Origin of the sequence: Kitasatospora sp. NPDC057936 (assembly GCF_042887525.1) — a bacterium.
Lineage (GTDB): Bacteria > Actinomycetota > Actinomycetes > Streptomycetales > Streptomycetaceae > Kitasatospora.
The window spans coordinates 1-45,076 of the sequence record NZ_JBHVPD010000091.1; the positions used below are offsets into that span (position 1 = coordinate 1).

Here is a 45,076-nt window from a genome sequence, read left to right on the forward strand (position 1 = left end):
CGGACTCACCCACAACGGCACCACCTGGCAGATCGGGGCTGCCGCCTGACAGCGGCAGCCCCGATCACACCAAGATCTTCATCAGCCTTCTAGGCGACGTTGACCCTCTGTCCGGGCGGCGCCGCCTCCAGCCAGGCGAGGAAGCCGGTGAGCGCGTCCTCGCTCATCGCGAGCTCCAGCGGGGCGCCGTTGTGCAGGCAGCGCAGCACCACCGAGCCGGAGAGCAGGGCGAGCTCCTCCTGGCCCTCCGGGTAGCGCCGGCCGAGCACCTCGATCTCCCGGCGCGGGAGCACCTTGCGCGGGCGCGGGGCGTACGAGAAGACCCGGAACCACTCGATCGAGTCGCCGCTGTACCGGCCGATACCAAAAACCCACCCCTTGCCGTCGGTCTGTGGGACCGGGGCCGAGGTGGGTTTGCCGTTCTCGTCGAGGTCGGGCTGCGTCGAGGCGTCGGCGGGCATTTTGAGCCGGTAGCTGCAGTCGAACGTGCCGCCCACCCGCTGGATGAGGCGGCGCCGTACCGCGAACGCGACCAGGCCGATCACACCGAGTGCCACGACCGCCGCACACACCACGAGGGCGAGGACCATGCTCACCTACCTCCTCGCTACCCGCGTTCCCCGTATCGGTCGTACAAGGCGACCGCGTTGACCTACCAACTGAGACGACAGTCCCGGGGTCACGCTCGCGCGTCCCCGGGACCGTCGGTCGACCCCGCCGAGGCGGGGTCAGGCGTACTCAGACGTGCGCCTTGAGGCCGCGCGCCGCGAACAGGCGGACCTCGGCGCGACGCTCGGCGTGCGCGTCCAGGTCGGACTTGGCCTGCTCCAGCGCGCGCTCGGCGCGAGCGACGTCGATCTCGTCCGCCAGCTCGGCGATCTCCGCGAGCAGAGACAGCTTGTTGTCGGCGAAGGAGATGAAGCCGCCGTGCACCGCGGCGACGACGGTGCCGCCGTCCACCGTGCGGATGGTGACCGGGCCGGTCTCCAGCACGCTCAGCACCGGGGTGTGACCCGGCATGATGCCGGTGTCACCGGAGGCCGTACGGGCGACGACGATGGTGGCCGCACCGGACCACACCTTGCGGTCGGCTGCGACCAGCTCGACGTGCAGCTCAGCCAACGTGGGCTCCTAGGCTCATGCAACCCCCGATTACTCGGGAGTTTCGGTAAGAATAACGGCCCCGCGCCTCCGGCATGAAACCGGCGGCACGGATTTGACCGGAATCACAGCCGATGCGACGCGAGGGGTGGGTCCCAGGGTTGGGGCCCACCCCTCACGGTCACTCGGCTGCTACCGGCCGCGATTACTTCTTCGCCAGCTCGGCGGCGTTCTTCTCGAGGTCCTCGATGCCACCGCACATGAAGAAGGCCTGCTCCGGGACGGTGTCGTACTTGCCGTCCGCGATCGCGTTGAACGCCTCGATGGTCTCCGACAGCGGAACGGTCGAGCCGTCGACGCCGGTGAACTGCTTGGCCACGTAGGTGTTCTGCGAGAGGAAGCGCTCGATGCGACGGGCGCGGTGCACCGTGATCTTGTCTTCCTCGGACAGCTCGTCCATACCGAGGATGGCGATGATGTCCTGCAGGTCCTTGTACTTCTGCAGGATCCCCTTGACACGGATGGCCGTCTCGTAGTGGTTCTGCGCGATGTACCGCGGGTCGAGGATGCGGGACGTGGAGTCCAGCGGGTCGACGGCCGGGTAGATGCCCTTCTCCGAGATCGGGCGCGACAGAACGGTCGTCGCGTCCAGGTGGGCGAAGGTGGTGGCCGGGGCCGGGTCGGTCAGGTCGTCCGCGGGGACGTAGATCGCCTGCATCGAGGTGATCGAGTGACCGCGGGTCGAGGTGATGCGCTCCTGCAGGAGGCCCATCTCGTCGGCCAGGTTCGGCTGGTAGCCCACCGCGGAGGGCATGCGGCCGAGCAGGGTCGACACCTCGGAACCGGCCTGGGTGAACCGGAAGATGTTGTCGATGAAGAGGAGCACGTCCTGCTTCTCGACGTCACGGAAGTACTCCGCCATGGTCAGCGCGGAGAGCGCGACGCGCAGACGGGTGCCCGGCGGCTCGTCCATCTGGCCGAAGACCAGCGCGGTCTTGTCCAGAACGCCCGAGTCGACCATCTCGTGGATGAGGTCGTTGCCCTCACGGGTGCGCTCGCCGACGCCGGCGAACACCGACACACCACCGAAGTTCTCGGCGACGCGGTAGATCATCTCCTGGATCAGAACGGTCTTGCCGACACCGGCACCACCGAACAGACCGATCTTGCCACCCTGGACGTACGGGGTGAGGAGGTCGATGACCTTGATGCCGGTCTCGAACATCTCGGTCTTCGACTCGAGCTCGGAGAAGTTCGGGGCCTTGCGGTGGATGGGCCACCGGACCTCGACCTGCGACTCGAACTCGGCCTTGTCGACGTTCAGCACCTCACCGAGGGCGTTGAAGACCTTGCCCTTGGTGATCTGGCCGACCGGCACGGAGATGGCGGCACCGGTGTCGGTGACCTGCGCGCCACGGACCAGGCCGTCGGTCGGCTGCATCGAGATGCCGCGGACCAGGCCGTCGCCGAGGTGCTGGGCGACCTCGAGGGTGAGGATCTTCTTGCCCGAGCCGTCGGGGTTGTCCACCTCGACGTGCAGGGCGTTGAACATGTTCGGAATGGCGTCGACGGGGAACTCCACGTCGACGACCGGGCCGATGACCCGCGCGACGCGGCCCGTCGCCGTGGTCGGCTCAACAGTGGTGGTCATACTCATTCGCTCCCGCGGCTAGCGTCGGCGAGGGCGTTGGCGCCACCGACGATCTCGCTGATTTCCTGGGTGATCTCGGCCTGACGGGCCGAGTTGGCAAGCCGCGTGAGCGACTTGATGAGCTCGCCGGCGTTGTCCGTCGCGCTCTTCATCGCGCGCCGACGTGCGGCGTGCTCGGAGGCGGCGGACTGAAGCAGCGCGCTGTAGATCCGGCTCTCGACGTACCGCGGCAGCAGGGCGTCGAGGACGCCCTCGGCCGACGGCTCGAAGTCGTACAGCGGGAAGATCTCCGCCTTGGCCGGCTGCTCGCCCTGCTGGACCTCGTCCAGCTTCAGCGGCAGCAGCCGCGCCTCGACCGCGTTCTGCGTCAGCATCGACACGAACTCGGTGGAGACGATGTGGATCTCGTCCACGCCGCCGGTCTCGGCCGTGAAGGCCTCGATCAGCTCGGCCGCCACGACCTTCGCGTCGCCGTAGCCCGGCTTGTCCGAGAAGCCCGTCCACGACTGGCCCACCGCGAGGTTGCGGAAGGTGTAGTAGGACAGACCCTTGCGGCCCACGATGTAGGTCACGACGTCCTTGCCCTCGCCGCGCAGGCGCTCGGAGAGCACCATCGAGGCCTTGATGGCGTTGGACGAGTAACCGCCGGCCAGGCCGCGGTCCGCCGTGATCAGCAGGACGGCGGCGCGGGTGGCGTTCGGGTTCTCGGTGGTGAGCGGGTGCTTGGCGTTGGACCGGGTGGCCACCGCCGTCACCGCCCGGGTGAGCTCATCGGCGTACGGGGTGGAGGCGGCCACCGCGCGCTGCGCCTTGCCGATGCGCGCCGCGGAGATCATCTCCATCGCCTTGGTGATCTTCTTCGTCGCGGTGACAGAGCGGATCCGGCGCTTGTAGACCCGAAGCTGTGCTCCCATGGGTCGTTACGTCCTTTCCCTCGCTACCGGACTCAGGCCTGCTCGCCGAGGAGCTTGCCGTCGGCGGTGGTGAAGCCCTGCTTGAAGGCGGCGATCGCGCTGGTGAGAGCGTCGATGGTGCCGTCCTCCAGCTTGCTGGTCTCGACGATGCCGGCCAGCAGGTCCTTGTGCTGCAGGCGCAGGTGGTCCAGGAACTCGCGCTCGAAGCGGCGGATGTCCGCGACCGGGACGTCGTCCAGCTTGCCGGTGGTGCCGGCCCAGATGGAGACGACCTGCTCCTCGACCGGGAACGGCTGGTACTGGCCCTGCTTCAGCAGCTCGACCATGCGCGCACCGCGCTCCAGCTGGGCCTTGGAGGCCGCGTCCAGGTCGGAGCCGAAGCCGGCGAAGGCCTCCAGCTCGCGGTACTGGGCGAGGTCCAGGCGCAGACGGCCGGCGACCGACTTCATCGCCTTGATCTGGGCCGAGCCACCGACGCGGGAGACCGAGATGCCGACGTTCACGGCCGGGCGGATGCCGGCGTTGAACAGGTCGGACTCCAGGAAGCACTGGCCGTCGGTGATGGAGATGACGTTGGTCGGGATGTACGCCGAGACGTCGTTGGCCTTGGTCTCGATGATCGGCAGACCGGTCATCGAGCCCGCGCCCAGCTCGTCGGAGAGCTTCGCGCAGCGCTCCAGCAGGCGGGAGTGCAGGTAGAAGACGTCACCCGGGTAGGCCTCGCGGCCCGGCGGGCGGCGCAGCAGCAGGGAGACGGAGCGGTAGGCCTCGGCCTGCTTCGACAGGTCGTCGAAGATGATGAGGACGTGCTTGCCGTCGTACATCCACTCCTGGCCGATGGCCGAACCGGTGTACGGGGCGAGGTACTTGAAGCCGGCCGGGTCGGAGGCGGGAGCGGCCACGATCGTGGTGTACTCCAGCGCGCCGGCCTCCTCCAGGGCGCCGCGGACGGACGCGATGGTGGAGCCCTTCTGGCCCACGGCGACGTAGATGCAGCGGACCTGCTTCTTCGGGTCGCCCGAGCGCCAGTTGTCACGCTGGTTGATGATCGTGTCGATCGCCACGGCGGTCTTGCCGGTCTGGCGGTCGCCGATGATCAGCTGACGCTGGCCGCGGCCGATCGGGGTCATCGCGTCGATGGCCTTGATACCGGTCTGCATCGGCTCGTGGACCGACTTGCGGACCATGACGCCGGGGGCCTGCAGCTCCAGGGCGCGGCGGCCGGTGGCGGCGATCTCGCCCAGGCCGTCGATCGGGTTGCCCAGCGGGTCCACGACGCGGCCGAGGTAGCCGTCGCCGACCGGGACCGACAGGACCTCGCCCGTGCGGCGCACGGTCTGGCCCTCTTCGATGCCGCCGAACTCGCCGAGGATGACGACACCGATCTCGCGGGTGTCGAGGTTCAGCGCGAGGCCGAGCGTGCCGTCCTCGAACTTCAGCAGCTCGTTCGCCATGACCGAGGGGAGACCCTCGACATGGGCGATGCCGTCCGCCGCGTCAGTGACCGTGCCGACCTCTTCCACAGAAGCGGCGTCCGGCTGGTACGACTGGACAAAGTCGGCCAGCGCGTCCCGGATCTCCTCCGGACGGATCGTAAGCTCCGCCATCAGGCTTCCCTGCTCTCCTAGTTTGCGATCCTCGGCCCGCCATTGAGGGCCGCAAGTATTCGACTCTCGGCCGGGTCTGCCGAACCGGCCGTACGATGTGCCGGCTCCGTTGGGAGCCGGTTTCCCGACCGAGGGTCGGATGTGCTGCTTCGGTACTCAGCCTTCGAGCGACTGGCGAGCGCCTTCGAGGCGGCTCGACACGGTGCCCTCGATGATCTCGGCGCCGATCTGCACCCGGACCCCGCCGACGACCTCCGGGTCGACGTCGATGTTCAGGTGGACCTGGCGGCCGTACATCCGGCCCAGAGCACCGGACAGGCGCTCCTTCTGTGCGTCCGACAGCGGCACCGCGGTGGTGACCAGGGCCACCACCCGGCCGCGACGCGCGGCGGCGAGCTTCGAGTAGGACTCCAGGCCCTGCTCCAGGCTACGGCCACGCGGCGCGTTCACGAGGGCGGTGACCAGCCGGACGGTGCCCGCGTTGGCGCGGCCGCCGAGCAGCTTCTTGATCAGCTCCGCCTTGGCGGCGGTGCCGGCCTTCGGCTCGGTCAGCGCGGCGCGCAGCTCGTGCGAGCCGGCCACGACGCGGCCGAAGCGGAACAGCTCGTCCTCGACGTCGTCCAGCGCGCCCGCCTTGTCGGCGGCGATGACCTCGGCGTACGCGGCGAGCTGCTCGGTCGCGTCGACCAGGTCGCGCGAACCGGACCAGCGCGAGCGGACCAGGCCGGCCACCAGGTCGGCGGTCTCGCCGGAGACCTGACCGGTCAGCAGCGAGGAGACCAGCTGGGCCTTGTCCTGGCCCGACCGGGACGGGTCGGTCAGGACGCGGCGCAGCGACACCTCACGGTCCAGCAGGACCGTGACGGCGGTGAGCTCCTCGGCGAGCTTGACCGCGTCCACCGAGGTGGAGTCGGTCAGGCTCTCCAGGTTCTGCCGCCCGGCGGCGAGGGCCTCACGGCTTGCGCCGATCACTTGGCCGCACCCTGAGCAACGGCGGCCTTGGCCTCCAGCTCGTCCAGGAAGCGGTCGATGACGCCGCTCTGCCGGGCGTGGTCCTCGAGGGACTCACCCACGATGCGGGAGGCCAGCTGGGAGGCCAGCGAACCCACGTCCTGGCGCAGGGCGGCAGTCGCCTGCTTCTTGTCGGCCTCGATCTGCGCGTGACCGGCGGCGACGATGGCCTCGCGCTGACGCTGGCCCTCCTCGCGCATCTCGGCGAGCTGGGCAGCGCCCTGCTCGCGAGCCTGCTCGACGATGCGGGCAGCCTCGTGACGCGCCTCGGCGAGCTCGGCGCGGTACTGCTCAAGCAGGGCCTGGGCCTCGGCCTGAGCGGCCTCGGCGCGCTCCATGCCGCCCTCGATGGCGTCCCGGCGCTCCGACAGCACCTTCTCGATGCTGGGGAGGAGCTTCTTGCCGAGCAGACCGAAGACGATGAAGAAGCAGAGCAGGCCGATGATCACCTCGGGCCACGCGGGGAGGAGAGGGTTCATCTTCTCCTCGGCCGCGAGCGAAAGCACGGGGCTCATATCTGGACCTTCCTCAGAAAGGGTCTACGGCGGATTACTTGTTGCCGAAGACGAACGGCATGACGATGCCGATGAGGGCGAGCGCCTCGGTCAGCGCGAAGCCGATGAACATGTTGGAACGGATGAGACCGGCAGCCTCGGGCTGACGGGCCATGGCCTGGACACCGTTGCCGAAGATCAGACCGACGCCGATGCCGGGGCCGATCGCGGCGAGGCCGTAGCCGATGGAGGCGACGGAACCGTAGACGTTGCCCTCAGCGAGGATGCTCATTGACGTTGTCCTTTGCAGGGGTGGTGATCCGGTGGTGATTGGCCACCGGGCGATCCGGGAGGTGTGGTTCGGGGCGGGGCCGGAGCCCCGGGGCTCAGTGCGCCTCTTCCAGGGCACCGGCGATGTAGCTGCTGGCCAGCATCACGAAGATGTAGGCCTGCAGGAACTGGACCAGCAGCTCGAAGGCGGTCAGCGCGACGGCCACGATGAAGGAGGCCGAGCCGTACAGCGCGCCCAGGGTCGGGCTGAGCAGGTACCAGGAGGCGATGGAGAACATCACGATCAGCAGGTGGCCGGCGAACATGTTCGCGAAGGCTCGGACCGCGAGCGTGAAGGGGCGCACGAAGATGTTCGAGAAGAACTCGATCGGCACCAGGATGAACATGACCCAGCCGGGGATGCCCGACGGCCAGCAGAGGTTCTTCAGACCGCCGACGAAGCCGTGCTTCTTGAAGGTCAGCGTCATGTAGGTGATCCACACGACCGCCGCGAGGCCGGCCGGGAACGCGATCGCCGCCGAGACGGGGAACTGCGCGAAGGGGATGATCGACATGATGTTCATCAGCCAGATGAAGAAGAACATCGAGACGAGCATCGGGACGTACTTCTCGCCCTTCTTGCCGATCGTCTCCAGCACGATGGAGCGCTTGACGAAGTCGTAGCCGATCTCACCGACCAGCTGCAGCTTGCCCGGGACGAGGCGCGGCTTGGCGAAGGCGGCCCAGAAGAAGACGACCACCAGCACGGCGACGATCATCGACAGCAGCATCGGCTTGTTGAAGTCGACGCCGCCGATCGTGAAGATCGGCTTGAACGAGAACTCGTTCAGACCCGGCGCCGGGAAGCCACAGCCAGCGTCCCCGAAGTGGCAACTGCTGGCGAGGGGGAGTTCAGCACTCACCACGGACTCCTTCGTCGTGACGCATGGTTACGGCAACCTCGGTGTGTCGGCGCGGCCTGCGGCCACGGAGCGGCACTGGAACTTGATGGGTTTCTCGCGGATCCTGCGCGGCGGTGCGCTGCACCACTGCGGGATCATCGAAGACTGCGCGGATCCGGGGGGCGATCCGTCCAATGTCCGGACAGACCTGGCCTCTTCCCGTACTCCGTTGTTGCGACGGACGATAGCAGCCCGTCAGTGGCGCATAAACACCGCCCCCCTCGTTGGGGGGACAGTCGGGCCTCGTCACTGTTGACGTCCCGAGCCGGAGGACTTGTCGTCCTTCTTTTCGGAGGCGTCGGGGACGACGTAGAAGGTCTTGGCCTTGAGTGCGCCGCGCACCTGGAAGCCCGTCCAGACGAGGGCGCAGCCCAGCAGGGTGAAGGCGAACGCCTGCCGGTTGAAGAGCTCGGTGTTCTTGAAGACCGCGAGCACGATGCCGACCAGCAGGATCTGCGTGGTGTACACGAGCAGCGCGGCGGCCATCATGATGTGCGGGTTCGACCTGGTCAGCCGGTCGAGCGCGACCTGGCCGAAGCTGAAGAAGGCCATCACGAGCAGCGCGCCGAAGAGGGCGCCGAGCAGAGCCTTCCCACCGGCGACGGGGAACGAGATCGCCATGGCGATGATCCCGGCGACCGCAGTGGGAATCGCGGCGCCTCGGAGGATCCGGGCGTCGTTGGACGGCATGTCGGCAGCTCCGGCGGCATGTCGGTGTTACGGGGACGGGGCAGAACACTCGGTGGGGTGGCACCGGACCGAGGGGCCGCCGCCGGGCCGCCCGCTGGAGCGGCGGGCCCGTCGAGGGAGACCGACCAGGGACGGAAGTCCTCCACCTGTCAGGTCTTTCGGCGTGTTCTCGGTACTCGTGAACGGTATCACAAACTATTTGATGAGAGCTTTACCATGAATGTGTGGCTCCTGTCACACTGGCGGAGCAAGAGTGCCGCCGATCGGGTGAACCCATCTGGCGGAGCGTCAAATTCCTTGCTAGCGCCGCCCGGTGGTCCGACCGTGGGGTTCGGAGGACGCCGAGGAGCCCTCGCCGGCTTCACCCAGAAGTTGCTTGTCCTTGGCCGACAGTTCAGCCATCGGACCGGAGGGCTGCCGGCGGTAGCGCGGCGGCACGAAGGCCTGCACCGCGCGCGGGGCGCGCGGCCGGAACCGCGGCGTCAGCAGCACGACCAGGCCGACCAGGCAGAGCCCGGCGAGCGTCAGCACCACCGTGCGGCCGGTGTTGGTGACCGAGAAGGCCACCGTGCCGAAGGCGATCAGCGCCGCCCAGAAGTACATGATCAGCACGGCCCGGCTGTGCGAGTGCCCGACCTGGAGCAGCCGGTGGTGCAGGTGGCGCTTGTCCGCGGCGAACGGCGACTGGCCCGCCCAGGTGCGGCGGACGACGGCGAGCAGCAGGTCGGCCAGCGGCAGCGCGATGACGGTCAGCGGCAGCAGCAGCGGGATGTAGATCGGCACGAGGGCGTGGACGGTGGCGGTCTGCGACCCGGTCTCGTTGTTGATCAGGTCCGGGTCGACCCGGCCGGTGATCGAGATCGCGGCGACGGCCAGCATCAGGCCCAGCATCATCGAGCCGGAGTCGCCCATGAAGATCCGCGCGGGGTGCATGTTGTGCGCCAGGAAGCCCAGGCACATGCCGATCAGCAGCACGCTGAACAGCACGGCGGGGGCGGCGTCGGTGATCGCGTAGCCGTACCAGAGCCGGTAGGAGTACAGGAAGAACGCCATCGCGGCGATGCAGACCATGCCGCCGGCCAGGCCGTCCAGGCCGTCGATGAAGTTCACCGCGTTGACCATGACGACGACCAGCGTCACCGAGATGACCATGCCCTGGGTGGGACTGACGGCGACCGCGCCGACACCGGGCACCGGCAGGGTGATCACCGTGACCCCCTGCCAGACCATCACACCGGCGGCGATCATCTGGCCGCCGAGCTTGACCAGCGCGTCCACGCCCCACTTGTCGTCGAGCACGCCGAGCAGCCACATGATCCCGGCGCCGGAGAGCAGCGCGCGGATGTCGGTGCCCTGGGTGAACACCTTGCTCAGGTTGTCGAGTTGGGAGGCGACCAGGATGCCCGCGCACAGTCCGCCGAACATCGCGATGCCGCCGAGCCGCGGGGTGGGCTCGCGGTGCACGTCCCGGGCCCGGACCGGCGGCATGGCGCCGGCCGCGATCGCGAACTTCCGGACCGGGCCGGTCAGCAGGTAGGTGACGGCCGCGGTGGTGAACAGGACCAGCAGATACTCACGCACCACTGGCCTCCTGCGTCACTGTCCTGCGGGAAGGTACCCAAGGTACTCCCGCGCCTGTCCGGGGTTCGAGGTGCGTCGCCACGGCACACACCTTATTGAGTCGGACGCCGGGGACGCGCATCGCGGTTCGCCCTACCGGGTAGGAGAACCGGATACGCCGCCGCGCTCGTTCACCCGCGGTCCGCGAAGGACAGGGCCAGTTCCCGCACCCGCGCGCCGACCGCCGCGACCTCGTCCCCGGCCAGCAGTCGGCCGATCAGCCCGGCGATCTCCGCGAGCTCCCGCTCCCCCATCCCCTGCGTGGTCACCGTGCCGGTGCCGAGCCGGATCCCGGAGGCCTCGGAGGGCGGCGCGGGGTCGTACGGCAGGGCGCTCTTGCCGAGCAGCAGCCCGGCCGCCGCGCAGCGCCGCTCCGCCTCGGCCCCGGTGACGCCGAGCGGGCGCACGTCGGCCGTCACGAGGTGGGTGTCGGTCCCACCGGTCAACGGGCGCATACCGGCCTGCGCGAGCCCCTCGGCGAGTACGCGCGCCCCGGCGACCGCCCGCCGCGCGTACTCCCGGTAGGCGGGCGTCGCGGCCTCCGCGAGCGCCACGGCCTTGCCGGCCACCTCGTTCATCGCCGCGCCGCCCTGGCTGAACGGGAACACCGCCCGGTCGATCCGCTCGGCCAGCTCCGCGGTGGACAGCAGCAGGCCGCCGCGCGGGCCGCGCAGCAGCTTGTGGGTGGCCGCCACCGTGACGTCCGCGTACGGCACCGGGGAGGGCGCCGCACCGGCCGCGATCAGGCCGGTGGTCTGCGCGGCGGAGGCGATGAGGTACGCGTCCACCTCGTCGGCGATCTCCCGGAACCCGGCCCAGTCCGGGTGCCTGGGGTGGGAGATCGAGCCCGCCACGATGGCCTTCGGCCGCACCCGGCGGGCGAGTTCGCGCACCTGGTCGAGGTCGATCAGCCCGTCGTCCTCGCGCACGCCGTAGCCGGTGAAGGTGAACCACCGGCCGGAGAAGTTCGCCCGCGAGCCGCAGCTGAGGTGCCCGCCGTGCTCCAGCGACATCGCCAGGACGCCGTCGCCGGGCCGCAGCAGCGCCGCGTACGCCGCCAGCATCGCCGAAGTCGCCGAGCGGGGCTGGACGTTGGCGTGGGGCGCGGCGAACAGCTCGCGCGCCCGGTCGATCGCCAGGAGCTCCGCGGCGTCCGCGAGGGCGCAGCCGGTGTGGTGGCGGCGTCCGGGGTACCCCTCGGCGTACTTGTCGATCAGCGGGCCGCCCAGGGCCGCCAGGACGGCCGGTGAGGTCAGGTTCTCCCCCGCCAGCAGCTGGACCGTCTCGGCCCGCCGCTCGGCCTCCGCGGCCAGCAGGTCGGCCAGCTGGGGATCGGCCCGGTGCAGCGCCTCGGACGCCCAGGGGCGCCCCGTCGTCGTGGTGGTGCCGGACACGGCGTCGGTGACGGTCATGGCGGTGCTCCCGGGCGCTACGGGGGTCGGTCCCTCCAGCGTAGGACCGGGCCCCCCGGGCGGCTCGCCGACGCGGGCCGGGTGCACCCGGGCGGGCGCGCGCGGGGCCCTGCGGGACGCGGGCGCTCAGGGGTGCGCGGGCACTCCGGTGAGCGCGGTGACCACCGGGTCGACCGCGTGGAATATCTCCTCGCCGCAGTTGCGGAACATGCCGATCGGCGCCCCGTACGGGTCGTCCACCTCGTCGGACTCCGGAGTGGCGGCCAGCAGCCAGCCGCGCAGCGCGGCGGCGGCCCGGACCAGCGCGCGGGCACGCTCGGTGACGTCCGCGCCGCGGCGCGGGTCCGGCAGGGTGCCCGGGTCTATCGTCCGCACCAGCCGGGTGAACTCCTTCAGCGTGAAGGTCCGCAGCCCCGCCTCGTGGCCCATCGAGATGACCTGGGCGCGGTGGTCCAGGGTCGCGGTGAGCACCAGGTCGGCCTCGACCACGTGCTCGTCCAGCAGCTCCCGGCCGGTGAAGCCGCCGCTGTCGGCGCCGTACTCGTCGAGCACGGTCGCGGCGTGGTCCTCCATCGGCGCGCCCACGTGGCCCCAGGTGCCGGCGCTCTCCACCAGGATCCGCCCGGCCACTCGGGGGCTGAGCCGGGTGTCGAGCTCACGCCGGGTCAGCCGCTCGGCGATCGGCGAACGGCAGATGTTGCCGGTGCAGACGTACAGGATCCGGAAGTGGTCCAGCGGCCTGGGTCCCACGCTCAGGTACGGCGCTATGCCCGGACCGGCGTGGAGCGAGGCGGTGGGTGTCAACTTCCGGCCTCCAGGTCGGGAACGACCTCCCTCAGCTGCTCGACGCTGATCGCGCCCGCCCGCAGCAGGACCGGGACCTTGCCCGTGACGTCGACGATGGACGAGGCGGTCGCGTGGTCGGCCTGGCCGCCGTCCAGGTAGACCGAGATGGCGTCGCCGAGCTGCGCCTGCGCCTCGTCGCAGGTGGCCGGGGACGGGCCGCCGGTCTTGTTGGCGCTGGAGACGGCCAGCGGTCCGGTGGCGTTCAGCAGTTCGATGGCGACCGGGTGCAGCGGCATCCGGACGGCGACGGTGCCGCGGGTCTCGCCGAGGTCCCAGCGCAGCGAGGGCTGGTGCTTGGCGACCAGGGTGAGGCCACCGGGCCAGAAGGCGTCGACGAGCTCCCAGGCCTGCTCGGAGAAGTCGGTGACCAGGCCGTGCAGGGTGGTCGGGGAGCCGACCAGGACGGGCGAGGGCATGTTGCGGCCCCGGCCCTTGGCGGCCAGCAGGGCGGCCACGGCCTCCGGTGAGAACGCGTCGGCGCCGACGCCGTACAGGGTGTCGGTGGGCAGCACGACGAGTTCGCCGCGGCGGATCGCGGAGGCGGCCTCCCGCAGACCGGTGGTGCGGTCCCCGGCATCGGCACAGTCGTAGCGGCGGCTCATCGGTGCGGTCCCCTTCCGGAGTGGCTCATGACGTTCACGGCGCGGCCCTGCGCGCGGCGGGTCACGACGACGCCCTTCGGGCTGTCGTGCTGTGCTCGCCGATTCACAACGACACCCTTCGGGCGGTCGTACTGTGCTCGATCGTTCACAACGACACCCTTCGGGCGGTTGTGAAGCGCGGCCGGTTGTTCAGGTCGCGGTGGTCGGCGGTGTCCGTCCAGCCGCGTTCCTCGTTGAAGATCCACGGCACCTGGCCGCCCTGCTGGTCGGCGTGCTCGATCACCACCGCGCCGCCCGGGCGCAGCAGCCGGGCGGCCACCCGCTCGATGCCGCGGATGGTGTCCAGGCCGTCCTCGCCCGAGAACAGCGACATCTGCGGGTCGTGGTCGCGGGCCTCGGGGGCGACGTACTCCCACTCGGTGAGCGGGATGTACGGCGGGTTGGAGATGACCAGGTCGAAGCGGCCGTCCCAGGAGCGGTCGTCGGCGAAGGCCTTGGTGGCGTCGCCGGCGTGCAGGGTGATGCGGGCCCGGTCCGGGCTGGCGTCGATGTTGCGCCGGGTGTACTCCAGCGCGCCCTCGTCGAGCTCGAAGGCGTGCACGGTCGAGCGCGGCAGCTCCTGGGCGAGCGCGAGCGCGATGGCGCCCGAGCCGGAGCACAGGTCGACGACCAGCGGCTCGGCGACGTCCATGTCGCGGACGGCGTCTATGGCCCACTCGACGACGCTCTCGGTCTCCGGCCGGGGCACGAACACCCCGGGGCCGACCTCCAGCTCCAGGTAGCGGAAGAACGCCCGCCCGGTGATGTGCTGGAGCGGCTCGCGCGCCTCGCGGCGGGAGACGGCCTCCCAGTAGCGGGCGTCGAAGTCGGCGTCCTTCACCGTGTGCAGCTGGCTGCGCTTGACGTTGTGGACGTAGGCGGCGAGTTCCTCCGCGTCGAAGCGCGGCGAGGGCACGCCGGCCGCGGCCAACCGCTGGGTGGCCTGAGCCACCTCGGCGAGCAGCAGGTTCATCCGTACGACCTCTTGTTTCTGCGCTCCGGCTGCGGGGTTGTCCGGCGCTGGCGCGCCGGTCTCAGTTCTGTTGGGCCGCGGCGAGCTTGGCCGCCGCGTCCGCGTCGACGCAGGACTGGATCACCGCGGTCAGCTCGCCGTCCAGGACCTGGTCCAGGTTGTACGACTTGAAGCCCGTGCGGTGGTCCGAGATGCGGTTCTCGGGGTAGTTGTACGTGCGGATCCGCTCGGAGCGGTCCACCGTGCGGACCTGGCTGCGGCGCGCGTCCGAGGCCTCCCGCTCGGCCTCCTCCTGCGCGGCGGCGAGCAGGCGCGAACGCAGGATGCGCATCGCCTGCTCCTTGTTCTGCAGCTGGCTCTTCTCGTTCTGGCAGGACGCCACGATACCGGTCGGCAGGTGGGTGATCCGGACCGCGGAGTCGGTGGTGTTGACCGACTGGCCGCCGGGGCCGGACGAGCGGTAGACGTCGATCCGCAGGTCGTTGGCGAAGATCTCGACCTCGACCTCCTCCGCCTCGGGGGTGACCAGCACGCCCGCCGCGGAGGTGTGGATGCGGCCCTGCGACTCGGTGGCCGGCACGCGCTGCACGCGGTGCACGCCGCCCTCGTACTTCAGCCGGGCCCAGACGCCCTGGCCGGGCTCGGCGTTGCCCTTGGTCTTGACCGCGACCGAGACGTCCTTGTAGCCGCCGAGGTCCGACTCGTTGGAGTCGATGATCTCGGTCTTCCAGCCGGTCCGCTCGGCGAAGCGCAGGTACATCCGGAGCAGGTCGCCGGCGAACAGCGCGGACTCCTCGCCGCCCTCGCCCGCCTTGATCTCCAGGATGACGTCCTTGTCGTCGCTCGGGTCGCGCGGGACGAGCAGCAGCCGCAGCTCCTCCGTGAGCTCCTCGCGGCGCGCCTCGGAGTCCTTCACCTCGGCGATGAACTCCGGGTCCTCGGCGGCGAGTTCACGCGCCGCCTCGATGTCCTCGCCGGCCTGCCGCCACTCCCGGTAGACCCGGGTGATCGGGGTCAGCTCGGCGTACCGCTTGGCCAGCTTGCGGGCGTTGGCCTGGTCGGCGTGGACGGACGGGTCGGCCAGCCTCTTCTCGAGGTCGGCGTGCTCGACGAGGAGCTCTTCGACTGCCTCGAACATGGGGGTGGCCTTCTTCCCGGGGATCGGATGGGGTGGTGGGACGCGAACGGCGCCGGTCCCCAGCGCCCCCGGAACGAGTACGGGGGCACCGGGAACCGGCGCCGAGGGAGCGCTAGGCCTTCGCGCTGTGCTGCTTGCCGAAGCGGGCCTCGAAGCGGGCCACGCGGCCACCGGTGTCGAGGATCTTCTGCTTGCCGGTGTAGAACGGGTGGCACTGCGAGCAGACCTCGGCGCGGATCTCGCCGCTGGTCTCGGTCGAGCGGGTCGTGAACTCGGCGCCGCAGGTGCAGGTCACACGGGTGACCACGTACTCGGGGTGAACGTTGGACTTCAAGGGGTTCTCCTAGGTATCGGGAGGGCACCGGGTCGGCGGCTGGAATGCCGCACGTGAACCGGGACCGACGGTCCAGTCTGCCAGGACGGGCCGCATCTTCCCAAACCGGGTCGTGTCCCGGGTTATTCCGGACGCCCTCAGCGCCGCGCCGCGGCCGCCGGGGAGGCCGTCGGAGCCGCCTGGGCGGGGTTCTCGGGCTGGGCCGCGACGACCGCCTGCGGGATCGGCTGGTCGGCCTTGAGCGCCGCCCAGACCTGGTTCGCCTGGGGCTGCTGCTCGACCACCCGGTTGGGGTCGCTGGGGGCGGCGACCACCGGCAGGGTCACCATGCTCAGCTGGTCCGGGCCGATGCCCTTGAGCTCCTGGGCGAGGCCCACCAGCGCGTTCACCGACCCGAGCGCCGAGTCGGTGGTGATGCTCTTCGTGACGGTGTCGCCGATCGACCACAGCTTGACCGGGTCGGTGAGCAGGCCCGCCCCGCCGGTCTGCCGGAGCAGCGACTTCACCATCTGCTTCTGCAGCTCGATCCGGCCGAGGTCGCTGCCGTCGCCGACGCCGTGCCGGGTGCGGACGAAGGCGAGCGCCTGCCGGCCGTCGAGGTGGTGCTCGCCGGCCGGGAGGTCGAGCCCGCTGTCCTTGTCGTGGATGGCCACCGTGGTGGTCACGGTGGCCCCGCCTATCGCGTCCACGACCCGGGCGAACCCGGCGAAGTCGACCTGCACGTAGTGGTCCATCCGCAGCCCGGTCAGCTGCTCGGTGGTCTTGACCGCGCAGGCGGCGCCGCCGGCCTCGAAGGCGCTGTTGTACATGGCGCGCTTGAGGGCCGGCACGGGCTTGCCGCTCGCGTCGGTGCAGTCGGGGCGGTCGACGAGGGTGTCGCGCGGGATCGAGACGACCTCGGCGCGCGAGTGGTCCTGGCTGACGTGCACGACCATCGCGGTGTCGGAGCGCGCGGTGTCACCGGTGTCCCCGCCCGCCAGGCCGCCGTTCGCGCCGGCCCGCGAGTCGGAGCCCAGCACGAGGATGTTGAACGAGCCGTCGGTGGCGGCCGGCGGCCGGGCGTCGCCCAGCCGGGCGTTGATGTCGACGCTCTTGATGTTGCCGTCGAGCGTGAAGTAGGCCCACGCGGCGGCCCCGGCGCCGAGGACGGCGATCGCGGCGGACGCGCAGGCGACCACCCGCAGGACTCTGCGGCGGTTGCTCGGGACGCTCTTGTGCTCGGCCATACGCTCCAGGGTAAATCGGACAAGAGTCACCAATGTGGTCGAGATGTACCGACTCTGGAACAACCGGCCCGGATCCTGGGCCGGAGCCGGGCCCGGGAACGCCGGAACCCCGGACCGCTCGCGCGATCCGGGGTTCCGTGACGGCCGAGCCGTGCGACTGCGGTCAGTCGCCGGACCCGGGGGTCGTCTTGGCGATCTGCATCAGGAACTCGGCGTTGCTCTTGGTCTGCTTCATCTTGTCCAGCAGGAGCTCGATCGCCTGCTGCGAGTCGAGCGCGTGCAGCACCCGGCGCAGCTTCCAGACGATGGCCAACTCCTCGCTGCCGAGCAGGATCTCCTCCTTGCGGGTGCTGGAGGCGTCCACGTCGACGGCCGGGAAGATGCGCTTGTCCGAGAGCTTGCGGTCGAGCTTGAGCTCCATGTTGCCGGTGCCCTTGAACTCCTCGAAGATCACCTCGTCCATGCGCGAGCCGGTCTCGACCAGCGCGGTGGCCAGGATGGTCAGCGAGCCGCCGTTCTCGATGTTGCGCGCGGCACCGAAGAACTTCTTCGGCGGGTACAGCGCGGTCGAGTCGACACCACCGGACAGGATGCGGCCGGAGGCCGGCGCCGCCAGGTTGTAGGCGCGGCCGAGGCGGGTGATCGAGTCCAGCAGGATCACCACGTCGTGGCCGAGCTCCACCAGTCGCTTGGCGCGCTCGATCGCGAGCTCGGCGACGGTGGTGTGGTCCTCCGCCGGGCGGTCGAAGGTCGAGGAGATGACCTCGCCCTTCACCGACCGCTGCATGTCGGTGACCTCTTCCGGACGCTCGTCGACCAGGACGACCATCAGGTGGCACTCGGGGTTGTTGTGGGTGATCGCGTTGGCGACCGCCTGCAGCACCATCGTCTTGCCGGTCTTCGGCGGCGCGACGATCAGACCGCGCTGGCCCTTGCCGATCGGCGACACGAGGTCGATGATCCGGGTGGTCAGCACGCCCGGGTCGGTCTCCAGGCGCAGCCGCTCCTGCGGGTACAGCGGGGTGAGCTTGTTGAACTCGGGACGGCCGCGGCCGCTCTCCGGGTCCATGCCGTTGACGGAGTCCAGGCGCACCATGGCGTTGAACTTCTCGCGGCGCTCGCCCTCGCGCGGCTGGCGCACGGCGCCGGTGATGGCGTCGCCCTTGCGCAGGCCGTTCTTGCGGACCTGCGCCAGCGAGACGTAGACGTCGTTCTGGCCCGGCAGGTAGCCGGAGGTGCGCACGAACGCGTAGTTGTCGAGGATGTCCAGGATGCCCGCGACCGGGATCAGGACGTCGTCCTCGCCGATCTGCGGCTCGGGGGCGCCGGTCTCGAAGCCCTCGCGGCGGCTGCCGCGGCCACGGCGGTCGCGGTAGCGGCCGCGACGGCCGCGACGGCCGTCGCCGAACTCGTCGTCGTCGTAGCCGCCCTGCTGCGCCTGCGGCTGCTGCAGGGTCTGCTGCTGGCCGCCCTGGCGGGCCTGGCCGTCGCCCTGGGCGCCCTGCTGCTGGCCGCCGCCCTGCTGGCCCTGGCGGTCGGCGCGCTCACGGCGGTTGCGGCGGTCGCGGCGCGACTCGCGGCTCTCGCCGTCCTGGCCGGCCTGGACCTCGCCGCCCTCCTGGCGGTCGGTGCGCTCGCCGGTGTCGCGGCGGTCGCGGCGCTCGCGGCGGTCGCGGCGGGACTCGGTGCGGCCCTCCTCGCGGCCCTCGAAGGCGCGGGTCTCGGCCGGGCGGGCCTCGGTCTGCTTCGGCTCGGCCACGACGACGGCGGCCGGCTCGGCGGCGGCGGTCTCGGCGACCGGGGCGCCGGCGGCCGAGGTGGCGCGGCGGCGGGTGCGCTCGGCGCGGGCGGGCGCGGCGGTCTCGGCGGCGGCCTGGACCGGGATCTCGATCTGGGCCTGCGGCTCGTCGGCCGGGGCGGCGGCGGCCGCGGCGGCCTTGGTGCGGCGGGCCGGCTTCTCGGCCGGGGCCTCGGCGTCCGTCTTGGCGGCGGTGCGCTTGGCGGCCGGGGCGCCACCACCGGCGGCGAGCAGCGGGTCGCCGCCGCTCTTCTCCTTGATGGTCTCGATCAGCTGGCTCTTGCGCATGCGTCCGGTACCGGTGATGCCCAGGTCCGCGGCGAGCTTCTGCAGCTCGGCCAGGACCATCCCGTCCAGGCCCGCGGCGGCCGAACGGCGGCGCCGGGCCGGGGCAGCGGGGGCGGCGGCGTCCGACGCGTCGGCGTCCGGGCGCGCGCCCATCAGATCGGTGGTGTCGCTCACTAAGGGTCCTTCCCTGGAGCGGACGTCGGCCTGTCTGGCTCGGCGACCGGTTGTGCTGTCCTGACCAACGCTCGACTGCGTCGGTCCGAGGCGGGGATCCCTCGAATGGCGGAAGCCCGTCGAGGGAGAGCTGCGAGGTGCGGTGCACGAAGCACGGTGGTGCGAGTGGCGCGGTGGGCCGGCCGTGTGCCGACCTCCCCGAAGGGCGTACCCCCACGCTGCCTGCGAATCCCGGGCCCCCGTCGCGTGACGGTGGCCCGCGCTCCGCCCGTCCTGGCCTCAAGGTGGGAGGCCGCGGGTGGGAGTCAGGTGCCGTCACGGCTTCGGGATGCGGCCGCAAGTCGCGCAGGCAGGCTGCGTACGCGCTGCGGTGGGCTCCCGGAGAATCGTCGCCCCGAATATCGCCGGGACTCCGCGGCAGCGGAGTGCTGGGATCGGGACGCGGCGCACCGAGCCCCGGAGGGCACCTGGTGCAGCAATGAGGTTAACACTACCGACCCCCTCACACATTCCCCAGCCTTGCGCTTGCCAATCGTGTCCGGACGGCCCGGCTGCGGGCGTGCCGCCGCCGGGCCCGGGCGGACCGCCCGGACGTGCTGCTCAGGCGTCCAGCGGGAGCACCGTGGCGCCGGTGCGGTCGAGCTCCAGGCGGTGCGCGGCGAACGCCGGGTCGCCGCCGTGGCCGTGGTGCCCGGCGAAGGAGAGCACCTTGTCGGCGCCCGCCTCGTCGGTGAGCGCGAGGACGGTCGGGCCGGCCCCGGAGATGACGGCGGGGATGCCCTCCGCGCGCAGGGCGCCCACCAGTCCGGCGCTCTCGGGCATCGCGGAGGCGCGGTAGTCCTGGTGCAGCCGGTCCTCGGTGGCGGCGAGCAGCAGCTCGGGGCGCCGGGTCAGCGCCTCGACCATGAGCGCGGCGCGGCCCGCGTTCACCGCGGCGTCGCCGAGCGGGACGGTCTTGGGCAGCAGGCCGCGGGCGGTCTTGGTGAGCACCTCGGTGGCGGGCACGAAGACGACCGGCACGACCCGCTCGGACGGCTCCAGGACGACCGCCTTGGCCGACTCCTCGTCGGTCCAGGCGACGGTGAAGTTGCCGCGCAGGCAGGCCGCGACGTTGTCGGGGTGGCCCTCCAGCTCGGAGGCGAGGTCCAGCAGCGCGTCGTCGTCCAGCGCGGACGGGCCGCCGATGGTGACGGCGCGGGCGGCCACGAGGCCGGCGCAGATGGCCGCCGACGAGGAGCCGAGGCCCCGGCCGTGCGGTATCCGGTTGGCGCAGACCACTTCGAGGCCGCGCGGCTGGCCGCCGAGGCGGTCGAAGGCGGCGCGCATCGAGCGGACGACGAGGTGGCGCTCGTCGCGGGCCAGCGAGTCGGCGCCCTCGCCGGCGATGTCGACGGACAGGCCGGAGTCGGCGACCCGGACGACGACGTCGTCGTACAGGCCCAGCGCGAGTCCGAAGGCGTCGAAGCCCGGACCGAGGTTGGCGCTGGTCGCGGGGACCCGGACCCGGACGGCGGCGGCACGGAACGCGGGACCGGCCATGCGGTGGACTCTCCTGGGGAATTCGGCGGCGCGGAGCGCCTCGGTGCGGGGGTGGGGAGGCGGGCCGCGGGCCCCGTACCGGGGCGGGCGGTCACAGTCGTCGGTGCGGCCCGCGAGGGGGACGGACCCGGGGCATGTGCCACACGGCCGGACCCAGAGTATCGAAGAGAGGTTCCCCAGTGGTACACCCCGTGGGCCTTCGATCTGGTGTGTTGCCGCTTCTGGCCGGAATGCGCACCCCACCCGGTCAAAGGGCGGGGCGGAATCGGTTCGGAATGCGCAGTGGAATTGACACAAAAGTGTCAGTCGAGAACTTTGACGGGCCGACCCCCGAAAGGGTCGGCCCGTCGCGGTCCGGTGGGGCATCAGGCCTTTTGCCCGGTGGGCCCGGTGGGCCCGTTCCGGCGGGCCCGTTCCGGTGGGTCAGTCGAGCAGGCCCAGGCGCCGGGCCGCCGCCTCCGGGTCGATCGGGACGATCTGCGGCTGCGGCGCACCGGCCACCGCCCAGTCCGGGTCCTTGAGGCCGTTGCCGGTCACGGTGCAGACGATCCGCTGGCCCGGGTCGACCAGGCCGGCCTCCGCCTTGGCCAGCAGACCGGCCACCGAGGCGGCCGAGGCGGGCTCCACGAAGACGCCCTCCTGCGAGGCCAACAGCCGGTAGGCGGACAGGATCTGACGGTCCGTCACCTTGTCGATGAGGCCGCCCGACTCGTCCCGCGCGGCGAGCGCGAAGTCCCACGAGGCCGGGTTGCCGATCCGGATCGCGGTGGCGATGGTCTGCGGCTTGAGCACCGGCGCGCCGTCCACGATCGGGGCCGAGCCGGAGGCCTGGAAGCCCCACATCCGCGGGGTGCGGGAGGCCAGGCCGTCGGTGGCGTATTCGCGGTAACCCTTCCAGTACGCGGTGATGTTGCCCGCGTTGCCGACCGGGAGGACGTGGATGTCCGGGGCGTCGCCGAGCATGTCGACGATCTCGAAGGCGGCCGTCTTCTGGCCCTCGATGCGCACCGGGTTCACCGAGTTCACCAGCGCCACCGGGTACTTCTCGGACAGTTCGCGCGCGAGCGTCAGGCAGTCGTCGAAGTTCCCGTCGACCTGGAGGATCCTGGCGCCGTGCACCAGCGCCTGGCCCATCTTGCCCAGCGCGATCTTGCCCTGCGGGACGAGCACCGCCGACACCATCCCGGCCCGCACCGCGTACGCGGCGGCGGAGGCCGAGGTGTTGCCGGTGGAGGCGCAGATGACGGCCTGCGCGCCCTCCTCCTTGGCCTTGGAGATGGCCATCGTCATCCCGCGGTCCTTGAAGGAGCCGGTCGGGTTGGCGCCCTCGACCTTCAGGTAGACCTCGCAGCCCGTGCGCTCGGACAGCACCTGGGCGGGGACCAGCGGCGTGCCGCCTTCGAGCAGGGTGACCACCGGAGTGGCCGCGGTGACCGGCAGGCGGTCGCGGTACTCCTCGATCAGGCCGCGCCACTGGTGGGTGTGCGCGCCTCGGACGACGTTCTCGGCAACGGCGTTCATGGCTAGTTCCTTACTCCCCTTCGACCCGCATGATGCTGGCCACGTCCCGCACGCTGTCCAGCGCGCGGAGCTTGTCGACCGTCGCCGACAGGGCGGCGTCGGTGGCACGGTGGGTGACCACGACGAGCGAGGCGTCGCCGTCACGGCCCTGCTGGCGCACGGTGTCGATGGAGACGCCGTGCTCGGCGAACACGGAGGCCACCTGGGCGAGCACACCGGCGCGGTCGTCCACGTCCAGGCTGACGTGGTAGCGGGTGACGACCTCGTCCATCGGCTTGGCCGGCAGCTGCGTGTACACCGAGTCACCGGGGCCGGTGGCCTCGTTGAGCTTGTTGCGGCACACCGCGACCAGGTCGCCGAGCACCGCCGAGGCGGTCGGCGAGCCGCCGGCGCCCGGGCCGTAGAACATCAGCCGCCCGGCCGCCTCGGCCTCGACGAACACCGCGTTGTACGCCTCGCGGACGGAGGCCAGCGGGTGCGACAGCGGGATCATCGCCGGGTGCACGCGCGCGGTGACGGACTCGCCGTCGGCGGCCCGCTCGCAGATCGCGAGCAGCTTGACGACGCAGCCCATCGCCTTGGCCGAGGCGATGTCGGCCGCGGTCACCTCGGTGATGCCCTCGCGGTAGACGTCCGCCGCGGTCACCTTGGTGTGGAAGGCGATCCCGGCCAGGATCGCGGCCTTCGCGGCGGCGTCGAAGCCCTCGACGTCGGCGGTCGGGTCCGCCTCGGCGTAGCCGAGCGCGGTGGCCTCCTCCAGCGCCTCCGAGTAGCCGGCGCCGGTGGTGTCCATCTTGTCGAGGATGAAGTTGGTGGTGCCGTTGACGATGCCGAGCACCCGGTTCACCTTGTCGCCGGCGAGGGACTCGCGCAGCGGGCGCAGCAGCGGGATCGCCCCCGCCACCGCGGCCTCGTAGTACAGGTCCACCCCGGCCGCCGCGGCGGCCGCGTGCAGCTCGGCACCGTCCTGGGCGAGCAGCGCCTTGTTGGCGCTGACCACCGAGGCGCCCTGCTTGAACGCCGACAGGATGTGGTGTTTGGACGGCTCGATGCCGCCCACGACCTCGATCACCACGTCGATGTCGCCGCGGTTGATCAGGGCCTCGGCGTCGGTGGTCAGCAGGTGCGCGGGCACGCCGGGGCGGTCCCGGCCGGCCCGGCGGACCGCGATGCCGGCGAGCTCGACCGGGGCACCGATGCGCGCGGCGAGGTCGTCGGCCGTCGTCGTCATGATGCGCGCCACCTCGGAGCCCACCACACCACAGCCCAGCAACGCCACCTTCAGCGGGCGCGTACGCATCATCCGACTCCGCTCTGCATTCATCGTGCTTCGGTAATTCCGGCGGTTTTCTCGGGCCGCCGGGAACTTCGGTCCGTACCAGTCTCGGGGACTTTCCGCACGGATCTACGGTCGTTCCATGATCTGAGACAAGAATTTCGTCATCCGATATCCAGACGCAGGAGATCCTCCTCCGTCTCGCGCCGGACGATCACCCGCGCCGCACCGTCCTTGACGGCCACCACGGGGGGCTTCAGGGCGTGGTTGTAGTTGCTCGCCATCGAGCGGCAGTACGCGCCGGTGGCGGGCACCGCGAGCAGGTCGCCCGGGACGAGGTCGGCCGGCAGGAAGGCGTCCCGCACGACGATGTCGCCGGACTCGCAGTGCTTGCCGACCACCCGGACCAGCATCGGCTCGGCGTCGCTGGTGCGCGACACGAGCGCCACCGAGTACTCGGCGTCGTACAGCGCGGTGCGGATGTTGTCGGACATGCCGCCGTCCACGCTGACGTAGGTGCGCAGGCCCTCCAGCGGCTTGACGGTGCCGACCTCGTACAGCGTGAACGCGGTCGGGCCGACGATCGCCCGGCCCGGCTCCACGCTCAGCCGCGGCACGTCCAGCTCGGCCGCCCGGCACTCGCGGCGGACGATGTCGGCCAGCGCGGCGGCGATCTCGGCCGGCTCGCGGGGGTCGTCGTCGCTGGTGTAGGCGATGCCGAGGCCGCCGCCCAGGTCGATCTCGGGCAGCTGGACGCCGTGCTCGTCGCGGACCTGCCCCAGCAGGCCGACCACCCGGCGGGCGGCCACCTCGAAACCGGCCATGTCGAAGATCTGCGAGCCGATGTGCGAGTGGATGCCGCGCAGCTCCAGGCTCGTCGGGTGGCCGAGCACCCGGCGCACCGCCTCGGCGGCCGCTCCCCCGGTCAGCGACAGGCCGAACTTCTGGTCCTCGTGCGCCGTCGCGATGAACTCGTGGGTGTGCGCCTCGACGCCGACGGTGACCCGGATCAGCACCGGCTGGCGGACGCCGTGCCGGGCGGCGATCGCGGCCAGCCGCTCGATCTCCTCGTAGGAGTCGACGACGACGTGGCCGACGCCCGCCTTCACGGCGTGCTCCAGCTCGTCCACCGACTTGTTGTTGCCGTGCAGCGCGATCCGCTCGGCCGGCATCCCGGCGGCCAGCGCCACGACCAGCTCGCCGACGCTGCACACGTCGAGGTTCAGGCCCTCCTCGTGCAGCCAGCGCACGACCGCCTTGGAGAGGAACGCCTTGCCGGCGTAGTAGACGTCCGCGTCGGCGCCGAAGGCGTCGCGCCAGGCACGCGCCCGGGTGCGGAAGTCCTCTTCGTCCATGACGTAGGCCGGGGTGCCGAACTCGGCCGCCAGCGTCTTGACGTCGATCCCGGCGACGGTGGCCACGCCCTCGGCGTCGCGGGCCACGGTGCGCGACCAGACCTTGGGGTCGAGCGCGTTCAGGTCGGCCGGCGGGGCCTGGTAGTGGCCCTCGGGCAGCACGTCCCCGTGCCGGGGGCCTGCGGGGTGTGCAGAACGACTCATGCGCCCACCTCGCTGCGCTCGGCAGGGCATTCGCCGCGCGCCGCCATTCTCTTGACTCGCTCGCTTCGCTCGCTCATGTCTACATAGTCCTTCGAGACCTATGGCGAGGGGCGGCGACGGTCCCCGTTGACCGTCAGCCGCCCCCGCTGTGCGCTTGGGGGTGGTTCCTACATCCGCTCGGGCGCCGTCACGCCCAGGAGCGTGAGCCCGTTGGCGAGCACCGTACGCGTCGCCTCGACCAGCCAGAGGCGGGCCCGGTGCGTGTCGTTGAGCTCCTCGTCGCCCTTGGGCAGGAACATGCAGTTCTCGTACAGGCGGTGGTACTTGCTCGCGAGCTTCTCCAGGTACACGGCGACCCGGTGCGGCTCGCGCAGCTCGCCGGCCGTGGCCAGCACGCGCGGGAACTCGGCGAGGTGGCCGAGGACGTCGGACTCCCACTCGGTGGCGAGCAGCTCGGGTTTGAACTGCTCGGCCGGGCCCTTGTCCACGCCCAGCTCGGCGGCCTTGCGGGCCACGCCGCACATCCGGGTGTGGGCGTACTGGACGTAGAAGACCGGGTTCTCGTTGGTCTGGCTCGTCAGGAGGTTGATGTCGAGCGTGATCGTCGAGTCGGTGGAGGAGCGCGCCAGCGTGTAGCGGGCGGCGTCCACGCCGATCCACTCGACGACGTCGTCGATCGTGATGATGTTGCCGGCCCGCTTGGACATGCGGACCTCTTCGCCGTCGCGAAGCATCTTCACGAACTGGCCGATCTTCACCTCGATGTTGTGGTTCATGTCGTCGCCCGCGCAGGCCGAGATGGCCTTGAGGCGGTTGACGTACCCGTGGTGGTCGGCGCCCAGCATGTAGAGCGCGACGTCGGTGCCGCGGTCGCGCTTGGACAGGTAGTAGGCGGCGTCGGCGGCGAAGTAGGTGGTGTCGCCGTCGGCCTTGATCAGGACGCGGTCCTTGTCGTCGCCGAAGTCGGTGGTGCGCAGGAAGACCGCGCCGTCCTGGTCGAAGACGTGGCCCTGCTCGCGCAGCCGGGTGATGGCCTTCTCGACGGCGCCGGAGTCGTGCAGCGACTTCTCCGAGAACCAGACGTCGAAGTGGGTGCCGAACTCGTCCATCGAGCGCTTGATCTCGGCGACCATGAGCTTGAGGCCCTCGGTGCGGAAGACCTGCAGCTGCTCGGCCTCGGGCAGGTCGAGCAGGCCCGGGACGGCGCCGGTGATCGCCTTGGCGATGTCGACGATGTACTCGCCGACGTACCCGCCCTCGGGCACCTCCCGGCCGTTCGCGGCGGCCTGCAGCGAGGCGGCGAACTTGGTGATCTGCACGCCGGCGTCGTTGAGGTAGTACTCGGTGGTGACGTCGGCGCCGGAGGCCCGCAGGACGCGGGCGAGCGAGTCGCCGACGGCCGCCCAGCGGACGCCGCCGATGTGGATCGGGCCGGTCGGGTTGGCGGAGACGAACTCCAGGTTGATCTTCAGGCCCTTGAGGGCCTCGTTGCGCCCGTAGGCCTCGCCGGCCTCGACGACGGTGCGGGCGAGCGCACCGGCGGTGGCGGTGTCCAGGGTGATGTTCAGGAAGCCCGGACCGGCGATGTCGACCTTGGCGACGCCGGTGATCCCTCGCAGGCGGTCGGCCAGCGCCTCGGCGACGGCTCGCGGCGGCTTGCCGGCCGCCTTGGCGAGCTGGAGGGCCACGTTGGTCGCGTAGTCGCCGTGGTCCCTGTTCTTGGGCCGCTCGACCGTCACGTGCTCGGGCACGGCGACGGCCAGCTCGCCCGCCTCGACGGCGGCGCTCACGGCGGCCTGGATTGCCTGGGAAAGCTCTGCGGGGGTCACGACGCCAAGCGTAGGCGAGACGGGGTGCCCGCCCGCCACTCGGTTTGCCGGTTGAGACGCCCGTGCGGCGCCCCGGCGGCGGTGTCAGCCTCGATCTGTGCGCTCTGTTCGCTCAGGGCGAAACCCGCCGGGCCGCCCGCCCAGGGTCATCAGGCGGCGCACCAGTGCCACCAGGTCCGCCGGGTCGAAGGGCTTGCCGAGGTAGCCGTCCACCCCCACCGCCTCCCCCAGATCCAGGTCCGCCGGGGTGCAGGCGCTCACGATCGCGATCGGCAGCCCGCTGGTGCCGGGCGCCGCGCGCAGCCGGGCCGCCGTCCGCAGGCCGTCCAGACGCGGCATCACCACGTCCAGCGTCACCACGTCCGGCCGCACCCGGCGGACCACCTCCAGGCACTCGGCACCGTCGGCGGCGGTCACCACCTCGAAACCCTCGAGTTCGAGGTTGACCCTGATCAGCTGGCGGATCACCTCGCTGTCGTCCACCACGAGGACCCGCCCGGACTCTCCCGACACCTCACCGAGGGTATCGGCGGGGCCGCCGCCCCGTCCGGCCTTTCCCGACTTCCGCCCGGCGGGCGCCCGGCCGGCCCGGTGCGAAACCCGTGCACGGACCACGGCCGGAGCCTGGTAGTGTTCTCCACGTCGGAGCGCAGGCCCCGACGGCAAGAGCAGGCCCCCGTAGCTCAGGGGATAGAGCACCGCCCTCCGGAGGCGGGTGCGTAGGTTCGAATCCTACCGGGGGCACTTGCAACCGAGGCCCAGATCAGTGGAGTTGTTCCACGGATCTGGGCCTTCGTCGTTTTCCGGACCACGCCGGCGGAGACGCCGCCCGGCCGCGGGGTGGGCGGCCGGGCGGCGGGCTTCAGGAGGCGGAGGCGGCGGCCTCGGCCTGGGAGTAGAGCGTCGCGATCGTGTGGTCGAAGTAGGCGCTGTAGGACACGTCGTCGGTGTCCCCGCCCTGCTGGTAGCCGCCGATGGCGCCGACGACGTCCCCGGTCGCGGTGTCGATCCACGGGCCGCCGCTGGTGCCGGCCGGGTAGCTCGGGCAGTCGATGACGCGCTGGTAGGTGCTCTGCTTGTCGCTGGCGTTGGTGCACAGGCTCGGGGACTCGGAGTCGGCCGGGTAGCCGTAGAGGCGGACGGTCGCGCCGAACGACTCGTCGGTGCCCAGGCGGTTGGCGCCGACCACGTCCTCGACCTTGCGGCCGTTGCTGGGGGCCGTCTCCAGGATCGCGAAGTCCTCGTCCACGTCGCCCTTCTGGGACCAGTCGGTGGTGGTGTGGATCGCGGTCACCTGCCACGTGCCGTACGGGGCCGTGCCGTTGCGGTAGCCCGGCACGAACACCACGCCGTCGGTGCTGGTGAGGCAGTGCGCGGCGGTGAGCAGGAGGTTGCCGGTGGCGCTGTGCACCACGCTGGCGGTGCAGAAGTGGTTGCCGGCCGCGACGGAGCCGCTGAACAGCGCGCCGACGGTGGACGATTCGGAGGTCGCCGGGGCGGCCGCGGTGGTGCCGAGGTTCACCGTGCGGGTGCCGGGGGCCTTGGTGACGGTGGCGGTGGCCGTCGGAGTAGGAGTAGGCGTGGGTGTGGGTGTGGGCGTCGGGGTGTCGGCGGTCGGCGTCGGGGTGCTCGACGGCGTGGGCTCGGCGAGCGGTGACGTCGACGCGGGGGCCGCGGGGGTCGTGGGAGCCGCGGTGGCCGAGGGCGACGCGGGTGCCGTCGCCGCCGGGGAGGTGCGGGTGGGACTGCTCGCGGCCGTCGCCTCGGACGGGCTCAGCGAGTGCATGCCGGTCACGACGGCGGCCACCGTGAGCGCCGAGAGCGCGGTGAACAGGGTCGGAGCCAGGAATCTGCGTCGCGGGGTCGTGCGGCGGCTGTGCTGGCCCATGCGAGTCTCTCCTGCCCGGGAGGCGGCGTTGTCCGGTCACTGACTATGACGCCTCCGGCTGGAAAAGTTGTTACCCGAGACTTGAAGCTCCATGAGAAAAGCCGTCACCCGGCGGCAGTTGACTCCGGCCCGTCCGCACCGACGAAGGCTTCCGGGCAGCACGGCGGCGCCTCCCCGGTCCCTGGACGGTGACCAGGGGTCGAGGAGGCGCCGGAGGTTGACTGCGAGACCTTGCGGAAACTTTCAGGTGGCGCGCTGGCGCTCCGCCGGGGCGGTCGCACCCGCCTTGGCACTGGGCTGCCCGTCCACGGCGGCAACGGCCTCGGCGGCGTCGGCGCCACCCGGGACGCCCGTGGCCTCGCCGGGGGCCGGGCGGTGGTCGATCATCAGGAACGCGATCACCGCCGCCAGCAGCAGCACGCCCATCGCCACCCAGGTCGCGATGACGTAGCCGTGCACCGCGCCCTGCGCCTGGACCAGCGGCGTCCGCACGAGCCGGGTGGACAGGTACGTCGCCGTGGCACTGGCCGCGACCGTGTTCAGCAGCGCCGTACCGAACGAACCGCCCACCTGCTGGGCCGAGTTGATGGTGGCCGAGGCGGCGCCGGCCTCGTTCGGGGCGACCCCGAGGGTGGCCAGGCTCATCGACGGCATGAACACCAGGCCCATGCCGAAGCCGAGCAGCAGCACCGCCGGGAGCACCATGGCGGCCCACGGACTGTCCACCTTCATCTGGGTCAGCCAGGCCATGCCGGCCGCCGCGAGCAGCAGCCCCGGGCCGATCAGCAGCCGGGACGGCACCCGGGTCATCAGCCGGGCCGCGATGCCGGTCGAGCTCAGCACGATCGCGCCCGTCATCGGCAGGAAGGAGACGCCCGTGACCACCGGCGAGAAGTGCTTGATGACCTGCAGGTAGTAGGTCAGGAACAGGAACAGGCCGAACATGCCGACCATCGCCAGCCCCACCGAGAGCGCGCCGCCGCCGCGGTTGCGGTCCGCGACGATGTGCATCGGCAGCAGCGCGTGCGCGGTGCGCCGCTCGACCAGGACGAACGCCGCGATCAGCGCCGCGCCGAGGACCAGCGAGCCGATCACCAGTGCGTCGCCCCAGCTGCGGGTGACGGCCTCGGAGGTGCCGAAGACGATGGCGAGCAGACCGGTGCAGCCGAGCACCGCGCCCGGCAGGTCCAGCCTGACCCGCCGCCCCTTGGCGATGTGGTCGCGGTCCAGGACGTAGAAGGCCGCGAAGGCGGTGGCGACGGCGATCGGGGTGTTGACGAACAGGCACCAGCGCCAGTTCAGGTACTCGGTCAGCAGGCCGCCGGCGATGAAGCCGATCGCGGCGCCGCTGCCGGCGATCGCGCCGAAGATCCCGAAGGCCGTACTGCGTTCCTTCGGGTTGGTGAACGTGGTCGAGAGCAGCCCCAGCGCGGACGGGGCGAGCAGGGCGCCGAACGCGCCCTGCAGGGCACGGGCGCCGAAGAGCATGGCCGGACCGGTCGCGCCGCCGCCGACGGCGGAGGCGAGCGCGAAGCCCAGCAGGCCGATGGTGAAGACGCGCTTGCGGCCGAAGAGGTCGCCCAGCCGTCCGCCGAGCAGCAGCAGTCCGCCGAAGGCGAGCGTGTAGGCGGTGATCACCCACTGCCGGTCGGCGTCCGAGATCCCGAGGTCCCGCTGAGCCGAGGGCAGCGCGATGTTCACGATGGTGATGTCGAGGACGATCATGAGCTGGGCGATGGCGATGACCGCCAATGCCCACCAGCGGCGGCTGTCCGCGGCGTCATGACCGGTGGCGGTTTGCGCAGACACTGGTCGAGCCTTCCGGAGTGCTTACGGAGAGGTCACGCAGTCGCCTTCCAGCCAAACGCGCATGCGGACGAATGGCAAGGAAAAACCTCACCAAATCGACCCATATCGGACCAATGGAATAAGAGGTGCGAGACGAAAGGACCAGGCCGTACGACCGGGGTCCTGCGACCGTCGGCCTACGTCCGCGCCCCGCCGTCCGGACCGTGCGTCCGGGCCCCGGCGGACCGGGGCCCGGACGGCCCGGCCGCTACAGCGCCGACAGCTCCTCGACCAGGTCGTCCAGGCCGAGCGAACCCTGCGACAGCGCCGCCATGTGCCAGGCCTTGAGGTCGAACTCCTCGCCGCGCGCCTCGTGCGCCGCCTTCGCCGCTGCGCGGCCGCGCAGCCAGGCGCGCTCGCCCAGCTTGTAGCCGATCGCCTGGCCGGGCATGCCCAGGTAGCGGACCAGCTCGCTGTCCAGGAAGTCCGCGGACAGGCCGCAGTAGCGGCCGAAGAACTCGCGGGCGGCCTCCGGGCTCACCGGCTCGCCCGGCCGGTACGGGGACTCGGCGGGGAAGTCGAAGCCGGCGTGCATGCCGATGTCGACGATGACCCGCAGCGCCCGCATCATCTGCGCGTTGAGGTAGCCCAGGCGGTGGCCCGGGTCGGTCAGGTAGCCGAGCTCGTCCATCAGGCGCTCGGCGTACAGCGCCCAGCCCTCCAGGTTGGCGCTCACGCCGCCGAGGCTGACCTGGTAGGTGGAGAGCCGGTCGGCGACGTAGTTCCACTGCGCGAGCTGCAGGTGGTGGCCGGGGACGCCCTCGTGGTACCAGGTCGACACCAGGTCCCACACCGGGAAGCGCTCGCGGCCGAGCAGCGGCAGCCAGGTCCGTCCGGGGCGGGTGAAGTCCAGCGAGGGGGCGGTGTAGTACGGCGCGGCGGCGCTGCCGGGCGGGGCGATCATCGACTCGACCCGGGTGACCGGCTCGGCCAGGTCGAAGTGGGTGCCCTGGAGGTCGCGGATCGCCTGGTCCATCAGGCCCTGGAGGTACTCACGGGCGGCCTCGGCGCCGGCGAGGCCCTCGCCGTCCGTCTCCAGCCACTTCATCGCCTCCATCGGGCCGGCGCCCGGGCGGACCTTCTCGGCCTCGCTCTCCATCTGGGCGAGCAGGTGGTGGAACTCGCCCCAGGCCCAGGCGTAGGCCTCGTCGAGGTCCAGGTCGGAGCCGGTCCAGAAGCGGACCCAGCGGCCGTAGCGCTCGCGGCCCGCGGTGTCCGGGGTGCCGGCGGCGGCCGGGCCGTAGACGTCGCGCAGCCAGTCGCGCAGTTCGGCCAGCGCGTCCGCGGCGGCGACGGCGTGCGCCGACAGCTCCTCGCGCAGGGCCTCCGGCGCCTGCGCCACGAACTGCCCGAACCAGCCCCCCCGTCGCCCGCCACCACCCTCGTCCGAGCCGCTTCGCGGCGCCTCTCCCGCCGGCACGTCGCCATCGGCCAGCCACTCGCCGAACTGCCCGACCACGGTGGCGACCTGGCGGGGGCCGGAGAGCAGACCGCGCTCGATGCCGCCCTCCAGCGTCTCCCGGTACTGCGCCAGCGCCACCGGCACCCGGGCCAGGCGGCGGCCGACGACCGCCCACTGCTCCTCGGTCTCGGTGGCCATCAGGGTGAAGACGTCACGCGTGTTGTGCACCGGCGAGCCCAGGTTGCGGACCGCGCGGTAGCCCTCCCCCGCGTCGTGGACGGCGAGTTCGGCGGTCAGCCGCTCGCGCAGCAGCCGGGCGCAGCGGCGCTCGGCCTCGTCCTCGGCGGCGCCGGCCCGCTCGGCCTCGGCCAGCCGGTCCAGGGTGCGGCGGGCGAGGTCGGCGACCGCCTCCGCGCCGGCCGGGGACAGGTCGGGGAGCCGGTCGTCCTCGGGGTTCAGCCCCAGGTAGACCGCGGTCAGCGGGTCGAGCTCGGCGAGGTCGCGGACGTAGCCGTCGGCGATGCGGCGCGGGGTGGGGCCGTCGGAGGTGATCAGTTCTTCAACCATTCGGACATCATTTCGCGGCACGGGCCGAATGCAACCCCCTTGCCCCCCGGTACGGGTGGCCCACGGGAGGGCGGCGACCGGCCGCGCGCCGCGACAACCGTTCGGAAGGCACCCGCAAACAGCCGTTCGAGAACATCGGCGCCCGACAGGATCCGATCGTCCCGACGCCCATTACGCTGACGGCCATGAGCGCCATGGATGCCCGCCCCGCCACCGCATCCGGCCCGGCGGACCCCCCGGCCGACCCCGGACCGCGGCCGCGCCGCACCGGCTACCGGCGGCTGCCGGTCCAGCAGCGGCGCGAGCAGCTCATCGCGGTGGCCCTGGAGCTGTTCGCCACCCGGGCGCCCGAGGAGGTCGGCCTGGACGACGTCGCCGAGGCCGCCGGGGCCTCCCGGCCGCTCGTCTACCGCTACTTCGCGGGCGGCAAGCAGCAGCTCTACGAGGCCGCGCTGCGCACCGCCGCCGACGAGCTGACCAGCCGCTTCGCCGTCCCGCTCACCGGCACGCCGTCCGAGCAGCTGTCGGCCGTCCTGGACGGCTACTTCGCGTTCGTCGCCGAGCACGACGCCGGTTACTCGGCGCTGCTGCGCGGCGGTTCGGTGGTGGAGACGGCCCGCACCTCGGCGATCGTCGACGACGTCCGGCGGGCGGCGCTGCGGCGCACGCTGCGGCACCTGGGCGTCCGGGAGGCGGGCCCGCGGCTCACGCTGCTGGTGCGGTCGTGGATCGCGGTGGTCGAGGGGGCCTCGCTCAGCTGGCTGGACGAGGGGCGCGCGCTGCCGGTGGCCGAGCTGCGCGACTGGCTGGTCGACCAGTTCACGGCGATGGCGGCGGCGACGGCGCTGCACGATCCGCAGACGGCGCAGGTGCTGGCCGCGCTGCTCGCGCTGGAGGGGCCGGACGCGCCGCGGGCGGAGCGGCTGCGGGCGGTGCTGGCGGCCGGGCGGTAGGGGGCGCGGGCCGCGGTGGAACGGTGGAGCCGGGGTGGCCTCCCGACCCCCGTGCCTGGGGTCGGGCGGCGGGTGCTCAGGCCTTGCCGAGCACCTGGCGCTGGCGGCCGAGGCCGTCGATCTCGATCTCGACGACGTCGCCCGGGGCCAGGAACGCCGCGCCCGGGTGGCCCAGGGTGACGCCCGCCGGGGTACCGGTGACGATCACGTCGCCGGGCTCCAGGGCCATGAACTGGCTGACGTAGCGGACGAGTTCGAGCACCGGGAAGATCATGTGCGCGGTGCTGCCGTCCTGCCGGAGCTCGCCGTTGACCCAGAGCCGCAGCGGCAGCCGCTGGGGGTCGGCCACCTCGTCGGCGGTGACCAGCCACGGGCCCAGCGGGGTGAACGTCTGCGCCGACTTGCCCTTGGCCCACTGGCCGCCGCGCTCCAGCTGGAAGGCGCGCTCGGTGACGTCGTTGGCGATCGTGTAGCCCGCGATCACCCGCGCCGCCTCGGCGTGGCCGGCCAGGTAGCTCGCCGGGCGCCCGATCACGATGGCCAGCTCGGCCTCGTAGTCGGTCTTGTCGCCGCCGCGCGGCACCAGGACCTCGTCGTAGGGGCCGACCACGGTCGAGCTCGGCTTGAGGAAGATCACCGGCTCGTCCGGGATCGCGGCCCCGGCCTCGGCCGCGTGGTCGCGGTAGTTGAGCCCGATCCCGACCACCTTGCCCGGCCGCGCCACCGGGGCGCCGACGCGCTGCCCGGCGAGGTCGACCTCGGGCAGCAGGCCGGCCGCCACGTTCCGGGCGAGCGCGGCCGCGTCCAGTCCGGCCAGGAAGGACCCGTCGATGTCCCGGGTCCGGCCGGAGAGGTCGTAACCGGTGCCGTCCTGACCCAGCACGACCGGACGCTCGGCGCCCGGGGGTCCGACACGGAGGAGCTTCATCGATCCGTCACCACCATTTCGTCGCAGGTCACCGGGCCGGCCGCACACCGGTCCCGAGTCTGGCAACGAGGTATATCAACGGCGCCGCGGGCGATCCAGACCGTCCCGGTGGGCGAATTCCTATCAATTCCTACAGCCCGGGGAAGGCCCGAATCGGCGTCCCGCACGGTTGACACCCTTCACCCCCGTCGGTGCCTCAGCCGTTCCGCGGGCCGCCGGCGAGCAGGCCGTCGAGGGTCAGGGCCCGGGGCTCGCCCGGGCCCTCGGCGGGGAGCTCGCGCTCCCAGCGGCCGAGGTCGCGCAGCACGTCGGCCCGGGCCTCCGGGGCGGCGGCGAGGGCCGGGACGAGCTCGCGCAGCAGCGCGACGGCGGCGCCCCTGCTGCCGTCGCGGGCGAGGAAGACCGCCAGGTCGTGGCAGGTGCGCAGGGTACGGAGGTCGGCCGGGCCGCAGATCCGGGCGAGGTCGCGGATGATCCCGGGCAGCATCGCCACGGCCTCCCCGGGCGCGCCGCCCGCGCCGAGCCGCCAGGCCTGGTCGGCGCGCCGGCGCAGCTGTTCGGGGCTGGGGCCGGGGTCGCCGTGGCCGGGCGCGCCGGGGCGGACCTCGCGCAGCCTGCGGTGCACCTCGGCGGCGTCGGCGGGCCGGTCGGCGGGGTCCTTGGCGAGGAGCTGGGCGATGAGGTCGCCGAGCGCCGGGTCGGCGGTGCGGACCCTCGCCGGGACCTCCTCCAGGTGCTTGTACATGTATTCGGCGGCCGAGGACGCCTGGAACGGCCGCCGGCCGGTGCACAGCTGGTACAGCATGACGCCCAGCGCGTAGAGGTCGGCCCGGCTGTCCGCGCCGGCACCGGACCAGACCTCGGGGGCCAGGTAGGGCACGGTGCCGACGATGTTGCCGGTGGAGGTGAGCACGGCGCTCTGGGTGAGCAGGCGGGCGATGCCGAAGTCGAGCACCTTGGCCTTGCCGGTGTCCTCCGCGATCATGACGTTCTCGGGCTTGATGTCCCGGTGGACGATGCCCTCGCGGTGCGCGGCGTCCAGCGCCCGGCACACGTGGCGCGCCCAGCGCAGGGCGTCGGCCTGGTCGGGTACGCCGTCCTTGAGGACGTCGGCGAGCGAGCGGCCGCGGACGTACTCCATGACGAGGTAGTGGGTCTCACCCGACCCCGACCCCGAGCCGCCCCCGGCCGGCACCCGGCCGTAGTCGTGCACCGTCACGATGTGCGGGCCGGCGAGCCCGCCGGCCGTCCGGGCCTCGCGGATGAACCGGCTGACGGCCTCCCGGTCGGTGGCGTGCTCCTCCAGCAGCACCTTCACCGCGACCTTGCGGCCCATCCGCGCGTCGGTGGCCAGCCAGACCGAGCCGAAGCCGCCCCGGCCGAGCAGCGACTCCAGCCGGTAGCGGCCGTCGAGCACGTCCCCCGCCTGCATGTCTCCCCCCAAGTCCATTTCCTCCGCCCGGCGTTCGCCGCCGGGCGGACCACCATAGCGGCGGGGGAAGACGAACGGGTGAACGGATCAGGACGCGGTCTTCGGCAGCCCGGGCGGGTTGATCTCGGAGCTCTGCACGGCCTCGTTGGCGAGGCCCCAGCGCTTGAGCACCTGCGCGTAGGTGCCGTTCCTGATCGTCTCCTCGATCGCCGCGTTGAGCGCCTTGACCAGCCCGTTGTCCTTCCTGGTGGTCGCCGCGATCTTGCCGAGGACGTCGGCGCCGCCGCCCGAGTAGGTGCCGACGACCTCGGTCTCGCCGCTCTGCTTGGCGTGGAAGGACAGGCTGGGGTTGGGGCCGACGTAGGCGTCGATCCGGCCGGAGGAGAGCGCGAGGTAGAACTCGACGCCCTGGAAGTACTTGATGTCGATGGGCTTGAGGCCGTTGCGCACGTCCTCCTCGCTCCAGGCGATCAGCAGCTTCTCCTGGTTGGTGCCGGAGGAGACGCCGACCGTCCGGCCCGCGAGGTCCTTGGCACCCGTCACCTTCAGGCCGCTGCCCTTCTTGGCCTCGAAGCCGAGGATGTCGAGCCGGTAGGTGGCAAAGTCGTACTTCTCCTTGCGGGCCTCGGTGACGGTGATGTTGGACAGGCCGGCGTCGTACTTGCCGGCGTCCAGGCCGACGAAGATGTTCTCCCAGGACACCGGGTTGAACTCGACCTTGAGGCCGAGCACGTTGCCGATGAGCGAGGCGATGTCCGGCTCGACGCCGATGACGGTCTTGTCGTCGTCGGCGTAGAACTCCAGCGGCGGGGTGGTGCCGAGGTTGTCGGCGACGGTCAGCGTGCCGCGTCTGCGGATCTCCTCCGGGACGAGCGCCGCGATGGCGTCCACCTTGGGCGTGGTGACGCGCTTCTGGTCGGCCGTCAGGTTGACCGTCGTGCCGTCCGGCGCGGTGCTGCCCTTGGCCGGGGCGAGCTCCGCCTCGGCGCCCGCGGGGCCGCCGCACGCGGCCAGGCCGAGGAGGGAGACGGCGGCGACTGCGGCGACCAGGGCGCGGCGGGGCAGGGACATGGCGGAACTCCTGTACGGGGAAGGGGATTTCTGAAGGGGTGCGGATTCAGAGGACCTTGGCGAGGAACGCCTTGGTGCGCTCCTGCCGGGGGCGGTCCAGGACCTCGGCCGGCGGGCCCTGCTCGACCACCACGCCGCCGTCCATGAAGACGACGGTGTCGGCGACCTCGCGGGCGAAGCCGATCTCGTGGGTGACGACGATCATCGTGGTGCCGCTGCGGGCGAGGTCCTTGATCACGTCGAGCACCTCGCCGACCAGCTCCGGGTCCAGCGCCGAGGTCGGCTCGTCGAACAGCAGCACCTTGGGCTCCAGGGCCAGCGCCCGGGCGATCGCCACCCGCTGCTGCTGCCCGCCGGAGAGCTGCCGCGGGTAGGCGTCCGCCTTGTCGGCCAGCCCGACCCGCTCCAGCAGCCGCAGCGCCGCCGCCCTGGCCTCGGCCTTCGGCCTGCGCAGCGCGCTGACCGGCGCCTCGACCAGGTTCTCCAGCACGGTGAGGTGCGGGAACAGGTTGAAGCCCTGGAACACGAAGCCGATGTGGGTGCGCTGGCGCAGCACCTCGCGCTCCCTGAGCTCGTGCAGCCGGTCGCCGGAGCGCCGGTAGCCGATCAGCTCGCCGTCGATGGCGACGAAGCCGCGGTCCAGCTTCTCCAGGTGGTTGATCGAGCGCAGCAGCGTGGACTTGCCGGAGCCGGAGGGGCCCAGCACGACGGTCACCGATCCGGCCGGGACGTCCAGGTCGACGCCGCGCAGGACGGCGAGCGGGCCGAAGCTCTTGTGCAGGCCGCGGACCTGCACCATGGGGGCCGCCTCGGTCTTCGTCAGGGTGGTCACGACTGTCCTTCCGGGCTGCGGGCCGCGCCGGGGCCCCGGAGGAACGTCCGGGCGCGCTGGAGCGGGGTGGGCGGCGGGGTGCGCTCGGCGCCGCGGGCGAAGTGGCGCTCGACGTAGTACTGGCCGACGGACAGGACGGTGGTGAGCAGGACGTACCAGACGGTGGCGACCATGAGCAGCGGCACCACCCGGCCGGTCCGCCCGTAGACCACCTGGGCCTGGTAGAAGAGCTCGCCGATGGCCATCACGTAGACCACCGAGGTGCCCTTGAGCAGCGAGATCACCTCGTTGGCGGCGGACGGCAGGATGCCGCGCATCGCCTGCGGCAGGACGATCCGCCAGGCCTGGCGGAGGCGTGGGATGCCGAGCGCGGCGGCGGCCTCGCGCTGGCCGGCGTCGACGGCGATGATGCCGCCGCGGATGATCTCGGCGGCGAACGCGGCCTGGTGCAGCCCGAGGCCGAGCACGGCGGCCCCGAGCGCGCTGAGCACGTTCATCGTCTCGAAGCCGCCGAAGGTCGGGCCGAACGGGATGCCGAGGCCGAACCGCTTGTAGAGGTAGGAGAGGTTGAACCAGAACACCAGCTGGACGATCAGCGGGATCGAGCGGAACGCCCACACGTACGCCCACGCGACGGTCCGCAGGATGCGGCTGTGCGACAGCCGCATCGCGGCCACGACGGCGCCCAGCAGGAAGCCCAGGACGGTGCCGTAGGCGGTGAGTTCGAGGGTGCGGCCGACTGCGCGGACGATCACGTCGGCGGTGAAGTAGAGCCGGAAGGTGCCCCAGTCCCAGCCCGGGTTGGTGGCCAGGCCGTGGACGAACTGGGCGAGGACCACGACCGCGGCCAGCCCGGTGGCCAGCCGCCAGGGGTGCCGGGCCGGGACGGTCCGCAGCCCGGCCAGTTCGTCGAGGTCGACGTGCCCGGGCCCGCGCGCGGTGCCGGCGGGTCTGCGGACGGCGGTGGTGTCGGTGACGGTCATGCGGGGACTCCTCCAACGGGCCCGGGGGCTCTTCCGACGGACCCGGGGGTCATGGGTGTTCGGGCGGGCTGATCAGGGACTCCGGGATCGCCGAGTCGGTGACGCCCCACTTGCGCAGGATCCGCTCGTACGTCCCGTCCTTGATCAGCTGGTTGACGGCCGCCCGGAACGCCGGTGTCAGCCGGGAGCCCTTCTTGAACGCGAAGCCGACGTCCAGCCGGTGGAACTCGCCGAGGAAGCGCGTCCCCGAGGCCTCCTGCGCGGCCTGGTAGCGCAGGCCGTTGATGGTGGACATCACGATGTCGATCCGGCCCTGCTGGAGGCCGGTGAGCACGGCGCCGCTGTCGCTGAACGCCTTGACCTCGTACGGCTTCTTCCCGGCCTCGGCGCACACGTTCTTCTTCGCGTTCAGCGTGGTCTCGAAGGTGGTGCCGGCGCCGGTGCCGATGGTCAGCCCGCACAGTTGGACGAGATCGGTGACGGGCTTGGCACCCGCATCGTCCTTGCGCACCGCGAAGCCCTGGCCGTCGTCGATGTAGGTGACGAAGTCGATGGTCTTCAGCCGGGCCGCGGTGACGCCGAAGTTGCCGGTGCCGACGTCGTACTTGCCGCTGTCGAGGGCGGGCAGGATCGTCTCGAACGCGGCCTCCTCGCGCTGCACGGTGAGGCCGAGCACCTTGGCGGCGGCGTCGGTGATGTCGATGTCGATCCCGGCCGGCTTCTTCGTGGCCTGGTCGGCGTAGAAGGCGCTCGGCGGGTAGCCGAAGGACGTGCCGAACCTCACCGTGCCGGCGGCGCGGACCTCCTCGGGCAGCAGGGCGGCCGCCGCGTCCGACGTGGCAATCCCGGAGACGACGTCCTGGCCCGCCGCGGCGGCCAGTCGGCTCGCACCGGGCGCGCCCGGGATCTTCGGGTCCGCGCCGCACGCGGCCACCGCCAGGACCGGCAGCAGGGCGGTCGTGGCCGCGAGCAGGCGGCGGACGGGAGTGGTTCTCACGGAAGGCCTTTCGTGCGGTCGTGCGCTAGTGGAAGAGGTGCTTCTCGAACGGCAGCGGGCCGATCGCCACGGGATCGGCGGTGACGTCGAACAGCGGTGTGTAGCCGGCCGCCAGGTAGAGGCCCCTGGCCTCGGGCTGGAGCGGACCGGTCGTGAGGAAGATCCGGCGGTACCCGGCGGCGAGCGCGGCCCGCTCCAGCTCGGCCAGCACCCGGCGGGCCAGGCCGCGGCGGCGGTGCGCCGAGGCCGTCCACATCCGCTTGAGCTCGGCGGTGTGCTCGTCGTAGCGCTTGTACGCGCCGCCGGCCACCGGCCCGCCGTCCTCCAGCAGGAGGAGCAGCAGGCCGTGCGGCTCGGCGAACGCGTCCGCCGGGTAGCGGGTCATCTCGACCTGCCCCGCGGGGCCGTAGCGGCTGGTGTACTCGTGCGTCAGCTCGCGCAGCAGCGGCTCGACCAGGGGATCGTCGACCGTGACGCGCCGGATCTCCAAGGCACGGGCCGCCACCGCATGGGCTGGTTCGCTCACGCCTGCACCGCGATCAGCTGGTGCCGGTCGCGCTCGGCCTGCTTCGCCCGCGCCGCCGCCTTCGCGGCGTCCCGCTTGGCGACCTCCTCGCGGACCAGCGGGATGACGTACCGGCCGAAGTCGATCGCGTCGTCCAGCAGGTCGTAGCCGCGCGCGGAGAGGATGTCCACGCCGAGGTCGTAGTAGTCGAGCAGGGCCTGGGCGACCGTCTCCGGCGTGCCGACCAGGGCGTTGGAGTTGCCGGCCCCGCCGGTGGCCGCCGCGGTCGGGGTCCACAGCGCGCGGTCGTAGCGCTCGCCGGCCTCGGCGATCTCGACGAGGCGCTGGGAACCGGTGTTCTCCGGAGCATCGGCGCCGAGCGGCCGGCCGCGGCGCACCAGCTCCCCGCCGGCCCGGCGGGCCCTGATCGCGTCCACCGTCCGGTGCGCCTTCTCCCAGGCCAGCTCCTCGGTCGGCGCGACGATCGGCCGGAAGGCCACCTGGATCCGCGGCACGTCGGTGCGCCCGGCGGCGCGCGCCGCCTCCTTCACCCGCTCGATCTGCTCGGCGGTGCGGGCCAGCGGCTCGCCCCACAGGCAGTAGACGTCCGCCTCGGCGCCGCCGGCCGCGTAGGCGGCGTCCGAGGAGCCGCCGAAGGAGACGCCGGGGCGCGGCTGCTGGACGGGGAAGACGTCCGAGACGAAGTCGTTGAAGCGGTAGTGCTCGCCCTCGTGGTCGAAGGGCTCGCGGCTCGTCCAGGCCTTCTTGACGATGCCGATGTACTCGCGGGTGCGGTCGTAGCGGCGGTCCTTGGTGAGGAAGTCGCCCTCGCGCTGCTGCTCGTGGTCGTTGCCGCCGGTGATGAAGTGGACGGTGAGCCGGCCGCCGCTGATCTGGTCGAGCGTCGCGAAGGTCTTGGCGGCGAAGGTCGGGTAGGAGACGTTCGGCCGGTGGGCGAGCAGGATCTGCAGCCGGTCGAGCTTCGACGCGAGGAACGCGGCGGCCGCGGCCGGCTCGGGCGACCCGGCCCCGTACGCGAACAGGACGCGGTCCCAGCCGTGGTCCTCGTGGGCGCGGGCCAGCCGCAGGGTGTAGTCGCGGTCGAAGGCGGCGGTGGTGCGGGCGGTGGTCTCCGAACCGTCGCCGGTGGCGGCGATGCCGAGGAACTCGACGGGCATGGCGGAACCTTTCGAATGGGCGGATCCGGGCGTGCCGGAGGCGGCCGCGGCGGGGCGGCCGTGAGCACGGGTACGTGACGGGCGAGGGAACTGCCGGAGCGCAGTGGGTGAGGCCGGGGGGAGCGGCAGCGCACGGCTGTCGGGAAGGCCGTCAGGAAAGCCCTCGGTGAGGGAGGACGGCGGTCCGCTGCCGGGTCAGGCCGGACACGCCGCCGACCACACCCGACCGAAGTCGATGTGGTCGCGGGTGACCAGGAGCTGCTCGGCGTACATGGCCTCAAGTTGACCAGCGGCCCGAGCGGTACGTCAACCGCCCATCATTGCAGCGCTGTTGCAATCTCTCGACGTCCTCCCGCGACTCCTGGTCACCCTTGACAGCCCGCGCGCGCCGCAGCCTACGATCACGGCGGAGCACAGAGCCGGCCGTGTTGAGGGACGCGGGCCGGCGTGACGGCCGTACGTGACGACACCCGTACCTCCCGCCTCCCGCCAGGAGCCTCCGCCATGGCCACTCCGCCGGACGTCCTCCCCTCCCCCGCACCGACCGCCCGCCCCGCACCGCCCCCGGACCCCGCCGCCGAGGCCCGGATCGTCGCCCGCCGGAGCCCCGGCCAGTGGATCGCCGCCGCGGTCGCCCTGCTGCTGTTCGTCATGGCGGTCGCGTCGGTCGTCCGCAACGACGCCTTCCAGTGGGGCGTCGTCGCCGAGTGGTTCACCGCGCGGTCCGTCCTCGACGGGCTCGGCCTGACCCTCTGGCTCACCGCCGTCACGCTCGGCCTCGGCTTCGTGCTCGGCACCCTGCTCGCCACCATGCGGCTGTCCGCCAACCCGGTGCTGCGCACGCTGAGCTGGGGCTACATCTGGCTCTTCCGCTCCACCCCGCCGCTGGTCCAGCTGCTGTTCTTCTTCAACATCGGCGCGCTCTACCCGACCCTCGGCCTCGGCATCCCGTTCGGCCCGGAGTTCGTCACCGTGAAGACGGTCAACCTGATCGGGCCCACCCTCACCGCCGTCATCGGCCTCACCCTGCTGGAGACCGCGTACGCGGCCGAGGTGATCCGCGGCGGCATCCTGTCCGTCGACCGCGGGCAGCTGGAGGCCGCGGCCGCGCTCGGTCTCGGCCGGTGGCGGGTGCTGCGCCGGATCGTCGTGCCGCAGGCGATGCGGGCGATCGTGCCCACCGCGGGGAACATGCTGATCGGCGCCCTCAAGGGCACCAGCATCGTCAGCGTGCTGGCCGTGTCCGACCTGCTGTACTCGGTCCAGCTGGTCTACCTGCAGTCGTACCAGGTCATCCCGATGCTGATGGTCGCCACCATCTGGTACCTGGTGATCACCACCGTCCTGTCCGTCGGCCAGTACTACGTCGAACGGCACTACGCCAGGGGAGCCACCCGGGACGGGCTGCCGCCCACCCCGCTCCAGCGCGCCCGGGCGGCCCTCCGGCGGGCGGTCGGGGCATGAGCGTTCTCGTCATCGTCGGGGCGGGCCCGCGCGGCACCGGGCTGCTGGAGCGGATCGCCGCCAACGCCCCCGAACTCCTGCCCGCCGACCGGCCGTTGCACGTCCACCTGGTCGACCCGCACCCGCCGGGCGCGGGCCGGATCTGGCGGCACGACCAGTCCCCGCTGCTGCGGATGAACTCGATGGCCGAGGACGTCACGATGTTCACCGACGAGCACTCCACCATCGAGGGCCCGGTCCGCCCCGGCCCCTCGCTCGCCGAATGGGCCCGCCGCCGGCACGGGTTCGCGCCCTACCGGGAGGTCGCGGACCCGGCCGTGCGGGCCGAGCTGCGCACCCTCGCCCCCACCGACTTCCCCACCCGCCGGGCCCAGAGCGCCTACCTGGACTGGGTGTTCCGCCGCGCCGTCGCCGACCTGCCGCCGCACGTCACCGTGACCGTCCACCGGGACACCGTCCGGCGGATCGACGGCCCCGCCGACGGCCCGCAGACCGTCCACCTCGGCGACCGCACGCTCACCGCCGACCACGTCGCCCTCACCCTCGGCCACCTCGACTCCACCCCGCACCCCCGCCACGACGCCGACGCCGACTTCGCCGCCCGGCACGGCCGCTTCCACCTCCCGCCCGCCTACACCGCCGACGCCGACCTCACGGGCCTCGCCCCCGGCGAGCACACCGTGCTGCGCGGCCTCGGCCTGGCCGCGGTCGACCTGATCACGCTCCTGACCGAAGGCCGCGGCGGACACTACGAACCCACCCCGGACGGGCTGCGCTACCACCCCTCCGGCCGCGAACCGGTACTCCACCTCGGCTCCCGGCGCGGCGTGCCCTACCACTCCAAGACCGGCTACCGCCTCCAAGGCCCGCCCGCCCCGCTCCCCCGCTACTTCGGCGCGGCCGCCGTCGACGCCGTCCTCGCCACCGGAGGGCCGCTCGAACTGCGCCGCGACGTCTGGCCGTTGATGGCCAAGGAGGTCGGCTTCGGCTACTACCACGAACTGTTCCACGCACACCCCGAACGCACCGCCCTGCCCTGGGCCGGGTTCCTCGCCCGCTACGACCGGTACGGCTGGTACACCCCCGAACTCGCCGCCCTCGTCGCCGAAGCCGTCCCCGACCCCGCCGACCGGCTCGACTTCGAACGGCTCGACCGCCCGCTGGCCGGAACAGAACTGAGGTCCGCAGACGAACTCCAGGCCCACCTGCGCGCCTACATCACCGCCGACGCCGACCGCCGCGCCGACCCCGCCCACAGCGCCGACCTCGGCGCGTTCCTCGCCCTGCTCTCGCTGTTCGGCCAGCTCCCCCGGGTGATCGGCTCCGGGCTGCTGACCGCCCGGTCGATCGCGGAGGAGGTCGACGGGTGGTTCTTCGGCTACTTCAACCACCTCGCCTCCGGCCCGCCCGGCTTCCGGCTGCGCCAGCTGCTCGCGCTCTCCGAGGCCGGCGTGGTCCGGTTCCTCGGCGCGGGCATCCGGATCACCCGGAACGAGGCCGACGGCACCTGGCGAGCCTCCGGAACCACCGTCCCCGGCCACACCGTCACCGCGACGGCCCTCATCGAGGCCTACCTCCCGAAGCACACCATCGGCCGCACCGCGGACCCCGTCCTGCAAGACCTGCACCACACCCACCGGGTCGTCGAGGAAGTCCTGACCGACGAGGAGTACACCCACCACTCCGGCCTGATCGCGATCTCCCCACACGACAGCCGCCTCATCGACCCCGCCCTGAACGGCGCCCCACACCCGCGCCGCACCGCCATGGGCCCCCACACCACCCTCCGCGCCGCCTCGGCCTTCGCCCGCCCCCGCACCAACTCCCTGGGCTTCCGCCAGAACGACTCCACCGCCCGAACCCTGCTACAAACCATGGCCACCCACCCGACCCCGGCACTGGCCATCTGAAGCCCCCCCACCGCGCCGCACCAACGCACCCCCTCAACCACCCCCCTTCCCCCTCCCCCCACAGGCGAGAGGGTGCGCTGCGGGAGGGGGTGGCGGAGGGGGTGGCCGCGGAGAGGGGCGTGACGGGTGATTTTCAGACTGCCAACGGTGAGAACACCCCACCCACAGAGTCGGCAGTCGGAAAATCATCCAGCCCCCGGAGCGGCCCCCCCCGCGGCCCCCCCCGGCCCCCCCCCCCCCCCCC

Annotated in this window: 39 protein-coding genes and 1 tRNA gene; 4 read left to right on the plus strand and 36 right to left on the minus strand. The window is 72.0% G+C overall.

From position 1 onward, the window contains the following. Positions 1-89: 89 nt before the first annotated feature. From ACFVU9_RS35055 to ACFVU9_RS35175, 25 genes are all read right to left on the minus strand, one after another. Complete coding sequence (locus ACFVU9_RS35055) at positions 90-590, minus strand: DUF2550 domain-containing protein (RefSeq protein WP_218201846.1); 501 nt, start codon at positions 588-590, stop codon at positions 90-92. Between the two features lie 148 nt (positions 591-738). Continuing rightward, entirely contained in the window at positions 739-1,122 is a 384-nt protein-coding gene (locus ACFVU9_RS35060; protein ID WP_329927969.1) for a F0F1 ATP synthase subunit epsilon, read from the minus strand. Between the two features lie 184 nt (positions 1,123-1,306). Beyond that, positions 1,307-2,752: a F0F1 ATP synthase subunit beta gene (atpD, locus tag ACFVU9_RS35065; protein WP_380440125.1), complete on the minus strand. Its 1,446-nt coding sequence runs from the start codon at positions 2,750-2,752 to the stop codon at positions 1,307-1,309. Between the two features lie 2 nt (positions 2,753-2,754). Further along, the gene (locus tag ACFVU9_RS35070) at positions 2,755-3,666 is read right to left on the minus strand and encodes a F0F1 ATP synthase subunit gamma (protein ID WP_380440123.1); all 912 of its coding nucleotides are present in this window, start codon (positions 3,664-3,666) and stop codon (positions 2,755-2,757) included. 32 nt (positions 3,667-3,698) lie between these two features. Next, positions 3,699-5,273, minus strand: a complete 1,575-nt coding sequence (gene atpA / locus ACFVU9_RS35075; RefSeq protein ID WP_380440121.1) for a F0F1 ATP synthase subunit alpha — start codon at positions 5,271-5,273, stop codon at positions 3,699-3,701. A gap of 156 nt (positions 5,274-5,429) precedes the next feature. Next, positions 5,430-6,245 carry a F0F1 ATP synthase subunit delta gene (locus ACFVU9_RS35080; protein WP_387600572.1) on the minus strand — a complete coding sequence of 272 codons (816 nt, stop codon included), beginning with the start codon at positions 6,243-6,245 and terminating at the stop codon, positions 5,430-5,432. Then, on the minus strand, positions 6,242-6,799 hold the full coding sequence (locus tag ACFVU9_RS35085; RefSeq protein ID WP_380440116.1) for a F0F1 ATP synthase subunit B: 558 nt from the start codon (positions 6,797-6,799) through the stop codon (positions 6,242-6,244). Before ACFVU9_RS35085 ends, ACFVU9_RS35080 begins: the two co-directional genes overlap by 4 nt. 34 nt (positions 6,800-6,833) lie before the next feature. Beyond that, positions 6,834-7,070 carry an ATP synthase F0 subunit C gene (gene atpE, locus ACFVU9_RS35090; protein ID WP_350879602.1) on the minus strand — a complete coding sequence of 79 codons (237 nt, stop codon included), beginning with the start codon at positions 7,068-7,070 and terminating at the stop codon, positions 6,834-6,836. 94 nt (positions 7,071-7,164) lie between these two features. After that, on the minus strand, positions 7,165-7,971 hold the full coding sequence (gene atpB / locus ACFVU9_RS35095) for a F0F1 ATP synthase subunit A (RefSeq protein WP_380440114.1): 807 nt from the start codon (positions 7,969-7,971) through the stop codon (positions 7,165-7,167). Positions 7,972-8,256: 285 nt separating this feature from the next. Beyond that, the gene (locus ACFVU9_RS35100; protein WP_380440112.1) at positions 8,257-8,700 is read right to left on the minus strand and encodes a hypothetical protein; all 444 of its coding nucleotides are present in this window, start codon (positions 8,698-8,700) and stop codon (positions 8,257-8,259) included. A 300-nt stretch (positions 8,701-9,000) separates the two neighbouring features. Continuing rightward, complete coding sequence (locus ACFVU9_RS35105; RefSeq protein WP_380440110.1) at positions 9,001-10,281, minus strand: MraY family glycosyltransferase; 1,281 nt, start codon at positions 10,279-10,281, stop codon at positions 9,001-9,003. Positions 10,282-10,451: 170 nt separating this feature from the next. Next, complete coding sequence (gene glyA, locus ACFVU9_RS35110) at positions 10,452-11,732, minus strand: serine hydroxymethyltransferase (protein WP_380440108.1); 1,281 nt, start codon at positions 11,730-11,732, stop codon at positions 10,452-10,454. Positions 11,733-11,858: 126 nt separating this feature from the next. Then, complete coding sequence (locus ACFVU9_RS35115) at positions 11,859-12,500, minus strand: protein-tyrosine-phosphatase (RefSeq protein ID WP_359971718.1); 642 nt, start codon at positions 12,498-12,500, stop codon at positions 11,859-11,861. A gap of 32 nt (positions 12,501-12,532) precedes the next feature. Then, positions 12,533-13,180, minus strand: coding sequence for an L-threonylcarbamoyladenylate synthase (locus ACFVU9_RS35120; protein WP_380440106.1), 648 nt, complete (start codon positions 13,178-13,180; stop codon positions 12,533-12,535). A 145-nt stretch (positions 13,181-13,325) separates the two neighbouring features. Next, positions 13,326-14,192 carry a peptide chain release factor N(5)-glutamine methyltransferase gene (gene prmC, locus ACFVU9_RS35125; RefSeq protein ID WP_380440104.1) on the minus strand — a complete coding sequence of 289 codons (867 nt, stop codon included), beginning with the start codon at positions 14,190-14,192 and terminating at the stop codon, positions 13,326-13,328. 61 nt (positions 14,193-14,253) lie between these two features. Beyond that, positions 14,254-15,330 (minus strand): peptide chain release factor 1, encoded by a 1,077-nt coding sequence (gene prfA / locus ACFVU9_RS35130; RefSeq protein WP_380500579.1) that lies wholly within the window; start codon positions 15,328-15,330, stop codon positions 14,254-14,256. Positions 15,331-15,442: 112 nt separating this feature from the next. Continuing rightward, entirely contained in the window at positions 15,443-15,664 is a 222-nt protein-coding gene (rpmE, locus tag ACFVU9_RS35135; protein ID WP_030235761.1) for a 50S ribosomal protein L31, read from the minus strand. A 137-nt stretch (positions 15,665-15,801) separates the two neighbouring features. After that, positions 15,802-16,890, minus strand: a complete 1,089-nt coding sequence (locus ACFVU9_RS35140) for an LCP family protein (protein WP_380440100.1) — start codon at positions 16,888-16,890, stop codon at positions 15,802-15,804. 163 nt (positions 16,891-17,053) lie between these two features. Continuing rightward, positions 17,054-19,150 carry a transcription termination factor Rho gene (gene rho, locus ACFVU9_RS35145; protein WP_387600581.1) on the minus strand — a complete coding sequence of 699 codons (2,097 nt, stop codon included), beginning with the start codon at positions 19,148-19,150 and terminating at the stop codon, positions 17,054-17,056. 600 nt (positions 19,151-19,750) lie between these two features. Beyond that, a complete protein-coding gene (gene thrB / locus ACFVU9_RS35150; RefSeq protein ID WP_329927985.1) occupies positions 19,751-20,689 on the minus strand; it encodes a homoserine kinase in 939 nt (312 codons plus the stop codon). Positions 20,690-21,112: 423 nt separating this feature from the next. Next, positions 21,113-22,210, minus strand: coding sequence for a threonine synthase (gene thrC, locus ACFVU9_RS35155; protein ID WP_380440098.1), 1,098 nt, complete (start codon positions 22,208-22,210; stop codon positions 21,113-21,115). 10 nt (positions 22,211-22,220) lie between these two features. After that, on the minus strand, positions 22,221-23,513 hold the full coding sequence (locus ACFVU9_RS35160; protein ID WP_380440096.1) for a homoserine dehydrogenase: 1,293 nt from the start codon (positions 23,511-23,513) through the stop codon (positions 22,221-22,223). Positions 23,514-23,650: 137 nt separating this feature from the next. Further along, complete coding sequence (lysA, locus tag ACFVU9_RS35165; RefSeq protein WP_380496765.1) at positions 23,651-25,045, minus strand: diaminopimelate decarboxylase; 1,395 nt, start codon at positions 25,043-25,045, stop codon at positions 23,651-23,653. 167 nt (positions 25,046-25,212) lie between these two features. Next, positions 25,213-26,874: an arginine--tRNA ligase gene (gene argS, locus ACFVU9_RS35170; protein ID WP_387600586.1), complete on the minus strand. Its 1,662-nt coding sequence runs from the start codon at positions 26,872-26,874 to the stop codon at positions 25,213-25,215. 84 nt (positions 26,875-26,958) lie between these two features. Then, the gene (locus ACFVU9_RS35175; RefSeq protein ID WP_380496763.1) at positions 26,959-27,387 is read right to left on the minus strand and encodes a response regulator; all 429 of its coding nucleotides are present in this window, start codon (positions 27,385-27,387) and stop codon (positions 26,959-26,961) included. A 159-nt stretch (positions 27,388-27,546) separates the two neighbouring features. Here ACFVU9_RS35175 and ACFVU9_RS35180 point away from each other — a divergent pair. Continuing rightward, a tRNA-Arg gene (locus ACFVU9_RS35180) sits at positions 27,547-27,618 on the plus strand. A gap of 118 nt (positions 27,619-27,736) precedes the next feature. Here ACFVU9_RS35180 and ACFVU9_RS35185 read toward each other — a convergent pair. From ACFVU9_RS35185 to ACFVU9_RS35195, 3 genes are all read right to left on the minus strand, one after another. Continuing rightward, entirely contained in the window at positions 27,737-28,762 is a 1,026-nt protein-coding gene (locus ACFVU9_RS35185) for a trypsin-like serine peptidase (protein WP_380500576.1), read from the minus strand. Between the two features lie 243 nt (positions 28,763-29,005). Next, positions 29,006-30,571 (minus strand): MFS transporter, encoded by a 1,566-nt coding sequence (locus tag ACFVU9_RS35190; protein WP_380440088.1) that lies wholly within the window; start codon positions 30,569-30,571, stop codon positions 29,006-29,008. A gap of 247 nt (positions 30,572-30,818) precedes the next feature. Continuing rightward, entirely contained in the window at positions 30,819-32,579 is a 1,761-nt protein-coding gene (locus ACFVU9_RS35195) for a DUF885 domain-containing protein (RefSeq protein ID WP_387600590.1), read from the minus strand. Between the two features lie 194 nt (positions 32,580-32,773). Between ACFVU9_RS35195 and ACFVU9_RS35200 the strand changes: the two genes are divergently transcribed. Beyond that, positions 32,774-33,532: a TetR/AcrR family transcriptional regulator gene (locus ACFVU9_RS35200; protein WP_380440185.1), complete on the plus strand. Its 759-nt coding sequence runs from the start codon at positions 32,774-32,776 to the stop codon at positions 33,530-33,532. Between the two features lie 76 nt (positions 33,533-33,608). Here the strand turns inward: ACFVU9_RS35200 and ACFVU9_RS35205 are convergent, their stop codons facing one another. The 8 genes from ACFVU9_RS35205 to ACFVU9_RS35240 all read right to left on the minus strand — a co-directional run bounded on the left by ACFVU9_RS35205 (position 33,609) and on the right by ACFVU9_RS35240 (position 41,458). Further along, positions 33,609-34,460, minus strand: coding sequence for a fumarylacetoacetate hydrolase family protein (locus tag ACFVU9_RS35205; RefSeq protein ID WP_387600593.1), 852 nt, complete (start codon positions 34,458-34,460; stop codon positions 33,609-33,611). A gap of 196 nt (positions 34,461-34,656) precedes the next feature. Then, complete coding sequence (locus ACFVU9_RS35210) at positions 34,657-35,904, minus strand: serine/threonine-protein kinase (protein WP_380440082.1); 1,248 nt, start codon at positions 35,902-35,904, stop codon at positions 34,657-34,659. A gap of 75 nt (positions 35,905-35,979) precedes the next feature. Beyond that, positions 35,980-36,963 carry an ABC transporter substrate-binding protein gene (locus tag ACFVU9_RS35215; protein ID WP_380496757.1) on the minus strand — a complete coding sequence of 328 codons (984 nt, stop codon included), beginning with the start codon at positions 36,961-36,963 and terminating at the stop codon, positions 35,980-35,982. Positions 36,964-37,009: 46 nt separating this feature from the next. Continuing rightward, positions 37,010-37,762: an amino acid ABC transporter ATP-binding protein gene (locus ACFVU9_RS35220; protein WP_380440183.1), complete on the minus strand. Its 753-nt coding sequence runs from the start codon at positions 37,760-37,762 to the stop codon at positions 37,010-37,012. A gap of 29 nt (positions 37,763-37,791) precedes the next feature. Beyond that, positions 37,792-38,778: an amino acid ABC transporter permease gene (locus ACFVU9_RS35225; RefSeq protein ID WP_380500572.1), complete on the minus strand. Its 987-nt coding sequence runs from the start codon at positions 38,776-38,778 to the stop codon at positions 37,792-37,794. A 49-nt stretch (positions 38,779-38,827) separates the two neighbouring features. After that, positions 38,828-39,775, minus strand: a complete 948-nt coding sequence (locus ACFVU9_RS35230) for an ABC transporter substrate-binding protein (RefSeq protein WP_387600597.1) — start codon at positions 39,773-39,775, stop codon at positions 38,828-38,830. 25 nt (positions 39,776-39,800) lie between these two features. Beyond that, a complete protein-coding gene (locus ACFVU9_RS35235; RefSeq protein ID WP_380440074.1) occupies positions 39,801-40,301 on the minus strand; it encodes a GNAT family N-acetyltransferase in 501 nt (166 codons plus the stop codon). Then, the gene (locus tag ACFVU9_RS35240; protein WP_380440072.1) at positions 40,298-41,458 is read right to left on the minus strand and encodes an LLM class flavin-dependent oxidoreductase; all 1,161 of its coding nucleotides are present in this window, start codon (positions 41,456-41,458) and stop codon (positions 40,298-40,300) included. Before ACFVU9_RS35240 ends, ACFVU9_RS35235 begins: the two co-directional genes overlap by 4 nt. Positions 41,459-41,962: 504 nt before the next feature. Between ACFVU9_RS35240 and ACFVU9_RS35245 the strand changes: the two genes are divergently transcribed. Next, complete coding sequence (locus ACFVU9_RS35245; protein ID WP_387600601.1) at positions 41,963-42,922, plus strand: amino acid ABC transporter permease; 960 nt, start codon at positions 41,963-41,965, stop codon at positions 42,920-42,922. After that, positions 42,919-44,832: an FAD/NAD(P)-binding protein gene (locus tag ACFVU9_RS35250; RefSeq protein WP_387600604.1), complete on the plus strand. Its 1,914-nt coding sequence runs from the start codon at positions 42,919-42,921 to the stop codon at positions 44,830-44,832. The genes ACFVU9_RS35245 and ACFVU9_RS35250 overlap by 4 nt, the downstream gene beginning before the upstream one ends. Positions 44,833-45,076 lie beyond the last annotated feature (244 nt).

Coding starts and splice junctions, on each gene's coding strand:
- ACFVU9_RS35055 (WP_218201846.1), bottom strand. CDS start 590: ATGGTCCTCGCCCTCGTGGTGTGTGCGGCGGTCGTGGCACTCGGTGTG.
- atpD (WP_380440125.1), bottom strand. CDS start 2,752: ATGACCACCACTGTTGAGCCGACCACGGCGACGGGCCGCGTCGCGCGG.
- ACFVU9_RS35070 (WP_380440123.1), bottom strand. CDS start 3,666: ATGGGAGCACAGCTTCGGGTCTACAAGCGCCGGATCCGCTCTGTCACC.
- atpA (WP_380440121.1), bottom strand. CDS start 5,273: ATGGCGGAGCTTACGATCCGTCCGGAGGAGATCCGGGACGCGCTGGCC.
- ACFVU9_RS35085 (WP_380440116.1), bottom strand. CDS start 6,799: ATGAGCCCCGTGCTTTCGCTCGCGGCCGAGGAGAAGATGAACCCTCTC.
- atpE (WP_350879602.1), bottom strand. CDS start 7,070: ATGAGCATCCTCGCTGAGGGCAACGTCTACGGTTCCGTCGCCTCCATC.
- ACFVU9_RS35100 (WP_380440112.1), bottom strand. CDS start 8,700: ATGCCGTCCAACGACGCCCGGATCCTCCGAGGCGCCGCGATTCCCACT.
- glyA (WP_380440108.1), bottom strand. CDS start 11,732: ATGACCGTCACCGACGCCGTGTCCGGCACCACCACGACGACGGGGCGC.
- ACFVU9_RS35120 (WP_380440106.1), bottom strand. CDS start 13,180: ATGAGCCGCCGCTACGACTGTGCCGATGCCGGGGACCGCACCACCGGT.
- prmC (WP_380440104.1), bottom strand. CDS start 14,192: ATGAACCTGCTGCTCGCCGAGGTGGCTCAGGCCACCCAGCGGTTGGCC.
- prfA (WP_380500579.1), bottom strand. CDS start 15,330: ATGTTCGAGGCAGTCGAAGAGCTCCTCGTCGAGCACGCCGACCTCGAG.
- ACFVU9_RS35140 (WP_380440100.1), bottom strand. CDS start 16,890: ATGGCCGAGCACAAGAGCGTCCCGAGCAACCGCCGCAGAGTCCTGCGG.
- thrB (WP_329927985.1), bottom strand. CDS start 20,689: ATGGCCGGTCCCGCGTTCCGTGCCGCCGCCGTCCGGGTCCGGGTCCCC.
- thrC (WP_380440098.1), bottom strand. CDS start 22,210: ATGAACGCCGTTGCCGAGAACGTCGTCCGAGGCGCGCACACCCACCAG.
- ACFVU9_RS35160 (WP_380440096.1), bottom strand. CDS start 23,513: ATGATGCGTACGCGCCCGCTGAAGGTGGCGTTGCTGGGCTGTGGTGTG.
- lysA (WP_380496765.1), bottom strand. CDS start 25,045: ATGAGTCGTTCTGCACACCCCGCAGGCCCCCGGCACGGGGACGTGCTG.
- ACFVU9_RS35185 (WP_380500576.1), bottom strand. CDS start 28,762: ATGGGCCAGCACAGCCGCCGCACGACCCCGCGACGCAGATTCCTGGCT.
- ACFVU9_RS35195 (WP_387600590.1), bottom strand. CDS start 32,579: ATGGTTGAAGAACTGATCACCTCCGACGGCCCCACCCCGCGCCGCATC.
- ACFVU9_RS35200 (WP_380440185.1), top strand. CDS start 32,774: ATGGATGCCCGCCCCGCCACCGCATCCGGCCCGGCGGACCCCCCGGCC.
- ACFVU9_RS35205 (WP_387600593.1), bottom strand. CDS start 34,460: ATGAAGCTCCTCCGTGTCGGACCCCCGGGCGCCGAGCGTCCGGTCGTG.
- ACFVU9_RS35215 (WP_380496757.1), bottom strand. CDS start 36,963: ATGTCCCTGCCCCGCCGCGCCCTGGTCGCCGCAGTCGCCGCCGTCTCC.
- ACFVU9_RS35220 (WP_380440183.1), bottom strand. CDS start 37,762: ATGGTGCAGGTCCGCGGCCTGCACAAGAGCTTCGGCCCGCTCGCCGTC.
- ACFVU9_RS35225 (WP_380500572.1), bottom strand. CDS start 38,778: ATGACCGTCACCGACACCACCGCCGTCCGCAGACCCGCCGGCACCGCG.
- ACFVU9_RS35240 (WP_380440072.1), bottom strand. CDS start 41,458: ATGCCCGTCGAGTTCCTCGGCATCGCCGCCACCGGCGACGGTTCGGAG.
- ACFVU9_RS35245 (WP_387600601.1), top strand. CDS start 41,963: ATGGCCACTCCGCCGGACGTCCTCCCCTCCCCCGCACCGACCGCCCGC.
- ACFVU9_RS35250 (WP_387600604.1), top strand. CDS start 42,919: ATGAGCGTTCTCGTCATCGTCGGGGCGGGCCCGCGCGGCACCGGGCTG.